51 protein-coding genes and 1 tRNA gene (2 of these 52 only partly in view) are annotated in these 57671 nt (G+C 51.6%); 25 read left to right on the forward strand and 27 right to left on the reverse strand.

The features are described 5' to 3' along the window. The 6 genes from EPV75_RS08390 to EPV75_RS08415 all read right to left on the reverse strand — a co-directional run. On the reverse strand, positions 1-805 hold the 5' portion of the coding sequence (locus EPV75_RS08390) for a LysR family transcriptional regulator (RefSeq protein ID WP_127119503.1). The gene continues 161 nt to the left of window position 1, outside the view; only the first 805 of its 966 coding nucleotides appear in the window; the start codon lies at positions 803-805; its stop codon lies beyond the left edge, outside the window. A 143-nt stretch (positions 806-948) separates the two neighbouring features. Next, positions 949-1917, reverse strand: coding sequence for a potassium channel family protein (locus EPV75_RS08395; RefSeq protein ID WP_128385086.1), 969 nt, complete (start codon positions 1915-1917; stop codon positions 949-951). A gap of 15 nt (positions 1918-1932) precedes the next feature. After that, entirely contained in the window at positions 1933-3171 is a 1239-nt protein-coding gene (locus EPV75_RS08400; protein WP_225972295.1) for a UbiH/UbiF/VisC/COQ6 family ubiquinone biosynthesis hydroxylase, read from the reverse strand. Further along, positions 3168-4358 (reverse strand): UbiH/UbiF/VisC/COQ6 family ubiquinone biosynthesis hydroxylase, encoded by a 1191-nt coding sequence (locus tag EPV75_RS08405; protein ID WP_128385087.1) that lies wholly within the window; start codon positions 4356-4358, stop codon positions 3168-3170. Before EPV75_RS08405 ends, EPV75_RS08400 begins: the two co-directional genes overlap by 4 nt. Positions 4359-4399: 41 nt before the next feature. Continuing rightward, complete coding sequence (gene pepP / locus EPV75_RS08410) at positions 4400-5716, reverse strand: Xaa-Pro aminopeptidase (protein ID WP_128385088.1); 1317 nt, start codon at positions 5714-5716, stop codon at positions 4400-4402. Beyond that, entirely contained in the window at positions 5716-6285 is a 570-nt protein-coding gene (locus tag EPV75_RS08415) for a UPF0149 family protein (RefSeq protein WP_029938452.1), read from the reverse strand. The genes pepP and EPV75_RS08415 overlap by 1 nt, the downstream gene beginning before the upstream one ends. A gap of 384 nt (positions 6286-6669) precedes the next feature. On the opposite strand from EPV75_RS08415, the gene EPV75_RS08420 reads away from it, so the two are divergent. Both EPV75_RS08420 and EPV75_RS08425 read left to right on the forward strand, forming a co-directional pair. After that, positions 6670-6930: a cell division protein ZapA gene (locus EPV75_RS08420; protein ID WP_225972296.1), complete on the forward strand. Its 261-nt coding sequence runs from the start codon at positions 6670-6672 to the stop codon at positions 6928-6930. A gap of 346 nt (positions 6931-7276) precedes the next feature. Next, on the forward strand, positions 7277-7858 hold the full coding sequence (locus tag EPV75_RS08425; RefSeq protein WP_128385089.1) for a 5-formyltetrahydrofolate cyclo-ligase: 582 nt from the start codon (positions 7277-7279) through the stop codon (positions 7856-7858). A gap of 83 nt (positions 7859-7941) precedes the next feature. Here the strand turns inward: EPV75_RS08425 and ilvA are convergent, their stop codons facing one another. Then, positions 7942-9465 carry a threonine ammonia-lyase, biosynthetic gene (gene ilvA / locus EPV75_RS08430; protein WP_128385090.1) on the reverse strand — a complete coding sequence of 508 codons (1524 nt, stop codon included), beginning with the start codon at positions 9463-9465 and terminating at the stop codon, positions 7942-7944. A gap of 354 nt (positions 9466-9819) precedes the next feature. Here ilvA and EPV75_RS08435 point away from each other — a divergent pair, with 354 nt between their 5' ends. The 8 genes from EPV75_RS08435 to EPV75_RS08470 all read left to right on the forward strand — a co-directional run bounded on the left by EPV75_RS08435 (position 9820) and on the right by EPV75_RS08470 (position 16999). Then, complete coding sequence (locus EPV75_RS08435; RefSeq protein WP_128385091.1) at positions 9820-11895, forward strand: TonB-dependent receptor domain-containing protein; 2076 nt, start codon at positions 9820-9822, stop codon at positions 11893-11895. Positions 11896-11957: 62 nt separating this feature from the next. After that, positions 11958-12575 carry an SCO family protein gene (locus tag EPV75_RS08440; RefSeq protein WP_128385092.1) on the forward strand — a complete coding sequence of 206 codons (618 nt, stop codon included), beginning with the start codon at positions 11958-11960 and terminating at the stop codon, positions 12573-12575. An 8-nt stretch (positions 12576-12583) separates the two neighbouring features. Beyond that, positions 12584-13051 carry a copper chaperone PCu(A)C gene (locus tag EPV75_RS08445; protein ID WP_128385093.1) on the forward strand — a complete coding sequence of 156 codons (468 nt, stop codon included), beginning with the start codon at positions 12584-12586 and terminating at the stop codon, positions 13049-13051. 149 nt (positions 13052-13200) lie between these two features. Continuing rightward, positions 13201-13692: a hypothetical protein gene (locus EPV75_RS08450; protein ID WP_127119493.1), complete on the forward strand. Its 492-nt coding sequence runs from the start codon at positions 13201-13203 to the stop codon at positions 13690-13692. Between the two features lie 151 nt (positions 13693-13843). Beyond that, positions 13844-14509: a ribose-5-phosphate isomerase RpiA gene (gene rpiA / locus EPV75_RS08455; protein WP_029938460.1), complete on the forward strand. Its 666-nt coding sequence runs from the start codon at positions 13844-13846 to the stop codon at positions 14507-14509. A gap of 40 nt (positions 14510-14549) precedes the next feature. Further along, on the forward strand, positions 14550-15053 hold the full coding sequence (locus EPV75_RS08460; RefSeq protein WP_029938461.1) for a peroxiredoxin family protein: 504 nt from the start codon (positions 14550-14552) through the stop codon (positions 15051-15053). Positions 15054-15104: 51 nt separating this feature from the next. Beyond that, positions 15105-16385 carry a glutamate-1-semialdehyde 2,1-aminomutase gene (gene hemL / locus EPV75_RS08465; RefSeq protein WP_128385094.1) on the forward strand — a complete coding sequence of 427 codons (1281 nt, stop codon included), beginning with the start codon at positions 15105-15107 and terminating at the stop codon, positions 16383-16385. Positions 16386-16453: 68 nt separating this feature from the next. After that, complete coding sequence (locus EPV75_RS08470; RefSeq protein WP_128385095.1) at positions 16454-16999, forward strand: elongation factor P hydroxylase; 546 nt, start codon at positions 16454-16456, stop codon at positions 16997-16999. A 121-nt stretch (positions 17000-17120) separates the two neighbouring features. Here the strand turns inward: EPV75_RS08470 and EPV75_RS08475 are convergent, their stop codons facing one another. Beyond that, positions 17121-18140 carry a GGDEF domain-containing protein gene (locus EPV75_RS08475; protein ID WP_029938464.1) on the reverse strand — a complete coding sequence of 340 codons (1020 nt, stop codon included), beginning with the start codon at positions 18138-18140 and terminating at the stop codon, positions 17121-17123. A gap of 57 nt (positions 18141-18197) precedes the next feature. Then, the gene (gene mpl / locus EPV75_RS08480) at positions 18198-19574 is read right to left on the reverse strand and encodes a UDP-N-acetylmuramate:L-alanyl-gamma-D-glutamyl-meso-diaminopimelate ligase (protein WP_128385096.1); all 1377 of its coding nucleotides are present in this window, start codon (positions 19572-19574) and stop codon (positions 18198-18200) included. A gap of 170 nt (positions 19575-19744) precedes the next feature. Between mpl and rnd the strand changes: the two genes are divergently transcribed. From rnd to EPV75_RS08505, 5 genes are all read left to right on the forward strand, one after another. After that, complete coding sequence (gene rnd / locus EPV75_RS08485; RefSeq protein WP_128385097.1) at positions 19745-20893, forward strand: ribonuclease D; 1149 nt, start codon at positions 19745-19747, stop codon at positions 20891-20893. Between the two features lie 57 nt (positions 20894-20950). Beyond that, positions 20951-22225, forward strand: coding sequence for a 6-phosphofructokinase (locus EPV75_RS08490; protein WP_128385098.1), 1275 nt, complete (start codon positions 20951-20953; stop codon positions 22223-22225). A 120-nt stretch (positions 22226-22345) separates the two neighbouring features. After that, positions 22346-23179, forward strand: coding sequence for a mechanosensitive ion channel family protein (locus EPV75_RS08495; RefSeq protein ID WP_128385099.1), 834 nt, complete (start codon positions 22346-22348; stop codon positions 23177-23179). A 49-nt stretch (positions 23180-23228) separates the two neighbouring features. Continuing rightward, a complete protein-coding gene (locus tag EPV75_RS08500; protein WP_128385100.1) occupies positions 23229-23966 on the forward strand; it encodes a DUF481 domain-containing protein in 738 nt (245 codons plus the stop codon). 177 nt (positions 23967-24143) lie between these two features. Further along, positions 24144-25718 carry a GGDEF domain-containing protein gene (locus tag EPV75_RS08505; RefSeq protein WP_128385101.1) on the forward strand — a complete coding sequence of 525 codons (1575 nt, stop codon included), beginning with the start codon at positions 24144-24146 and terminating at the stop codon, positions 25716-25718. 76 nt (positions 25719-25794) lie between these two features. Here EPV75_RS08505 and EPV75_RS08510 read toward each other — a convergent pair. The 7 genes from EPV75_RS08510 to EPV75_RS08540 all read right to left on the reverse strand — a co-directional run bounded on the left by EPV75_RS08510 (position 25795) and on the right by EPV75_RS08540 (position 33102). Then, a tRNA-Ser gene (locus EPV75_RS08510) sits at positions 25795-25887 on the reverse strand. Positions 25888-26007: 120 nt separating this feature from the next. Beyond that, positions 26008-26229: a carbon storage regulator CsrA gene (gene csrA, locus EPV75_RS08515; RefSeq protein WP_029938471.1), complete on the reverse strand. Its 222-nt coding sequence runs from the start codon at positions 26227-26229 to the stop codon at positions 26008-26010. 169 nt (positions 26230-26398) lie between these two features. Next, positions 26399-27625, reverse strand: a complete 1227-nt coding sequence (locus EPV75_RS08520; RefSeq protein ID WP_029938472.1) for an aspartate kinase — start codon at positions 27623-27625, stop codon at positions 26399-26401. Between the two features lie 374 nt (positions 27626-27999). Then, entirely contained in the window at positions 28000-30594 is a 2595-nt protein-coding gene (gene alaS / locus EPV75_RS08525) for an alanine--tRNA ligase (protein WP_128385102.1), read from the reverse strand. 202 nt (positions 30595-30796) lie between these two features. Further along, positions 30797-31282, reverse strand: a complete 486-nt coding sequence (locus tag EPV75_RS08530) for a regulatory protein RecX (protein WP_225972297.1) — start codon at positions 31280-31282, stop codon at positions 30797-30799. Positions 31283-31307: 25 nt separating this feature from the next. Next, positions 31308-32345 carry a recombinase RecA gene (gene recA / locus EPV75_RS08535; RefSeq protein WP_128385103.1) on the reverse strand — a complete coding sequence of 346 codons (1038 nt, stop codon included), beginning with the start codon at positions 32343-32345 and terminating at the stop codon, positions 31308-31310. A 256-nt stretch (positions 32346-32601) separates the two neighbouring features. Next, positions 32602-33102 carry a CinA family protein gene (locus EPV75_RS08540; RefSeq protein ID WP_128385104.1) on the reverse strand — a complete coding sequence of 167 codons (501 nt, stop codon included), beginning with the start codon at positions 33100-33102 and terminating at the stop codon, positions 32602-32604. Positions 33103-33288: 186 nt separating this feature from the next. Between EPV75_RS08540 and mutS the strand changes: the two genes are divergently transcribed. The 4 genes from mutS (at position 33289) to gshB (ending at position 38897) form a co-directional block, all read left to right on the forward strand. Continuing rightward, positions 33289-35910 (forward strand): DNA mismatch repair protein MutS, encoded by a 2622-nt coding sequence (mutS, locus tag EPV75_RS08545; RefSeq protein WP_128385105.1) that lies wholly within the window; start codon positions 33289-33291, stop codon positions 35908-35910. A gap of 6 nt (positions 35911-35916) precedes the next feature. After that, on the forward strand, positions 35917-36780 hold the full coding sequence (locus EPV75_RS08550) for a tetratricopeptide repeat protein (RefSeq protein WP_192893973.1): 864 nt from the start codon (positions 35917-35919) through the stop codon (positions 36778-36780). 14 nt (positions 36781-36794) lie between these two features. Continuing rightward, positions 36795-37649, forward strand: coding sequence for a DUF5718 family protein (locus EPV75_RS08555; RefSeq protein ID WP_128385107.1), 855 nt, complete (start codon positions 36795-36797; stop codon positions 37647-37649). A gap of 201 nt (positions 37650-37850) precedes the next feature. Next, positions 37851-38897 (forward strand): glutathione synthase, encoded by a 1047-nt coding sequence (gshB, locus tag EPV75_RS08560; RefSeq protein ID WP_029938480.1) that lies wholly within the window; start codon positions 37851-37853, stop codon positions 38895-38897. Between the two features lie 75 nt (positions 38898-38972). On the opposite strand, the gene EPV75_RS08565 is transcribed toward gshB, so the two are convergent. Continuing rightward, complete coding sequence (locus EPV75_RS08565; RefSeq protein ID WP_029938481.1) at positions 38973-39353, reverse strand: diacylglycerol kinase; 381 nt, start codon at positions 39351-39353, stop codon at positions 38973-38975. Positions 39354-39378: 25 nt separating this feature from the next. Further along, entirely contained in the window at positions 39379-40221 is an 843-nt protein-coding gene (locus EPV75_RS08570) for a UDP-2,3-diacylglucosamine diphosphatase (RefSeq protein WP_029938482.1), read from the reverse strand. 190 nt (positions 40222-40411) lie between these two features. On the opposite strand from EPV75_RS08570, the gene EPV75_RS08575 reads away from it, so the two are divergent. The 5 genes from EPV75_RS08575 to EPV75_RS08595 all read left to right on the forward strand — a co-directional run bounded on the left by EPV75_RS08575 (position 40412) and on the right by EPV75_RS08595 (position 44853). Next, a complete protein-coding gene (locus EPV75_RS08575) occupies positions 40412-41533 on the forward strand; it encodes a glycosyltransferase family 4 protein (protein WP_128385108.1) in 1122 nt (373 codons plus the stop codon). A 46-nt stretch (positions 41534-41579) separates the two neighbouring features. Further along, on the forward strand, positions 41580-41906 hold the full coding sequence (locus EPV75_RS08580; RefSeq protein WP_225972298.1) for a hypothetical protein: 327 nt from the start codon (positions 41580-41582) through the stop codon (positions 41904-41906). Between the two features lie 174 nt (positions 41907-42080). Further along, positions 42081-43232, forward strand: coding sequence for a glycosyltransferase (locus EPV75_RS08585; RefSeq protein ID WP_128385109.1), 1152 nt, complete (start codon positions 42081-42083; stop codon positions 43230-43232). A 37-nt stretch (positions 43233-43269) separates the two neighbouring features. Continuing rightward, positions 43270-44175 carry a DMT family transporter gene (locus tag EPV75_RS08590; protein WP_128385110.1) on the forward strand — a complete coding sequence of 302 codons (906 nt, stop codon included), beginning with the start codon at positions 43270-43272 and terminating at the stop codon, positions 44173-44175. Positions 44176-44286: 111 nt separating this feature from the next. Continuing rightward, positions 44287-44853 carry a DUF4136 domain-containing protein gene (locus EPV75_RS08595; RefSeq protein ID WP_192893974.1) on the forward strand — a complete coding sequence of 189 codons (567 nt, stop codon included), beginning with the start codon at positions 44287-44289 and terminating at the stop codon, positions 44851-44853. A gap of 101 nt (positions 44854-44954) precedes the next feature. Here the strand turns inward: EPV75_RS08595 and EPV75_RS08600 are convergent, their stop codons facing one another. After that, positions 44955-46541, reverse strand: a complete 1587-nt coding sequence (locus tag EPV75_RS08600) for an ABC-F family ATPase (RefSeq protein WP_127119477.1) — start codon at positions 46539-46541, stop codon at positions 44955-44957. Between the two features lie 208 nt (positions 46542-46749). Between EPV75_RS08600 and EPV75_RS08605 the strand changes: the two genes are divergently transcribed. Beyond that, positions 46750-47751 (forward strand): 2-hydroxyacid dehydrogenase, encoded by a 1002-nt coding sequence (locus EPV75_RS08605; RefSeq protein WP_029938489.1) that lies wholly within the window; start codon positions 46750-46752, stop codon positions 47749-47751. 97 nt (positions 47752-47848) lie between these two features. Here EPV75_RS08605 and htpG read toward each other — a convergent pair whose 3' ends face one another. The 8 genes from htpG to guaB form a co-directional block, all read right to left on the reverse strand. Then, positions 47849-49747, reverse strand: coding sequence for a molecular chaperone HtpG (gene htpG, locus EPV75_RS08610; protein WP_128385112.1), 1899 nt, complete (start codon positions 49745-49747; stop codon positions 47849-47851). Positions 49748-50096: 349 nt separating this feature from the next. Continuing rightward, positions 50097-50990: a hypothetical protein gene (locus EPV75_RS08615; RefSeq protein ID WP_127119474.1), complete on the reverse strand. Its 894-nt coding sequence runs from the start codon at positions 50988-50990 to the stop codon at positions 50097-50099. 208 nt (positions 50991-51198) lie between these two features. Beyond that, on the reverse strand, positions 51199-51765 hold the full coding sequence (locus tag EPV75_RS08620) for a hypothetical protein (protein ID WP_029938492.1): 567 nt from the start codon (positions 51763-51765) through the stop codon (positions 51199-51201). A gap of 67 nt (positions 51766-51832) precedes the next feature. Then, positions 51833-53929: a chemotaxis protein CheA gene (locus tag EPV75_RS08625; RefSeq protein ID WP_128385113.1), complete on the reverse strand. Its 2097-nt coding sequence runs from the start codon at positions 53927-53929 to the stop codon at positions 51833-51835. Positions 53930-53939: 10 nt separating this feature from the next. Continuing rightward, positions 53940-54515, reverse strand: coding sequence for a chemoreceptor glutamine deamidase CheD (cheD, locus tag EPV75_RS08630; RefSeq protein WP_029938494.1), 576 nt, complete (start codon positions 54513-54515; stop codon positions 53940-53942). A 92-nt stretch (positions 54516-54607) separates the two neighbouring features. After that, the gene (gene tadA, locus EPV75_RS08635; protein WP_081836816.1) at positions 54608-55123 is read right to left on the reverse strand and encodes a tRNA adenosine(34) deaminase TadA; all 516 of its coding nucleotides are present in this window, start codon (positions 55121-55123) and stop codon (positions 54608-54610) included. An 18-nt stretch (positions 55124-55141) separates the two neighbouring features. Continuing rightward, entirely contained in the window at positions 55142-56722 is a 1581-nt protein-coding gene (guaA, locus tag EPV75_RS08640) for a glutamine-hydrolyzing GMP synthase (protein ID WP_128385114.1), read from the reverse strand. A gap of 76 nt (positions 56723-56798) precedes the next feature. After that, positions 56799-57671, reverse strand: the 3' portion of a protein-coding gene (gene guaB / locus EPV75_RS08645; RefSeq protein WP_127119469.1) for an IMP dehydrogenase. The gene runs 588 nt beyond the window's last position; the window shows 873 of its 1461 coding nt (coding positions 589-1461); its start codon lies beyond the right edge, outside the window; the stop codon is at positions 56799-56801.

Below are 57671 nucleotides of genomic sequence, written 5' to 3' on the forward strand. Positions count from 1 at the left end.
GACGCGTTAACGGAGGATCCAACGGCAATGCCTTGAGGGTACCCAGCTTCATCTCTTTCACGATGGTAGTACGGGAAACGATGGCAATCCCCACATCCGATTCCACCGCCATCTTCACGGCTTCCGGGCTGCCCAGCTCCATGACCACATTCAAATCGGAATAACTCAACCCTTGTTCACGGATGTAATTATCGATGACCGAACGCGAACCGGAACCTTCCTCTCGGGAAATATAACGGTACTTACGCATGTCTTCGACGGAAATTTTGTCACGGTTCGACAAAGGATGTCCTTCCGGCACAATCAACACCATCTCATCCAAACGACAGACTTCGACTTCCAGGTTTTTGTTGTAAACCGGCGCTTCCACCACGCCCAAGTCGATCATATTGTTTTCAACCATGGCGACAATGGCATCGGTATTCCCAACCTGCAAACGGATATTGACGTCTTCAAATTGCTTTTTGAAGGCGCCCAGCAAGCTTGGCAGCATATATTCGGCAATGGTGGTACTGGCCCCGATGAGAAGACTGCCCGTCACCTCACCGGTGAGCTCCCTCACTTCGCTGTTCATCTTCTCGTAGTGGTCGAGTATTTTTTCGGCATAGTCATACACAATCTTGCCCGCCTCGGTGAGCGTAATCTTGTTGTGTGTCCTGTCGAATAAGCGGGTGTTGAAGAATTCTTCAAGTTGTTTGACTTGGAAGGTGACCGCAGGCTGGGTCATGTGAAGGGTCTCTGCTGCCTTAGTAAAGCTCAATACTTTCGCAACCGTGTAAAATACTTGAAGCCGTCTGTCAGCCATTCTTAAAATGCCTTTGTCGTCTATAAATTTTTTTAGTGTTTTAGACTATAGTTCTATCACTGAAAAATGTCAAAATTTATTTTATAGCCAAGCCCCCACCCCACCTTATATTATGAGATGCTTTAAAATATTACCTGATGAAATCATTGAATTTTTTTATCTTTCTTCAAATCATCCACCAGAGACTTAACCTCGGCTAAAGTCCGCTCGTTTTCACGGCGAATTTGGTGCAATAAATTGTCGTGTTCTTCGCGGCGTTTCACATCCAGTTTATCCAAACCGTGCCCGATATTTTCGGTATGAAACACCTTCATGCGACGTTCAACCTCTTCAACACTTTCGGAAACCTTCTGTAAGACTTCATCAATGTGAGCCTTACTCATCTCGGTTTGCTTATCCAAATGGGTTTGTAACAGCTTGACGTTTTTCAGGATTTCCTTTTCACGCTCTTTCTGTTCGGCGCCAATCAAAAAAGCGGAAATATTCGCCGTCACCAAGGAAAACAACACCACACCGAACACGATCAGAACCGTGCCAAACGCACGCCCTTTTTCAGTCACCGGCACCACATCACCGTAACCGATGGTCGTCACCGTCACCAGGGAATACCAGACACCGTTTGAAAAGGTCGTGTCTTCCAGGACGGCGAAAATGGCGCCGGACATCACCACAAACACCACATAGACCACCAGCACCACGCCAAAGTTGTTGCGCCTCAACAGCGCCACGACATCGATGAAGACATCCGACATCACGCGCAGGAAAAGCAACAACCGCAAGGCCCGGAAAATTGCGGCCCAGTTGCCGCCGTAATCGATCCACGGGAACACCAGTATCACAATCAACACATTCAACCAGTTGTGCAGTAAATAACGTTTTTTATCGCGCACCAGCCACAGGTTCACCACCAGTTCGGAAGCAAACACAGCCCAAACCAAGGCCGAAATCCAGATACTGTCACGACCGCGATCGGCATAATCCAGCACCAACTGAACCACCACGACCAACAAGGCCGCAAAGACGGCATAAGAGAAATAACGCCCGACCTGAATCGCTCTGGCGCTTTCGACCTGACTGACCCCTTCGACCCCGATAATGGCTTTTAAATTCATACCTTTACCATTCCGTTATTTAGCCAAGGCCGGTAAAACTTCCCGGCCATTCAACGCCTGACTCATCAACCAGCGCTTCAACGGCTTGGCCTGATCCGCCAAGGGCAACACCCATTGTCTGAATTGGTTTTTCAAACCTTGATCCTGTTTGAACAGCCAGTCAAATCCTTCCATTGATCGTTGCACGATGACATTATCGCCGCGGCGCCAACGCTCATAACGGCGTAATACGGCAAATCGATCCCAATGTTCCGGATTGGCCTGCTTCGCCTCCGTCAGCACCTCCACCAAAGCGGCCGCATCCAGCAACCCCAGGTTCACGCCTTGACCTGCTTGCGGATGAACGGTATGCGCGGCGTCCCCGACCAACACAAAATGCGGTTTGACGTATTGCTCGGCATGGCGGCGCACCAACGGGAAGGCCGAACGCTCCCCCACTTCAACGACTTCTCCCAGCTTATGACCCGACGCTTCGGCGATGGCGGCCGCAAAAGCGTCATCCGATAACGATAACGCCCATTGCATTTGTTCGACCGGCAGATACCAGGCAATAGAGCTCATATTATTGTCCATCGCCAGATAAGCGAAAGGCCCTTCCGCTTGATAGCGCTGCCAACAGGTGTCTTGGTTCGACAACTCGGTCTTCACGCAACCGACCACGGCACATTGCTGGTAATCATGCTCTTGAACCGCAATTCCGGCCATATCGCGCGTCTTCGACAAAGCACCATCCGCGCCCACCACCAAACGGGCTTGCAAGCGAACCCCATTATCCAAGATCAGCCAGGCCTGGTCGTTTTCCAGAATCAAGTCCGTCGGAGTTTGGCCGACGATAAGATGCAGATTCGGGTAGTCCGGTATCTGCTCCCAAAGCGCGGCTTGAATCACATTGTTTTCGACCACATACCCCAGGTTCGGTTCTTGCACATCACGCGCATCAAAGTGCACTTCGGCATCGGACACCGACTCCCAAACGTGCATATCGGTAAATGCATGACAGCGACGACGTTCGATGCCTGCCCAGGCATTCAAACGCTTAAGAATATTTTCCGAAGCCCGCGTCAGGGCACTGACCCTGGTTTGATAAGGCGCGTCATCCGACCATTCCAACGAAGGCGCCCGACGTTCCAACAAGGTGACGTCAAAGCCGGCTTGCGCCAACCCCAATGCCACCGTCGCGCCAACCATGCCGCCGCCGACAATCACCACGTCAGTTTGCGTAGGCGTATTTTTTGGTTTTGACGACTCTGTCACGATGAGACTCCCATGGTCATTTTAGTAAAGCGTTTCCGCAATCCGGGCAAAGCGTTCATGGCCATTAAGCCTAAACCGCGCATGTGCCCGACCACCGGCGATTCCACTTGAAACAGCTGAATCAAACCATCGGTCAGCCCCATGATTTTTTCGTGATGACGGGCACGTTCATCGGCATAGGACGCCAAGAAAGCCTCATCGCCCACATCTGTGGTTTCCACATCATGGTCTTGCATCATTTCCAGAAATACCGCCACATCCCGAATCCCCAGATTCAAGCCTTGTGCCGCCACCGGGTGTTGGGTGTGAGAGGCATTGCCCATCAGCACCGCTCGCTCGGCGTAAAACCTGGGTACATAAGTTTCCGTCAACGGATAAGCGACCCGTTCGCTTACCTTGACAAAAGCGCCCAAGCGTTCGCCCATACGGGCCGCAAAGGCTTGCATAAAATCGGTATCATTCAGTGCTCGAACGCGTTCGATGTCGTCTTTCGGCACCACCCAGACCGCTTTGCTTTCATGGCCGTGCATTGGCAATAAGGCCACCGGCCCTTGTTCGGTAAATCGTTCGAATGCCCAGCCATTCGGGTGCTGTTCGGTTTCAATTTTGGCAATCACGCCGAAGGCCTCATACGCCTTGATTTCGATGGGTAAATCCAGACATTTGCGCACCGTGGATTCGGTGCCGTCGGCCCCGACCACCAAACCGGCTTCATACTCGACCATCCCGTCCGGCGTATTCAACTCCGCTCGACGACGATTGCCTTGAATGGATAAATCCACCAGGCCTGACTCGGACAGCAGCGTCACATTCGGCGTATTTTGAGCGGTTTGCCACAAAACACGTCCGAGGTCGGATGCGGTGACACTGTACCCCAAAGCGGGAACACGCATCTCATCGGCGTGCAATTGCGTCAGGCCCAAATAACCTTTTTGCGACACATGAACATGCTCGATTGGCGTGGTCATCGACTCCAGATCGGGCCAAATATTCAGCGTTTTCAGCACTTGAACGGAACCATAGGTCAAAGCCAGCACTCGCCCGTCGAAGGAACCGGTTTCGCCCTTTTCAAAGGCATTTTTTTCCGCCACGACAACCTGCTGTCCCGCCTGCCCTAAACCGATGGCCAGCAACAACCCCACCGGTCCGCCCCCGGAAATCAATACATCGGTTTGATTCGTCGCCATGCCTTGTTTCCTCTCATGCAGTTGATTCTTAAGAGACCCCGTTAACGCTGCGCCATCCAGCTTTCAATTTCGGCCACCGTGCGTGGCAAGCCTTGCGTCAACACCTCATGCCCTTGCTCGGTCACCACCACATCGTCTTCAATGCGAATACCGATACCACGGTAGGCGTCCGGCACCGATTCGGCGGTTTCGGAGATGTACAGCCCCGGCTCCACGGTCAGCACCATGCCCGGTTGCAGGCAACGCCATTCGCCGTCTTGTTTGTAATCGCCGACATCGTGCACGTCCATGCCCAGCCAATGACCGGTGCCGTGCATAAAGAAAGCTTTGTAAGCTTCCTGTTCAATCAAGTCGTCAACCGTGCCGGTCAAAATGTCCAGTGCCACCAATCCTTCGGTCAACACCTCGACCGAGATTTCATGCAAACGGTTGTAAGGCACGCCGGGCCGAATCGCATCAATGACCGACTGTTGCGCTTTTAATACCAAATTATACAACTCGGCTTGCGGCGGGGTAAAACGGCCATTGGCCGGGAAGGTATGGGTAATGTCCCCGGCATAACCGGCGTACTCCGCTCCGGCATCAATCAACACCAGTTGACCGTCCTCGATACGGGCGTCGTTTTCGGTGTAATGTAGAATACAGGCATTCTCTCCGGACGCCACAATGCTGTTGAAGCCGACGCGCGGCGACCCCGACTGCTTGAAACCGTTTTCCAGTTCCGCCTGCACCTGATATTCGTAGCGCCCCGGCGCGGTCGCTTTCATGGCGGCCAAATGCCCGGCCACCGATATTTGCGCCGCTTCACGCATCCATTCGATTTCCCGAGCGGATTTAAACAACCGCATTTCATGCAAAATGGTATCCAGGTCTTGCAATCGGCTTGGCGCTTGCACCCCTTTACGGGCTTTGGCTTTTTGCGCGCCGATCCAGCCGGACACCCAATCCGACCAATGCGCCAGTTCCGCGAAACTGAACACCAGATGGACGGCCCCTTCCACCAGTTCATTCATCTGTTCTTCAAAGTCGTCAATCGACCAGGCCTGGTCGATTTTCAAGAAAGAGGCCGCCGCCTCAACGCCCAGACGACGTCCCTGCCAAATCTCCTGCTCTTCGTCTTTGGGCCGTAAAAACAAGTGGGTTTGCCGGAGCTCACCGGACTTGACCAGCACCAACACACTGTCGGGCTCGGCAAAGCCGGTCAAATAAAAGAAATCCGACGCTGGACGAAACGGGTATTCGACATCGCGATTGCGAATCTGTTCTTCGCCCGCCGACACAAACGCCACCGAATGGTCCGGAAGCTGGTCGAATAGGGTTTGGCGGCGCTCAATAAAAGGTGTGAAATCCTGTGTCATCAGTGCAAAGTATCCGTCGGCGCGTCCTGCATCATAATCGGTGAACCTTCCACCGGATTCAACTCTTCATTAATGGTCAGGACACCAATCTTGACGAATTCGACCAGTTCCATAAAATCCGATTCTTCCTGTTCACCGGCCTCACTCAAACCGTCGATTTCAATACGGGCAATGTCGCCGAAATCACGGAACAGTTCGGCCACATCGCCTTTTAATTTTTGCTCCGATTGACCGGCCAAGCCCATGCCATATAAGAAACCTTCACACCATTGTCCGAGCATCGCCACCCGCCAGGCCAGTTCTTCGTTTTCTTCCGGCAGACATAAAGTCAGCTCAAAACCGGAACCGTTCAAGGTTTTGTTACTTTCCAAATACAACTCGTGTAACTGCACCAACAAGTTTTCTTTCACGGATTTGACCTCGGCTTCTTCCAAAATGCGCTTAATCCAGACCGCTTCCTTCAAGTCCGAATCGCCGCACATCAACCCCACCAGCATACCTTGCAAAAAAGAAGGTGATTCCAATTCCGGGTGGGCTTTCAGAGCCTCGTTGAGTTGATCAAAATCCATATTCGGTTCAGTCCTATTGAGTCGTCGGTGATAAAAAAGTGATTGTCCGGCATGCTCAAAGCGATGATTTCGCCTGTTCCAGCACACGTTCCGCATACACTCAGCGCATGCCGGGCCTTATGACGGGAATCATACCATGAGCGATACATTCAACCAAGATGAACGCATCCGTCGCCAAACGTCACGCCGGATTTTGGCGGCGAAATCCGGGTGACAAACCCGATTGAAATGCGTACCATATAAATGAGCGGCGAAAACAACGACAAGCCGCCAAACAATCCGGGCCTCGCTTTACCGACGACAGGCCATTGCGCTTCGGATACCCGGCTGTTGCCACTTTGAATTCAACTGGATGAGAGAACTGTCATGCTAACGTTATCTTTAATGAACCACACGTTTGAAGTGCCTTGCGAACCGGAAGACCGCGAGCGACTGATTGAAGCCGCCACCATGCTGGAAGACAAGCTGGATCAAGTCACCACTCTGAAAGGCGAAAGCAAAGTCCTGATGGTCGCCTTGAATCTATGCTACGACTATCTGCAAATGAAGCAGGACACCACTCAGTACTGCCTGCGTTTGGACGACCAACTGGAAGATGCCATGACACAAATCGCCAGTAGCCAGGACTCACCATCAAACAACTGACCTCTTCCATTGCAACTGAAACGCGACGCGATAGAAGCGGTTAATCCCTCTTCGCGCTACCATCAAAACATCCAATCAAGAAAAGCCAACCTCCCCCTATCAATGGCCCTATAAATTGTTATAATGTATTCACACGGGCTAGGTTCAAATCCCCTGCCGATAGCTATGATCTCGGGGCCAGAAACTTTAGACGGTGAGCATCTCGCTTATGTCCGAGAAGCCTAAGTCTTTAGCGGAGGCTGCCACCTGAACTTTACGGTTCAGGGATAAATGGCCTAGTCCGTTCCTTTTTATTGACAACGTCGTCAAGGTCGCGCTTTTATCCAATCCGAGATTACCGGCTGATATGAATTTACGACAATCCTGCCGCCAACAGCGCAACCAACTCACCCCAAGAGAACAGTTCGAACACGCTCGCCTCGCAACGGCTCGCTTACTACGAAGCCCCTGGCTGCAACGCCCGAAACGCATTGCGGTGTATTTATCCCAAGACGGCGAACTCAGCACCGAACTTTTGACCCACCAGCTTTGGAAAAGCCATCATCACGTTTATTTACCGGTTTTGAAAACCTTGCGCGGACGCCACATGGCCTTTGCCCGCTACACACCGGACACCCCCATGGCACCCAATCGATTCGGCATACTGGAACCGGACATACCGAACCATCAGCATTTGACCGGCAATCAACTCGATGTCGTCTTAATGCCGCTCACCTGTTTTGACGAACAAGGCCATCGCATCGGCATGGGCGGCGGCTTTTATGACCGAACGTTTCAATTCAAACGCTGGCTGCCAAGCGCGCATTCTCGCCCCAAGCTCATCGGCTGGGCCCACGAATGTCAAAAAGTGAAATCCATTCCCAGCGAACCCTGGGACATTCCGTTGGAAGGCCTGGTGAGCGAAAAGCACCTGTACCGGTTTCGTTGAACACGACCCCTGAAACCAAAAAACGCCCAGGCCTGGGCGTTTTTTATTAAATAACATACTAAATATATTAGATGACAGGCTGCTTATTCAATCGGTCGTAAAAACAGTTGATACCCCACATTATCCTGTTCCGGGAAGAAGCGATAGCCGAGGCTCTGTAAATAGGATTCGAATTGCTCGATTTGCGACGGCGGCACCTGCACCCCAACCAACACCCGGCCATACGCCGCACCGTGGTTGCGGTAATGGAACAAGCTGATGTTCCATTCTTCACTCATTTTAATCAAGAACTGTAACAAAGCCCCCGGGCGCTCCGGGAACTGGAAGCGATACAGCAATTCATTCTCCACGCCTTTGGCATGACCGCCGACCATATAGCGCAAATGCAACTTCGCCATTTCATCGTCGCTCAAATCCTCCAACGGGTAATCACAGGCTTGCAATTGTTTGACCAACTGATCCTTCTCGGCCTGGCCGCCTTCGGTCCGCACCCCGACAAACACCACCGCTTTATTGGCGTCCGAATAACGGTAATTGAATTCGGTGATGGCGCGGCGGTCGCCCAATAATTCACAGAACTGTTTAAAGCTGCCCGGACGCTCGTCAATCGTGACCGCGAAAATCGCCTCGCGTTTTTCGCCGATTTCCGTCCGCTCGGAAATGTAACGCAAGCCGTCGAAATTCATATTGGCGCCACTGACAATCACCGCCATATTTTTATCGGCCACACCTTTTTCCTCAACGAACTTTTTCATACCCGCCAACGCCAGCGCTCCCGCCGGTTCGGCAATGGCACGGGTGTCTTCGAAAATATCCTTAACGGCGGCGCAGATTTCGTCTGTCTTGACAGTCACCATTTCATCCACGCAGGTTTGCGCGATGCGAAACGGAATCTCACCGGCTTGCGCCACGGCCACACCATCGGCAAAGATGCCGACGGAATCCAGTTTTACCCGTTCACCGGCTTTCAAGGCTTCGGTCATACAGGCGGCGTCTTCCGGCTCCACCCCCACAATACGCGTTTCCGGCGAAACTTGTTTTATCACCGCCGCCACACCGGCAATGAGGCCACCACCGCCCACCGGTACGAAAATGACATCAAACGGTTTGCTTTGACGCAACATTTCCAGCGCAATCGTGCCCTGGCCGGCAATGACGTCCAAATCATCGTAAGGGGGAATATAGGTGTAACCGTTTTCTTCACACAGCTTGGCGGCATGCGCCGCGGCCTGATCGTAAGCATCGCCGTGCAACACCACTTCCCCGCCGAAATTCCGTACCGAATTGACTTTAATCATCGGCGTAGTGCGCGGCATCACAATGGTGGCTTTAATGCCCATTTTGGTCGCCGACAACGCAACGCCCTGCGCATGGTTACCGGCGGACGCCGCAATCACCCCACGGGCTTTTTCGTCGTCGGTGAGTTGATACAGTCGGTTATAGGCGCCGCGCAACTTGAACGAAAACACCGGCTGCAAGTCTTCACGCTTCAACCAGATATTGTTGCGCATGCGTTGAGAAATCAGCGGCGCCTTCTCCAAAGGCGTTTGCTCCGCCACGTCGTAAACGGGCGCTTTCAAAACACGGCGTAATATGGTTTCTGGCATGGTGCATCCTTACAGCGTTGGTTCAACTCGAATATCGACCAGGCCGATACCTAATCGAAAAACAAAGCTCGATTATATCAAAGCCAGCCTTCGCCGTTTTGAAATCCCATTAGGAATTCCAAAACGACCAGGCCTGGTGATTTCTGAGACAAGCCGGTCACATTTTTCCATAAATTTCGTAGGGTTAAGACTCTCTCAATTTTTCCACCAGCCTATCGCCAGACTTAAGCAAAGTCTCTCAAGAGTCTGGTACGAATTCTTACATACAATACGTCGAAATTATAAATCTAAAAACTTTCGTCAGACACCCACCGTTTAGAGTGTGATTCTGACCTTAACTTAAGGAACCCAACCATGAAGCCTACACCGCTTTATTTCGCCATCCTCAGCGCCCTGTCCTCGTCGGCGTTTATTCCAACAGCCATGGCGGCCGAAACCGCCAAACTGGAAAAAATCACCGTGGAAGCTCAGGATGACATCACCCCGCAATCCGATACCGTCAGCACCGAATCCTTGCTGAACACGGGGAACAGCGAAACCGGTGCGGTGTTGCGCGAAATCAACGGCGTCAATGCTTCCCGTAAAGGCGGTCATGGTTTGGACCCGCAAATTCGCGGTCAACAATATTCCCAATTAAACGTTTTGCTGGATGGCGCCAAAATCGCCGGCGGCTGCCCGAACCGAATGGACCCGCCATCCTCTTACGCCGAAGTCTCCTCCTATGACGAAATCGAAGTCATCCGCGGCGTAAAAACCGTGACACAAGGTGCGGGCGGCAGTGGCGGTACGATTCTGTTCAAGCGTAGCAAACCGCAATACGACCCGAACAAATTGGTCTCCGGTGAAATCACCGTCGGTAAATCCAATGTCATGAACTATGAAGCCGATGCCACCGTCCGCGCGGTCGGCCAAGAAGGGTATGTGGTTGTACAAGGCTCCCGTAAGGACGCCAACAACTACACGGACGGTAACGGCGACATCGTCAAATCCAGCTACAACACCAACCAAGGGCATGTGGACTTAGGCTGGACACCGAGCGAACACCATCACCTGAAATTATCGGCCGAGAAAAGCCGTACCGAAGATGCCTTGTACCCAGGTGCCGCCATGGATGCCCCGGAAACCGAAGGCACCATGCTGCGCTTACAGTATGAAGGCCGTCAGTTGTCCGACGCCATTGCCGATGTGGATGTCGACCTATACCGTTCCACCGTCGACCACACCATGAACAACTATGACCTGAGGACACCGCCTTCTCCAATGATGTTGCGCGAAACACCGACCTCCACCGAAACCAACGGTGCCAAAATCAAATTGACCAGCCAGGTGGGTAATACTCAAGTCGACTACGGGGTACAATATGAAAGCGTCAATAAGGACGCCACTTTATGGAACCGTTACGTCGATCCGAACACGTCTTTGAACTACATGTGGCCGGACGTTACCAACACCACCAAAAGCGTGTTTGCCGAAACCAATACCGAATTCACGCCGAGCACCAATTTGATTGTCGGCGTGCGTTACGATGATGTGTACGCCAAAGCCGATAAAACAAACGACGCGCCATCCGGTGCGCCCGCCAACGTACCGAGCAACGTCTATAACAACACCTACTCGGATTACGACGGGGAAGACTCGGCCAGCGAAGGCAATTTCAACGGTTTGATTCGCCTGGAAAACCGTTTTGGCGCCGGTTATAACTGGTACCTGGGGGCCAGCCGCACCATGCGTACTGCGGATGCCACCGAGCGTTTTATGTCTAAGGCGGCCGGCCCAAGTTCCTGGGTCGGCAACCCGAACATCAAGCCGGAAGAGCACAATCAAATCGACCTCGGCGTCGGTCAACAGACCGGCACCTTGCAGTGGAATGCGTCCGTCTGGTATGACCGCGTCAATAACTACATTTTGCGGGATTTGGCCGCCAACCAGCAAAACAATGGTGTCAAGACCACCAACGGTGAAGTCTACGTCAACGTCGATGCGGACCTGTACGGTGCTGACCTGGAAGCGGATTACGCCGTGACCAACGCTTTGACCTTCGGCGGGCAGTTCAGCATCACCCAAGGTCGCAACACCACCGACAACCGTAATATCGCGATGATTTCGGCACCGACCGGCCAATTGCGCGCCACCTACCAACCGAGTAACTGGCACGTCGGCGGGCGTTTCAATTTCGCACTGGAGCAAACCGAAATCGACAAAGACTACACGCCAACCGCCGATTACGGCAACACGCCGGCGTGGAGCACGGTGGATGTTTTCGGCGGCTACCAAATCAACCGCAACTGGATTGTCAAAGCCGGTGTGGACAACCTGTTCGATCAGGCCTATTATGACCACTTGAACTATGATATTACCGAAGGTTCCAGCGTATACAAGTATAATGAACCGGGGCGTAACTTCTGGGCGAAGGTCACGGCCAAGTTTTAATCCAGAACGGAAATCGTAAACCCCAAAAGGAGCTTTGGCTCCTTTTTTGACTATAAAGCATTATGAAAAAATTTATCTTCTTCACCGTTTTATTGGGCATCGTCATCGGGCTGTTTATCCTGGCCTGGCCGTTTTCCCAGCAAAACTCGGAACAAACCACCGCCCACCTGATTCTGAACGACAAGCCGGTCGGCGGTGACTTTACCTTAAAGTCGGCCCAAGGGCCGGTTTCGTTGAGCGACTTCAACGACAAGCTGGTTCTGGTTTACTTCGGCTACACCTTTTGCCCGGACATCTGCCCGACCAACCTGGGCAACTTGGCGCTGGCCTATCGCCAGCTCAGCGAAGACGAAAAAGCCAAACTGCAGATACTGTTCGTATCGGTTGACTCCAATCGCGACACCCCGCAACGCCTTAAACAATATGCCGACTACTTTAACAGCGGTATCATCGGGCTTACCGGCAGCAAAGCCGAGCTGGACGATATCGTCAACCGCTACGGCGTAGTGTATATGATCCACCAGGAGGACCCGAAAGACGAGCACTACTCTGTCGACCACTCGGCCTTTACCTATGTCATCACGCCCGGTGGTGAACTGGCGACACAACTGCCGCACGCCACCAGCCCGGATGACTTCGTCAAAACCATTAGAACCTATTTAACCCAAACACAACCTTAGGAGTTTCCATGTTTAAGCACACCCTGGCCCTGTTTGCCGCCGCCCTTTCGATTATCAGCGTCAATGCATTCGCAGACAACGCGGCTGACATTGAAGTCGAACAACCCTATGTGCGTGAAGTCCCACCCGGTGCCATGGCCACCGGTAGCTTCATGACGCTCACCAACATGAGCGATCAGGACATTCAACTGGTGCAAGCCAAATCCAACGCGGCCAAAAAAGTCGAGCTGCACACCCATGTTCACGACAACGGCGTGATGAAGATGCGCCAGATTCCAGCCATCAAAATACCGGCGGACGGCCAGGCCCATTTGAAACCGGGCGGTCTGCACATTATGCTGATTGGTTTGCAAGACGGCATTCAAGCCGGCCAAACCATTGAGATGACTTTGGTTTTCAAAGACGGCAGTGAAAAATCGATTTCCATGCCGGTCAAATCGGTCATGTCTCATTCCGGTCACATGATGTCGCATTAAACCGCCTGCATTCAGCCTTAACCGGTTTTTACGATGCCAGTCGTAAAAACCGGTTCCATACTCTTTCCAACTTTCAGGCTTGAAAATCCGCCTGACATCCCTATAGAATCCCTGAACCAAATCAATCAAACAAAACAGGTTATAGAATAATGACAGGCCAAAACCTTTCCCTTTACGCACTGATGATCGGTGCTTTGAGCTTTACGTCGGCCTCCCAAGCGGCAGACACCAAACAGTCGCTTGAAGACCAGCAAACTCTGAAACTGTGTGTCGATTACAACGGACTGACCTCCGATGAAGACAGACAAGCCTATATCAAGGAATTGGATCGTCGCGGACAACTCAGTGTTAAAGACCATGAAAACCTGAAGACCCACCACGTTGTCAATGGTTCCACCATGTGCGGCATGTACATGATGATGGGCAAACCACTGGCGGAAGAAGGTAAACAACTGCGTCCAATGGTCTACAAGGTCGTCCACGTTTATCCGAAAAACTATTACGTCACCCAAGTGGGCATGGTCGTCGCCTCTTATGACCGCAAACCGGGTGAACTGCCACCGAAACTGTCCGAAACCAAACCGGCCGTTCAACCGCCACCAGTGATGTTCAACGCCCCGGGCGGCAGCCCGCACCACTGATTCCATCCGTTCCTTTCAAACCCCTCCGGTTTGAAAGGACATTCTTGCCTCAAGCCTTTCTCCATAGGCGTTCAACACCCCACGCTATACATTTTTCTCCAAAGTGATTAGAATACTGGCATCTTTATTTTTATGATTCAGGATGGATACAATGACACAAGACGAATTGAAACAAGAAGTGGCTAAAGCCGCCATCGATTATGTTGTTCCGGATACTTACATTGGCGTTGGCACAGGCTCCACAGCTAATTTCTTCATTGACGAACTGGCCAAAATCAAAGGCAAAATCAAAGGCGCGGTCGCCAGCTCCGAAGCCACCGCCGAGCGTTTGAAAGGACACGGCATTCCGGTTTTGGAACTCAATGCCGTGGACGAAATGTCGGTTTACATCGACGGCGCCGATGAAGCCGATCCAAACCTAAACTTGATTAAAGGCGGCGGCGGTGCTTTGACGCGTGAAAAAATCGTCTTGGCTGTGGCCAAAAAATTCGTGTGCATCGCCGACGACAGCAAAAAAGTTGACGTACTCGGCAAGTTCCCGCTTCCGATTGAAGTCATCCCAATGGCGCGCAGCTACGTGGCTCGCGAAGTCGTCAAACGTTTCGGCGGTGAACCGGTACTGCGCGAAGGCTTCGTGACCGATAACGGTAACGTGATTCTGGACATTCACGGTCTGGAAATCGTTAACCCGGTGGCCATGGAAACCGAATTGAACAGCATCGTCGGTGTCGTCACCAATGGTTTGTTCGCGGCACGCAATGCGGATATTTTCCTTTGCGGTACAGCTAACGGCGTGGAAACCATCGAGCGCCCTTAAAATGGTCGCCTCTTATTTCGTTTAAACTCAAGAGATTGCCATGAACAAACTCGGTAGCAAACTTTTCGGTCTTCTCGTCGTGGTACTCATCGGTACCTTGCTCTATCTCACCGTCTTCTCGGACGGGTTGGGCAAAGCGCCGGACATCACGGTAAAAACCGCGCAAGGTGACACCCTGCAACTCAGTAAACCGCTCAAACCGGTTCTGGTCAGTTTCTGGGCGACCACCTGCCCGGGGTGTATCGCTGAAATGCCGCACCTGGCACAGATGAAAGAAAAGTTCGGCGATAAATTCGAAATCGTCGCCATTTCGATGTCGTACGACCCGGCGGAGCAAGTCGCCAAATTCATCGAGAAAAATCCTTATCCGTTCTCGTTTGTGCGCGATACCGACGGCCAAATGTCGCAGGCGTTCGGCGAAGTTCTGCTGACACCGACCAATTTCTTGATTGCGCCGAACGGCAACATCGTTTACCAGAAAATCGGTGAAGTCGATTTCGAACTGGTGACCGAACGTATTCGTCAAATGACACCGGATCTGTAATTTATCGTTCCGGCCGACATACGTCCCTCTCAAACTCACAGGAAGCATTTTATGTCACACTCTCAAGCCCTTTTCCAAGCCGCTCAAACCCACATTCCCGGCGGCGTGAATTCACCGGTCCGAGCCTTTAAAGGCGTCGGCGGCGATCCGGTTTTCTTTGAATCGGCGAAAGGTGCCTACTTAAAGGATGTCGACGGCAAGCAATACATCGACTATGTCGCCTCCTGGGGGCCGGCGATTTTGGGACATGCCCATCCAGAAGTCATTCAAACCGTCCAACAACAAGCTGAAAAAGGCTTGTCGTTCGGTGCGCCGACCGAATTGGAAACCACCATTGCCGATTTGGTCTGCGACCTGATTCCATCCATCGACATGGTACGTATGGTCAGCTCCGGTACCGAAGCCACCATGACCGCAATTCGCCTAGCGCGCGGCTACACCGGACGCGACAAAATCGTCAAATTCGAAGGCTGCTACCACGGCCATTCCGACTCCTTGTTGGTGAAAGCCGGTTCCGGCGCCCTGACCTTAGGGGTTCCATCCTCTCCGGGTGTGCCAGCCTGTTTGGCGGAAGAAACCCTGACGCTGACCCACAACGATTCCGATGAAGTCCGCCGCGTGTTCAGTGAAATCGGCGACCAAATCGCCTGTATCATCGTCGAGCCGGTCGCCGGAAATATGAACTGCATTCCACCGGAAGACGGTTTCCTGCAAACCCTGCGTGAGGTCTGCGACGAATCCGGCGCGGTGTTGATTTTCGACGAAGTCATGTGCGGTTTCCGTGTTGGTTTGACCGGTGCACAAGGCCGTTATGGCATCACGCCGGATTTGACCACTTTCGGCAAAGTCATCGGCGGCGGTATGCCGGTCGGTGCTTTCGGCGGCAAGCGCGAAGTCATGGAACACATCGCCCCGTTGGGGCCGGTTTATCAAGCCGGCACCCTGTCCGGCAACCCGATTGCCATGTCTGCGGGCCTGAAAACCTTGCAACTGATCAGCGAAAACGGTTTCTTTGAATCGCTTGAAGTCAAAACCAAGCAATTGGTGGACGGTTTACAGCAAGCGGCCGACGAAGCTGGCATTCCGTTTACCACCAACCAAGTGGGCGGCATGTTCGGCTTCTTCTTCACCGAAGAGAAAAACATCCGACGCTACGCTCAGGTTGCCAAAGGCGACATGGAACGTTTCAAACGTTTCTATCACGGCATGTTGGACGCGGGCGTCTATCTGGCCCCATCGGCGTTCGAAGCCGGGTTTGTTTCCAGCGCGCATACCGATGCCGACATCCAGGCCACCATCGACGCGGCCCGCAAGGTCATGTCAACCCTGTAACCATCCATGGCGCCGGCTTTTGACCGGCGTCTTCCTTTCTCAAGCTCAGTGGTCCCAACCGTTTCGAGATGTCATCGAATTTTCAGATAGAAACCCTCATCGAACTGTTCAATGCCAACTTCATTCCCTCCCGGAATACCGAGCTGGTCTGTTGCGAACCGGAACCGATTTACCGCCCGGCCGATGCGTCACACCCTCATCATCGCATTATCTTCGCACACGGCTTCTTTGCATCGGCCTTGCATGAAATCGCGCACTGGTGCATTGCCGGGCCGGAGCGGCGTTTATTGGAGGATTTCGGCTATTGGTACCAACCGGATGGACGAAGCGCCGAACAACAGGCGGAGTTTGAACGAGTGGAAATCAAACCGCAGGCGCTGGAATGGATTTTTTCCGTCTCCGCCGGGTTTCCGTTCGTGTTCAGTGCGGATAACCTCAGTGGCGGCGTCGGTGCGTCGAAAACGTTTAAAACAAACGTTCAACGCCAGGTCTTGGCGTATTTATCGGATGGATTACCCGAAGATGCCCAGGCCTGGTCAAATATCCTATTGCGGCATTATCGACCAGACCTGACATTACAGACGTCGGAATTCGATTTATCGCGGGTTGGCTGAAGCTGGTTATTTTTGAGTCATTTCTTACGGCGTGGCACCACAGCCCAGACAATCACCAAGACCAGCAGCAACAGTAACCCGACCTCCAGTAACGCCCACATCACGTCGCGCGCCTCCTCGGCTACTCTTCAATCTTGACGACGGAACCGTGTTTGCCATCGCTCACCTGCGCCAAACCGGTAGAAATTTTCCGGTCGATGGTTTCGATATCGTCGTACACCGCAACCTTGACGATCACGGCGTTCAATTCGATGTTCTTGATTTCCTGTTGCTTGTCTTTCACCACCAGTTTTTTGCTGTTGACCACTTTACGGATGGTTTCGATGTAATCGGGAATCTGGTGAATCGGAAAAGATGCCGGAGGGAAGACCGCAAATTCATCTTCCTGTAACCGCATCATCTGCCAACTTTCTTCAGTTTCTGACTGGATGATTTTCACTACCAAGCGGATGATGCTGTCGCCCAGCAACCAAGAAAACTCCCGGTTATACGAATCCAGGTTCTTGATGTCGAAAACGATGAAATGACGTTTGGAAATGACGCCGGACATGGATTCTTTGAGGAACTGCCCCAACGTCTTTTTGAAATAACTTTTATCCGGCAATCCGGTTAGGAAATCGCGGCTCATGTTCTGCTCGATTTCGATGACTTCGTTCTGGACGTTTTCCAGCGATTTGACGTTCTTTTGCATCCATAAAGTGGTTTCCAACGAACTGGATTCGATGGTCTTCAGTTCCATGACCGCTTCGGACAGAATAATTTCGATGGCTTCGCGGGTTTCAGCGATGGTCAGACTTTCCCGCATGTCACCCAAGGTATTCTGGTGCGAACGCACGCTTTCCACGAAATCGTAGATTTTTTTCTTCAGGTCATTGGCTTTGTCGATGATTTGAGTGGTGTTGCGGTTAATGCCGAGACTTTCCCGGAAATGCTCCTTCAACACATACACTTCATACAGTTTTTCATAGGACGCGTCGGAGATTGGCTGTCCGGTCGACAGAAACGACTTCATCCGGGCAATCAAGGCTTTGTTCTCACCGAGATAATATAAAAACCAAATACTGAACGTGACCGGCGTCGGTTCGATATCGTTTTTGGTGAGATGTTCTATCGCCTTCCGCGCGACAATCTGATGATTCATACATTTTCTTCCCTTAGATTAACCCATGAACCAAAGCCGATAAAAACATCCGTGTTTTCAGGCTTCGACCCGCTCCGATAGTGCATCCAATAAACGGTGGTGAATCCCACCAAAACTGCCGTTGCTCATCACCACAACCCGGTCGCCCGGACGAAGCTCCGACACCAACCGTTCCAATAAAGTCTCATAAGATTCCTCAACCGTCACCGCGCAGTCAAAGGCGTCGGTCTCCAATCGCCATTGCCAAGCCGGGTCAATAAAGGCGTAAACCGCATCCGCTTGTGAAAAGGCTTTTGGCAAGGTCGAGCGGTGAATTCCCATTCGCATGGTATTGGAGCGCGGTTCAAATACCGCAATTAAGCGACCGTTTTGACCTTCAGCTTGCATTTGCGCTCGCGCGCCGTCCAACGTAGTCGCGATGGCCGTCGGATGATGGGCGAAATCGTCATACACCGCAATGCCTTTCGCCTCACCCAAATGCGTCATGCGGCGTCGAACCCCCGCAAATCGGCTCAAAGCCTCGACACACTCGGTCACCGGCACACCGCAATGACGGGCGGCGGCAATCGCACTCAAACCGTTCTGTACATTATGCCGCCCGGTCATGCCCCAGCGCACTTCGCCGCAGGACTCGCCCTGGAAAAACACCTCGAACACCGAGCCATCGGCTTCTTTCAATTCATAATGCCAATCGGCTTGAGAACCGCTTTCGCCCTGCGATTCCAGTGGCGTCCAGTATCCTTGCGCCAAGACATCGTCAATCGCGACCTCGGCCTTGGGGTGGATAATCATGCCGTTCCCCGGCACCGTTCGTACCAAATGATGAAACTGTTTCTGAATGGCGGCCAGGTTATCGAAGATATCGGCGTGATCGAATTCCAGGTTATTCAGCACACAGGTTCTTGGATGGTAATGCACGAACTTGGAGCGCTTATCGAAAAACGCCGTGTCGTATTCATCCGCCTCGACCACAAAAAACGGTGCATCGCCCAAACGCGCGGACACCCCGAAATTTTCCGGCACGCCGCCGATTAAAAACCCGGGCGCCAAACCGGCATCGTCCAAAATCCAGGCCACCATCGAAGCGGTTGTGGTCTTGCCGTGAGTCCCGGCGACGGCCACCACCCAACGGTCTTTCAGAATATTTTCCGCCAGCCACTGCGGGCCGGACGTATAGAATTGCTGTGCATTGAGCGTTTGTTCCACCGCAGGGTGACCGCGGCTCAAAGCGTTTCCGATGACCACCGTCTCCGGCTCGCGGGCGAGAAAATTGTCGTCGTAATTGGAGACATCAATGCCGGCCTGCTCCAATTGCGTGCTCATCGGCGGGTAAATGGCCTGATCCGAACCGGAAACATCGAACCCCATGCTTTTTGCCAGCTGGGCGATTCCACCCATGAAGGTTCCGGCAATACCTAAAATATGAACTTTCAAGTACACTCCCTGTCGAATGCCAGCTTGAAAGACTGCACCCCTAAACAGCTTAACGGCCGTAGGAGTAAATTTTTTAACAATCTTTGCGGCATTTGGTTATCTTATTGAAGATTTCTGAAAAAGCAATGCTTTTGCTTGCCGAACGACAAACAACCTCTTAAACTGAATTTATGACCTATACATTTATTGATACCCAGGCGGATTTATCGGCTTTCTGCAAGCTTATCGAAGCCGACGGCTGGTTCGCCATCGACACGGAATTCGTGCGTACCGATACCTATTTCCCGAAACTGTGCTTGATTCAAATCCAAAGCCGTTCCGGTCACGCCGCCATCATCGACCCGATGGCATTCGACGCACTCGAACCGTTGTGGCAATTACTGGAGAACCCGAACATCCGAAAGGTCTTCCACTCCGCCCGTCAGGACATCGAAGTATTGTATCAAGTTTCCGGCCGGATGCCGGAGGCGATTTACGACACCCAAATCGCCGGTGTTTTTCTCGGATTCGGCGACCTGGCAGGCCTGGCCAAAGTCATTAAAGCCGAACTCGATATCGAACTGGAAAAAGACCAGACCCGAACCGATTGGAGCCGACGCCCACTGACCGATAAGCAACTGGAATACGCCATCAACGACGTGCGTTATCTGGCCCCGTTATACGAGCGCTATCTCGACAAGCTCACCGAGGCGCAACAAGCGGCCTTAACCGAAGACTTCGAAGCCCTGTTGAATGAGGACCTCTACCGCCTCGCCCCGGAAAACGCCGCCGACAAAATCAAAGCGGTGCAAAAACTGCCGCGCAAAGCCCAGGCCATCGCCTACCGTTTAGCCGAATGGCGCGAACTCTACGCCATCAATCATAACAAACCCAAACGTTGGGTGCTGTCCGACGATGCGCTCGTCGCCATTGCCAAACGCCCACCGAAAGCACGCGAAGCTCTGTATAAAGTGCCGAACATCAAGTCGTCTTCGGTGAAAAATTTCGGTGACGAATGGATTGAAATCATCGATGAGGTGTTTGCCAATCCGGACGCCTGGCCTGAAACGGCCAACAAACCGGCTCCAGCCACGCCCCAAGAAGATATTTTCATCAATATTGGTTTTGCGTTATTGCAACAAGTGGCTCAGGATTACCACATTAACCCACCGAATATTGCCGGAAAAACGGATTTGCTCCACCTGATTCGCCATCCGGACAACACCCTTTCCGGGTGGCGTCACGCCTTATTTGGTCAGCCATTTACCGACTTTTTAAACAGCAAAGGCGGCTTGGCCGTTGAGGATAACCGCCTCATTCAAAAAACTTTCATCCCATAAATTGCACTATATCTCTTATAATCATTTCATATCAAAAATGTGAAAGGATCGCAGTCTATGTCGCACCCGAGAAATGTCATTTACGCACAAGCCGGCGGGGTTACGGCCGTCATTAACGCCAGTGCCGCAGGTGTCATCGAAATGGTGAAACGTCACCCGGAAAAATTCGGTAAAGTCTATGCCGCCATCAACGGCATCGTCGGCGTATTGGAAGAGCGATTGACCGATGCTTCGCGCTTCAGCGAAGACACATTGGACCGTCTAAAAACCCAACCCGGAGCCGCTTTCCAGGCTTGTCGCTTCGACCTCGACAGCATTGATGAAAACCCGGGGCAATACCAACGGGTGCTGGAAGTGTTCCGAACCTACGACATCGGCTACTTTTTTTACAACGGCGGCAATGGTTCCATGGTCACGGCGCAAAAAGTGGCCGATTACTGTTCGGCCCACGGCCATCCGGTCACATGCATTGGTGTGGCAAAAACCATCGACAACGACCTCGCATTGTCACATTGCAGTCCGGGGTTCGGCAGTGCCGCTAAATACATTGCCACCAGCTTGCTGGAAGCAACGATGGACCTGTTTTCAATGCATAATACGTCCACCAAGTTCTTTGCGCTGGAAGCCATGGGCCGTAATGTCGGCTGGTTGACCATCGCCGGCGGACTCATCAAAACCGCCATGCCGGACGTCCCCTTACTGATTCTGCCCGCTGAACGCCCTTTCGAACGCAACAAATTCCTGGAACGTGTCCAGCACCTGATCGACAGCAAAGGCTACTGCGTTTGCATCGTTTCCGAAGGCTTGATGGATCCGGACGGCCATTACATATCCATCGAAAACGTTGAACACACTCACAACAACGATTACACCCAACTGGGCGGTGTGGCCCACACCTTATCCGGCCTGGTAGCCAACACCTTCAATTGCAAAACCCACAGTGCCGTACCCGATTATTTGCAGCGTTCCGCCAGTCACCAAGTGTCGCAAACCGACTGGGAGATGGCTTACCGAGCCGGCAAAGCGGCGGTACAAGCCGCGCTGGATGGACAACACGGCGTCTTGCCGGTAATTGAAGTCATCGACACCCAACCTCTGGTGTGGCGTTACAAAAACGTCGACTTATTTGAAGTCGCCGATTTGGAAAAATGCGTCCCGGACGAGTTTCTCACCAAAGATGGTATGGACATCACCCCCGCCGCCATTGATTATTTGTTACCCCTCATCAAAGGCGAACGTCCTATCCAATATCGAAACGGACTGCCGGATATTTACCCGATGCATTTTGACTTGGTCGAACAACAACTCCCCAAATACAAAGCCGTCAAATAAACAAACCGAGAAATTGACCAGGCCTGGTCAATTTCAACCAAAAACCGTCACGATTCTTTTAAAATAGCGCCCGTTGCACTTTTATAAAAACAAGATTCATTTTTATCAGGAAGCAAATTTATGGACTTCTCAAGCATTGACTTAAAAAGCCTATGGGAAACCTATGGCATTGAATGGGGCACGAATATCGTTCTGGCATTGATTATCTTCATTGTCGGACGCTGGGCCTCTAAACTGATTTCCGGTATTGTTCAACGTCTACTCAAACGCGGCAAAATGGATGACATGCTGATTAATTTCATCATGTCCATTCTAAACGCCGTCCTGCTACTGTTCATCATCATTGCCTCCTTGAGCCAATTAGGTATCGACACCACTTCTTTGGTCGCCTTAATCGGTGCCGCCGGTTTGGCCATCGGCCTGGCCTTGAAGGACTCTTTGCAAAACTTTGCTTCCGGTGTCATGCTGATTTTATTCAAACCATTCAAAGTCGGCAATTTCGTGGAAGCCGCCGGCACTTCGGGTGTCGTCGAAAGCGTAGGCATTTTCAGCTCCACTTTCCGCACCGGCGACAACCGTGAAGTCATTATTCCGAATGGCAATATCTATAAAGGCACCATCACCAACTACTCGGCCCGTGAAACCCGCCGTGTTGATATGGTGTTCGGCATTGGTTACGACGACGACATTAAGCAAGCCAAACAAATTCTGACGGATTTAATTGAATCCGACGAACGCGTCTTGCAAGACCCGGCTCCGACCATCGCCGTCTCCGAACTGGCCGACTCCAGCATCAACTTCGTGGTGCGTCCTTGGGTTCAATCCGGCGACTATTGGGGCTTGAAGTGGGATATGAACGAAAAGGTCAAACACGCCTTCGACGAAGCCGGTATCGGCATCCCTTATCCGCAAATGGATGTACACCTGCATTCTCAGGAAACCGACTCCAAATAACGATTTCATCTAAGAATTAAGCATTAAAAGTATTAAAGGTAGTAAAGAAATGACAAAACAAACCCTCGCACTCCTAACCCTTTCATCACTGTTTGCGGGCAGCCAGGTCATGGCCGCTGAAACGAAGACCGACAAGGGTCTGCACGGTTCCGGTGAAGCCGGTTATTCCGAAACCACCGGTAACACCAATACACAAGCCATTTACGCTTCCTTGAAGCTGGATTACACCCAGGAGATGTACAAGCTAAAAGGCAAAATCGACGCCTCCAACAAAAAAGAAGACGGCAACCGCACCGAAGAACGTTATGTGGGCGACCTGCAAGGCAACCTGTATTTCTCCGACTACCAAAAAGCATACGGCTTCGGGCAGTTCCGCGCAGAAAACAACCGCTTCGAAGACATCGAACTGAACACCTACACCCTGGTCGGTCTGGGTTACAACTTCATTAAAGAACAGGACTTGGTTCTAACGGGTGAAGCCGGTATCGGTAACCAAACCCAGGATTACACCAAAGACAGTGGTGAGAAAGACTTTTCACAGTTGATTGGAAAGCTTTACGGCAACTTCGAATACGGCTTCAACGCCAACGTCCGCTTCTTGCAGAACCTGACGGTCTTCACCGGTGAAAAGCAAACCAAATACGAAAGCAACACCGGCCTGAAAGTCAAACTCAACGGTAATCTTAACCTGAAACTCAACTACCAATACCGTCACAACGACAACCCGGCCACCGGCAAGAAAAAAGACGACACCGAAACAATGTTAACCTTGATGTACGACTTCTAAATCGCTCATCGCTGAAAATAAAAAAACCGGGACTTTCCCGGTTTTTTTATGTCTTCATAATCACCATCCAACCAGAGTTGAAACAAACTCTATGAAATATATTTTGTATTACCTTACAAATTACTCTAGTATTAAGAACAAGCGATATAAACAAATCCTATAGACAAAGACCAGAAAATGAATCCGCCTTCCGTTAAGCGCTTGTTCTCCTTTTTCCTTTTGATGACGTTAAGCGCTTCAATCTTCGCTTCCGAAACCGTTAAAGTGCAATTGCGCTGGCTGCACCAATTTCAGTTCGCCGGCTACTATATCGCGTTGGAAAAAGGCTATTACGCCGAACAAGGTTTGAATGTCGAATTGATCGCCGGCGGGCCGCACGCCCTGAAACCGATTGATGATGTCTTAAGCGGCAAAGTCGATTACGCCATCACCGGTTCCGGCGTCGTCATCGACCGAATGGAAGGCAAACCGGTGGTGGCTTTGGCTGCCATTATGCAGACCTCTCCGATTGTGTGGATTACCTTAAAATCCTCCCATATCCGCAGCCCACATGATATGGCCGGACGCAAACTGCTCATCATGCCACCGCCGGAAAGCGCCGAATTATTAACCATGCTGGAAAGCGAAGGCATCCCCCGAGAAAAACTCAACATCCAAAACACCAGCTACCGCATTGAAGACCTGATTGACGGCAAAGCCGACGCCTATGATGGCTACATCTCCAACGAGCCCTATTACCTCACCCAGAAAGGCGTCGACTACAATATCATCAACCCCAGAGACTACGGCATCAACTTTTACAGCGATGTGCTCATTACCAGCGAACAAAAAGTGAAAAACAACCCGGAACAGGTCAGCCGCTTTATTAACGCCACTTTACAGGGTTGGGAATATGCCCTAAAACACATCGACGAAACCATCCAACTCATCCATCAAAAATACGCTCCGCAAAAGACACTTGACCACCTGCAATTTGAAGCCCAAACCCTCAAAAAACTCATCATGCCCGAGCTGGTTCAAATCGGCCACATGAACCCGGGCCGTTGGCAGTTTATCGTCGACAGCTACCGTCAATTAAACATGACCGCCGCCGACACCGATTTGGACGGCTTCCTGTTCAAGGAACATCAAAAAACCGACTACACCTTGGCGCTTAAAATCGCGTTGGCCAGTGCCATACTTTTATTGATTGCAGGCCTGGTCATTATCAAGTTTCATAAGTTATCGCTTGAGCTGAAAAAAACAAACCGGCAGCTGGAGGAGTTGACCGTCATCGATCAACTCACACAAGTCAAAAACCGCCGTGGATTACTGGAAAAATCGGCCTATGTGCTCAGCCAAGCGCGCCGAAATGGCTCGTCCTGCAGTTTTCTGATGCTCGACATCGATAACTTCAAACGCATCAACGACAATTATGGTCACCCGGCCGGTGACGCCGCTTTAATCAACTTGGCTAAAATCATTTCAACGAACCGACGAAAGCATGACATCGTTGCTCGTCTTGGAGGCGAAGAATTCGCGATATTGTTGGTGGATACCAATTTGGACGAAGCGGAAAGCGTTGCACAGCAAATTCTAAAAGACATCCAGAATTCGGTCATTCAATGCCCAAATAGCCGGACCGAGTTTTCCATCACCGCCAGCATCGGCATTGCCTTAGCCGAAGGCGAACTGGAAATCTTCTGGCATAAAGCCGACCAGGCTCTTTACCATGCTAAGTCAAACGGACGTAATCAAATTTCCATCGCTTAACAGCGTAGCGACACCATCAGATACAGATGTATGGACCGAAAATAAAGCGTCTAAAAGGAATTTAAATAAAGGAAAATGGCGGTGAAAGAGGGATTCGAACCCTCGATGGAGCTACAAACCCCATACTCCCTTAGCAGGGGAGCGCCTTCAGCCTCTCGGCCATTTCACCGTATCGATTTGGATTAAAAGAACTTTAATCCTGCTGTTTGTGGCGCGTATGATACCTTGATTTAAGGTGCTTGTAAACAGAGTTTGGCGGATTGACGTCAATTTTTTAAATGCGTTCGAATCACTCTGCGGCCGCAATCTTGGCTTCGACAACCGGCGCGGCTTCCGACGGCTTTTCCTGAACGTCTTTTTCTTTGAGCAGCAATTCTTCGCGCTGGATTTGAACTTCTTTCGGCGCTTCAATTCCCAGACGCACCTGGCCACTTTTCAAGCCCACCACAGTCAGTTTGATGTTATCGCCAATGATGAGTGTTTCTCCAACACGTCGTGTTAATACCAGCATGACTCAATCCCTTTGTTATGCATGTTTCAAAGGGTATAGTTTAAACTTATTAAACCCCAAATTCTATTTATATTTCTTATCACTATGATAAACCCAGACTAATAAAGTTTACTTATTTCAAGCAATAAAAAACCCGGATAAACCGGGTTTCTTTAAAACAAACACTGGATTACTTATCCAGTTCAAAAGCGGCATGTAGCGCCTGAACCGCTTCCTCCAAATATTCCTCACCAATCACCACCGAAATTTTGATTTCCGTGGTTCCGATCATTTGGATATTGATGTCATGATCCGCCAGGGTTTTAAACATGGTGCTGGCGATACCGGAATGCGACTTCATGCCAACTCCGACCATCGACAATTTCGCGATGGTATCATCACAGATAATCTCGCGTGCGCCCAATTCCATCGCATGCTTTTCCAACACCTGTTTGGCGGCATGCAAGTCGCCGCGTGCCACGGTAAAGGTGAAATCGGTGGTGCCATCGACACTCTGGTTTTGGATAATCATATCGATTTCGATATTGGCATCGGAAATCGGCCCCAAAATCTGGAAGGCCACGCCCGGCTTGTCCGGCACGCCCAACACCATCAATTTCGCTTCATCACGGCTGAAGGCAATGCCGGATATTAAAGGTTTTTCCATATCTAAATCCTCAAAATCTTCTTCCGAGATGAGAAGAGTCCCACCCCCTTCTTTCATAGACGACAAGACGCGCAACGGCACTTTATATTTGCTGGCGAATTCCACCGAGCGAATCTGCAACACCTTCGCGCCCAAACTGGCGAGTTCCAACATTTCATCGAAGGTGACCACATCCAACCGTTTGGCTTCCGGGACCACTCGCGGGTCGGTGGTGTAAACCCCATCCACATCGGTGTAAATCTGGCACTCATCCGCCTGCAAAGCCGCGGCCAGGGCCACAGCCGTGGTATCGGAACCGCCGCGCCCCAGCGTCGTAATATCGCCGTCCGGTGTCACACCTTGAAAACCGGCAACCACAACGACCTTACCTTGATTCAATTGCGACTTGATCTTATCGGAGTCGATTTCCTCGATACGCGCCTTGGAATGAATGTCGTTGGTCATAATCGGCACTTGCCAGCCGGTATAGGAAACGGCATCGTAACCATTCTGCTGCAACGCCATGCTCAGCAACGCAATGGTGACCTGCTCCCCCGTTGTCAGCAACACGTCCATTTCCCGACGGGAAGGCTGCTCTTGAATTTCATGTGCCAGCGCGGTCAGCCGGTTTGTTTCTCCACTCATAGCGGAGACCGCAACAACGACCTGATGCCCTTCGTCCACGAATTTCGCGACTTTTTTCGCGACATTCTGGATACGCTCGACATTCCCGACCGACGTCCCACCATATTTTTGAACAATTAATGCCATGTATGATTTTGCCTTCTTAACGAAACCATGTTCTGCCTACCTTACCGCCGTAAATCATCGTGCCTCAAGTCAAAAAACCGCACAGGGCAAAACGCCATGTGCGGTTAGTCTTGAAGGTTTCGGTCGCTTATCGAACGATTCGGATAGGATTGTTGATTGAAACCAAGGGTAACGGCGCCTTTGCCGTTTTCGACCAGGCCTGGCCGATACCAACCCGAATATTCCATAAATTTTCACTGACCTTACTTGCTCCTTGATGCCACAAGCCATATTTTCTCAGTCGGTCGTAATCGTCGATAGGACACTTCTTCGAAAATTGTCTTGTGAAACCAATGCTCAGCGCAATCTCAGCACAAATTTATAAAACACTCGGGTTAAGCTTTGCTCGCCACCCACTCTTTTACGGAAGCCAAGGCTTCCTTTAATTTGCTCGGATCTTTACCGCCGGCCTGTGCCATATCCGGACGCCCGCCGCCTTTACCGCCGACTTGTTGCGCCACGTGATTCACCAATTCGCCGGCTTTCCATTGCGACGTCAGGGCTTTACTCACGCCCGCCACCAAACTGACTTTTTCGCCGTCCACGGCGGCCAAAACAATGGCGGCCGGTTCCAGTTTATCTTTCAGCTTATCCAGCGTTTCACGTAAGGTATTGACATCGGCCCCTTCCAATTGAGCGGCCAAGACATTGACCTCACCCACCTTCTCGACGGCACTCGCCAAATCATCCCCTTGCGAAGAGGCCATTTTCGACTGCAACTGCTTCAACTGCTTTTCCAGTTCTTTCTGGTCGTTGACCAACTGCGTCACTTTCGCGTCGACTTGCGTCTTATCGGTTTTCAAATGCCCGGCGATGTTCAACAACACCTGTTCGGTATCGTAAATGGTTTGCCACGCCGCTTCTCCGGTCACCGCCTCGATACGACGCACACCGGAGGCAATGCCGCTTTCCGAGGTGATACGGAAAGGCCCGATTTCACCGGTTGAGTTGACGTGCGTACCGCCGCACAGCTCAATGGAGAAATCCCCCATATCGACGACGCGTACCACATCACCGTATTTTTCACCGAACAACGCCATGGCGCCTTTTGCCTTAGCCGCTTCGATGTCCATTTCTTCCATCTGCACGTCGGCGTTCAGCATAATGTTATGGTTCACCAAACGCTCGATTTCCAATAACTGTTCCGCGGAAATCGGTTCGAAATGCGAGAAGTCGAAACGCAGTCTTTCCGGTTGCACCAAAGAACCTTTTTGGCCAACGTGCGTGCCCAAGACTTGACGCAAGGCGGCGTGCAACAAATGCGTGGCCGAGTGATTGCGTTCCGAAGCACGGCGTGCCTTGGTGTCGATATGCGCGTGAATCGTTTGACCGACATTGATCGCGCCAGCCGTCACCTTACCGATGTGCAGGAAAGTGCCGCCCTGTTTCTGACAGCCATCCACATGGAAACTGTTCATGCCTTCGGTCAAGCTGCCTTGGTCGCCGACCTGACCGCCGGACTCGGCATAAAAAGGCGTCGTATCGAGAATCACGATGCCTTCCTGCCCTTCGGCCAAGCGCTCTACCGATTCCTGACCGGCGAAAATCGCCATGACCTTAGCATTGGCTTCGTCCTGATGGTAACCGGCAAATTCGGTCGGCTCGTTGTAATCGACTTTATGCTGGCCTTGCGAAGCAAAATTACTGGCCGAACGGGCACGGGCGCGCTGCGCTTCCATTTCTTTTTCAAACCCGGCTTCATCCACTGACAACTGGCGTTCACGCGCCACATCTGCGGTCAAATCCAACGGAAAACCATAAGTGTCATACAGCTTAAACGCCGTTGAACCACTGATGACCTTACCGTTCAATTGTGCAATATCGTCTTCCAGGATTTTCATGCCGTTTTCCAGAGTTTCGGCAAAACGCTCCTCTTCCAATTTCAAGGCACGCTCAACATTGGCCTGTTCTTTCACCAATTCTGGATAGGCTTCCCCCATCTGTTCGACCAAGGTCGGCACCAGACGATAGAAGAAAACGTCTTTTTGGCCCAGTTTGTAACCGTGGCGAATCGCGCGACGGATAATACGGCGCAACACATAACCGCGGCCTTCATTCGAGGGCAACACACCATCGACAATCATAAAAGCACAAGAACGGATATGGTCGGCAATCACGCGCAAGGAACTGTTGGTCAGGTCTTTTTCGCCGGTCAACTCGGCCGCTTTGGCAACAATCGCCTGGAACAAGTCGATGTCGTAGTTGTTGTGCACCTTCTGCATCACCGCCGCCAAGCGTTCCAAGCCCATACCAGTATCCACCGACGGCTTCGGTAATGGCGTCAAAGTGCCGTCTTCGGAACGGTCGAATTGCATGAACACCAGGTTCCAGATTTCAATGTAACGGTCACCGTCTTCATCCGGCGAGCCTGGAGGCCCACCGGCCACATCCGGACCGTGGTCATAGAAAATTTCCGAACAAGGTCCGCATGGCCCGGTGTCACCCATTGACCAGAAGTTGTCCTTGGCTCCGCAACGTGAGAAGCGCTCGGCACTGACGCCCATGTCTTTCAACCAGATGTCTTCCGCTTCCTGATCTTCTTCAAACACCGTGACCCAGAGTTTGTCTTCCGGTAACCCCAATTCTTCGGTCAGGAACTGCCAGGCATACTGAATGGCTTCGCGCTTGAAGTAATCGCCGAAACTGAAATTCCCCAGCATCTCAAAAAAGGTATGGTGGCGCGCGGTGTAACCGACGTTTTCCAGATCGTTATGCTTGCCCCCGGCACGGATACAGCGTTGCACGCTGGTCGCACGCGAGTAATCACGGGTTTCCTGGCCCAAAAAGGTTTCTTTGAACTGCACCATCCCGGCATTGGTGAACAACAATGTCGGATCGTTGCCGGGCACGACAGGGCTGGAGTGCACGGCGGTATGGCCTTGCTTTACAAAAAAGTCTAAAAACGCTTTTCTGAGTTCTGCGCTGGTCATATAAATAAAGTTCCTAAAAGTCAAAAATCGGGTCTAAAATTCAAGTTCCATTTCACACGCACCCGATGAGAGCCATTCCACAAACGCCGAGCGTCCTGCCCGGCTTGGGATTCATCTGTTCAAAGTGCCTGCTAGCCAGACGGTTCGTCTCGGCCGTATTATTATCGTGTTTATGTTTGATTGTCAGCTTGGGTTTACCATCTCAGGCATTGCGAAAAGCTTTCCAAATCTGGGATTGGGAAAAACCTCGCGACTGCAGAAAACGCATCCGCCGAGCCTGCTCTTTGGCCTGCGAGGGCTTGGCGGTGTCACCGTATTTTCGTTCCAACGCCGAAGCGGCAATGTCCGCCCAATCGGAATCGTCCATCGCCAGATACGCTTCTACTAAATCCTGTCGGTCAGTACGCATCTGCAAGGCCTGTTTGATTTTATAAGGCCCCTGCTCCTTCTCCATCGCCTGACGAACATAGGCTTCGACATAGCGCTCATCCGACAGCCAGCGCTGGTCTTCGCATTTATCCAACACAATATCGACCAGGCCTGGGTAATCTTCGGATTGCGGAAACTTCTGCGACAACTTGTACGCCAGCTCCTTACGGCCATGTTCTCGCTGCGATAACAAATACACCGCACGCGATTCCATTTCCTGAGCCAATATTTGAGCGTCGTCCGATTCCAACAGATTCATTCGTCGCTGAGCCTCCCGTCACCGTTCAGGCTTCGGCTTCATCCCCTTCCGAAGCCGATTTCGATGACGTCGGTTTCGGCATCAAACGCTCTTTCAATTCTTTTTGAAGGGTTTCGGAAATCTCTGGATTCTCTTTCAAGAACTGACGGACATTGTCTTTACCTTGGCCGATTTTTTGCCCTTCATAGCTGTACCAGGCACCGGCTTTCTCAATCAGTTTTTCCTTCACGCCCAAGTCGATGATTTCGCCTTCACGGGAAATCCCTTGGCCGTACAGAATATCAAATTCCACTTGCTTGAACGGCGGGGAAACCTTGTTTTTCACCACTTTCACGCGGGTCTCATTCCCCAAAATCTCTTCGCCTTTCTTAATCGCACCGATACGGCGAATGTCCAAACGCACCGACGAGTAGAATTTCAAGGCGTTACCACCAGTGGTGGTTTCCGGGTTACCGAACATCACGCCGATTTTCATACGAATCTGGTTGATGAAGATGACCAGCGTATTGGTACGTTTGATATTGGCGGTCAGCTTACGCAACGCCTGCGACATCAAACGGGCCTGCAAGCCCATGTGAGAATCCCCCATGTCACCTTCGATTTCCGCTTTCGGCGTCAAGGCCGCGACCGAATCGACAATCACAATATCGACGGCACCGGAACGCACCAAGGAATCGGTGATTTCCAAAGCCTGTTCACCTGTATCCGGTTGCGATACCAGCAGGTTATCGACGTCAACTCCCAACTTCTCGGCATAAATCGGATCCAAAGCGTGCTCGGCATCCACGAAAGCCGCGGTACCGCCCGCTTTTTGCATCTCGGCAATGGCATGCAACGTCAACGTGGTTTTACCGGAAGATTCCGGGCCGTAAATTTCAACAACCCGGCCACGCGGTAAACCACCGATTCCTAAGGCGATATCCAAGCCCAGAGAACCGGTCGAAACGGCGTCAATGTCACGCGCGACACCTTGGTCGCCCATGCGCATGATGGAGCCTTTACCAAATTGTTTTTCAATTTGTCCTAACGCCGCCTCGAGCGCTTTACGCTTATTCTCATCCATTAACATCACCGTTTTTTCGTTACATCCGATACCGAAGACCGCCAGGGCCGACTTCAGAACCATTCAAATTACATTAAAAAACCCTTGCTCCACTTTTTTCCGTAAACGCGGTTTTCGAAAAAAAACAAAGGCAAAGGTTGAAATTTTATTGGGGCATAATTATCCCATAATTCCGTGGATTTGACACCTTTTTTATCGGCTTTCGTCACCCGCGAGATTCATTGAAAAATCCATTAAAAATCGGGCACCTGAACGCTCAGTCTTCACTCAGCAGGCGCAGCACGCCTTGCAGGGCCTCGACCGTACAGGCCAGCCGAACCGCATTGCGATCACCGTCAAAATGGTACAGCTTGGAAATGATTTCGTCATGCCCTTGCATCGCCCAGGAAATCCACACCGTCCCCACCGGCTTATCCGGCGTGCCGCCACCCGGCCCGGCAATGCCACTACAGGCAATGCTGATGGCAGCGTGCGATTCCTGCAGAGCCCCAATGACCATTTCCTCGACACATTCCTGGCTCACCGCGCCCTTGTGCTGTAAGGTCACTTCCTTCACCCCCAGCATCTCATGTTTCGATTCATAGCTGTAGGTCACAAACGCCCGATCAAACCAGGCGGTACTGCCGGCCACACTGGTCAAGGCCTCGGCAATCAAACCACCGGTACAGGATTCCGCCGTCACGATCAACTTATCGTGCTGTTTCAGGGCGTCACCCACCTCGGCCACCAAGGATTCAAGGCTCGAACGGCTCATCATTAAAGGGCTCCTTATTGATAGAAAGTGTTTTATCGATTAGCATACCTTTTTTTACACATTTTTTACAGTGGCGACGCTGGCGAAATCTCACTTTCTGCCATTCACACATGGCATTTCCGCTAAAATATTCGCCCAACGAACCTCCTACGGAAACATCAACCAACCGGAACCGACCGCAAAACGACTATGGCCGAAAAAACCACCCACACTCCCATGATGCAACAATACCTGGCGGTTAAAGACGAGCACCCAGGCCATTTGCTGTTCTATCGCATGGGCGATTTTTACGAACTTTTTTATGACGATGCCGTCAAAGCCGCCGAGCTGCTGGAAATCACCCTCACCGCTCGCGGCAAATCGGGCGGCCAACCGATTCCGATGGCGGGGATTCCGCACCATTCTGCGGACGGCTATCTCGCCAAGCTGGTCAAACTCGGCGAGTCCGTCGCCATTTGCGAACAAATCGGCGACCCGGCGACATCCAAAGGTCCGGTCGAACGTAAGGTGGTGCGCATCATCACGCCGGGTACTCTGGTGGAAGACGCCCTGTTGGAAGATAAATCGGAAAACCTGTTGGCGGCCATTACCGAAGTCGACGGCGTCTACGGCTTGGCCTATCTGGATGTGGCCAGCGGCCGTTTCGAAGCCACCCAACTTGACGATGGCGTACAACTGGCCGCCGAAGTCGAGCGCCTGAAACCGGCGGAAATCATTTTGCCCGACGACCCGTTGCTGGAACAGAACCTGCCGGAAGCAGTTCAAAAACGCCCAGGCCTGGTGCGTTATCCGGCGTGGCACTTTGACGTCGATGCCTGCCGCAAACGCCTGACCGACCACTTCGGCACCCAGGACTTGGTGGCGTTCGGTTGTGAACAGCTACCGACCGTCATTGCCGCTACCGGTACCATTCTGCATTACGCTCGCGCCATGCTGCAAAGCGACTTAGAGCATGTGTTCAGCCTGCAAACCTACAGCACCGACGATGCTTTAGTGCTGGACGCCATGAGCCGACGCAATCTGGAACTGGACACCAACCTCAACGGCGGCAAACACCATACACTATTTTCGATTCTCGATAATGCCACCACCGCCATGGGCAGTCGCTTGATGAACCGCTGGCTGAATCAGCCGTTGCGCAATCGCGACATCCTCAACGCCCGTCTGGACGCCATCGAGGATTTGATTGCGCAGCACAGCACCGACGATTTCCACCAGGTTTTGAAGCCTATCGGGGATTTGGAACGTATTCTGAGCCGGGTCTCGCTTTATTCCGCCCGCCCCCGCGATTTGTTGCACCTTGGCCGTTCCCTCAACCAGTTGCCGGAACTGCAAGCCTTACTGGCGAATCAAGCCGCCGAAAAATGGCAACACATCGCCCAGCGCCTTGGCGAATATCCGGAACTGGCCGCACAACTGGATAAAGCGCTGGTGGAAAATCCGCCCATGGTCATGCGTGATGGCGGCGTTTTCGACGAAGGTTACGACGCCGAACTCGACGAACTGCGCAACTTGAAAAACGAAGCCGGAGATTATCTGCTGGCACTGGAAGAACGTGAAAAAGAACGCACCGGTATTCAAACCCTGAAAGTCGGTTACAACCGCGTACACGGCTATTACATCGAAGTCAGCAAACAACAGTCCGACAAGGTACCGGCCGATTACGTCCGCCGCCAAACCCTGAAAGCTCAGGAACGTTACATCACACCGGAACTGAAAGGCTTTGAAGACAAGGTCCTCAGTGCCAACGAAAAAGCCCTGGCTCGTGAAAAATGGCTATACCAGCAATTATTGGAGCGCCTCAACGAGGACTTGAAACCCTTGCAACAAACCGCCGCCGCATTGGCGGAAACCGATGTGCTCAATGCGCTGGCCCGTCAGGCCATGGCCCTGAATTTAACCCGCCCGGTTCTGACCGACGAACCCGGATTGGATATTCAACAAGGTCGCCATTTGACGGTCGAAGCCTTGTCCGACCAACCATTCATTCCCAACGATACCTGTTTCGACGACGCCCGTCGCCTGCAGATCATCACCGGACCGAACATGGGCGGTAAATCCACCTTCATGCGCCAGACCGCGTTGATTGCCATCATGGCCTACATGGGCAGTTTCGTCCCGGCGGAATCGGCGACCTTAGGACCCATCGACCGCATTTTCACCCGCATCGGGGCGTCGGATGACCTGACGTCCGGGCGTTCGACCTTTATGGTGGAAATGACCGAAACCGCCAATATCCTACACCACGCTACGCCGGAATCCTTGATTCTGATGGACGAAGTCGGCCGTGGCACCTCCACTTTCGACGGCTTGGCACTGGCTTGGGCCATTGCCGAGCAAATGGCGCAAAGCATTCAGGGCTACTGCTTGTTCGCGACCCATTATTTCGAGTTGACCACCTTGGCGGAACAGTTCAACAACACCATTAACATTCACCTGAACGCCATTGAACATCAGGACAAAATCGTCTTTATGCATCAGGTGCAGGAAGGTCCGGCATCACAAAGTTACGGCTTGCAAGTCGCCGCTCTGGCCGGAGTGCCGAATGAGGTGATTCGAAAAGCGAAAACCCACCTGCATCGCCTGGAAAATCAAACCGCGGCGCAGAGCGGGCAGTCGGTCACCGCCTCTGGTGCAGATGAAACGCCCGTGCAACAGTTCGACCTGTTTGCGGCCGGACCGGCCAACCCGAAAGAAATCGAAGCCTTGCTGGACGAGCTGGGAGACTTGAAAGTCGACGACCTCACCCCCAGAAAAGCGCTGGATAAATTATATGAATTGACCGATATCGTAAAAGAGTTTCGAGGATAACCGATTATGGAAGCGATGATTATTGACGTCACCCAAGAAAATTTCAATGAAATGGTGGTAAACAACTCCATGCATGTGCCGGTGCTGGTGGACTTTTGGGCACCTTGGTGCGGCCCGTGTAAACAAGTGATGCCGATGCTGGAAAAATTGGCCAAAGACTTGGCCGGACAATTCATCCTGGCGAAAATCAATACCGAAGAACAGGAAGAGTTGGCGAACCATTTTCAAATTCGCAGCATTCCCAGCTTCAAGATTTTTCACCAAGGCCATGTGGTGGAAGAACTGCAAGGCGGCCAACCGTTATCCGCCTTCCAAGAAGCCCTGAAACCCTATCTAAAGCCGGACGTGTCCGAAGACCTGCGCGCTCAGGCGCAACAAGCCTTTGCCGAAGGCGATTACGACCGCGCCATGCAACTGCTGGGCCAGGCCTCACAAGCCAACCCCAATAACTATCGAATTCACCTCGACCTGGCGAAGATGTACTTTCAACGCGGCCATGTGGACGAGGCGAAGCAATTACTGGAAAAATTGCCGGACGAAGCCAAAGAGTCCGACGAAGGCAAATCCCTGCTAGCCCTGTTCAAGTTCAGCCAAATGGTGGCCGAAGCGCCGGACATCGAAACCGTGCAAAAAAACCTGCAAGCCAATCCGAACGACCCGGAAGCACTTTATCACCTGGCCGGTTACTTGATGCTGCACCAGCAAGTGGAAGAGGCCATGAACTGTTTATTGAAACTCTTCACCGTGGATCGCGACTTCCGCGACGGCATCGCCAAAACCACTCTGCTGGAAATTTTCGACCTGCTGCATAAAGAACACCCTCAGCTGGTCAACGCCTATCGCCGTAAACTGCAAAACCTACTGTTTTAAAGGCTAAACGACACATGACACTGACACAGGAAACCCTACGACAAACCCCCGTATTCGGCATTGCCGGCAACTTTGCCGAACACTTGAACCAAGCCGGTGAAGACGCTGACTTCGTCCAGGTAAAAACCGAAGACGACAAGGCACCCAAAGGTATGTTCCCGATTTACATTCCGGGGCACCCGTCCTTTCTCGGCATCTATCCGCTCTCCAACGAACGCATTCAAGCCGATTTCTCGCACCCGATCAACGTGCAAATGGAGCCGGAAATCTGCGTGTTGTTCGATGTGGTTTACAACGACGACGGTGACATCACCCAATTGAATGCCAAGGCTTTTTCGGCGTTCAACGATTGTTCCATTCGCCGCCCCAACGCCAGTAAGATCAGCCAGAAGAAAAACTGGGGCGAATCCTGCACCGGCATTTCCAATCAATGGGTGGAAATCGACCGTTTCGACAAAGGCGGCATTCTCGACCACTACCACATCACTTCCTTTCTAAAGCGTGCCGACGACGTTGAAGCTTATGGCATGGACAGCCCGGTATTGGGCTACAACTATTTTTACCGTACCTTGAAAGACTGGATGGTGAAAACCTTCAACCAACAGACCGATTTTGGACCCTTGGAACAGCTATCGCCGATGCTGGCAGAAGCCGGTCACCCAAAGCAAATCATCGTCACCCTTGGCGCCACGCGCTACACGCCGTTCGGTGAAACCGGGTATTTGAAAGCCGGCGACCGCATCGGCGTCTTCGTGTACGATAAAAATGCCGTCAGCGAAGCCGAAGTGGAAACCTACTTCAAAAACGACACCTTGCCGGCGAACTTTAAAGGATCGGCCCTGATTCAGTCGGTCACCGACACCGAATAACGCCCCAAGCCCATTTCCCGAAAACGCCCAGGCCTGGGCGTTTTTAAAAAAGCCCTTATCAAACCGATTTTAAGGTTTACTTTTCCCTCAAAAGCCGTCAAAATTCGCCACAAGACCGCCGAAACTCCCCCGGCGATTCCCGGACTGGGCACGTCGCCCGGAAACCGCCTAAACATCGCCCCGAATCCTGAGGACGTCACTATGAACATCGGTTTTATCTTCGAAGACTGGGACACCATCACCCCGGCTAAAAACTCCACCATCCGCATTATCAAGGAATGCCTGGAACGCGGCCATAAGGTGTCCATCCTGTACCCAAGCAATCTGACGGTGCGCAACAACGTTACCCATGGCTACGTGAAACGCATCCTGCCGATGGAGAAGATTCCCGACAACATCTTGCAGTTCTACAAGAAGGTCAAGTTCGAACAGAAAATGATGCCGTTACACGGGTTGGATGCGATTATGGTTCGCCGCGATCCGCCAATCGATTCGATGGTGTACAACTTCCTCGACTCGGTCAAAAACGAAGTGGTCATCATCAACGACATCGACGGCATCCGCAAAGCCAACAATAAACTGTACACCACCACCTTCAACGACCCGAACAACAGCTTCTTGCCGATTACCCATGTGTCCAAAAACAAGGAATACATTCGTCAGATGATTGACGAAATGCCGGGCGACAAGGTCATTTTAAAACCGCTGAACGCCTCCGGCGGGCACGGTGTCATCGTGTTGGAGAAAAACGCCCAGACCAGTATCAATTCCATTCTGGACTTTTACATCCACACGCAGGATAAAAGCTACGTCATCGTGCAGGAATACATCGAAGGCGCGGAAGAAGGCGACGTGCGCGTGCTGATGCTCAACGGTAAATTCATCGGTGCTTACAACCGCAAACCGCCGGAAGGCGACGTGCGCGCCAATATTCAGGTCGGCGGGACGGCACACAAATACAAAATGACCGAATCGCAAATGGCGATTTGCCGCAAAATCGGGCCGAAATTGGCGGCCGACGGTCTTTATTTCGTCGGTGTCGATATGATCGGCGACAAGATTCTGGAAGTGAATGTATTGAATCCGGGCGGCATTACCAACATCAATGCGCTGAATAAGCTGAAACTGCATAAGAACGTGGTCGATTTCATCGAGGAAAAAGTCCACGAAAAGGAAGAGAAACGTGCGGAGCTGGAATTCCTGCTGAAACGCCTCAGTGAATTCCGTCAATCCGATACGAACGAATAATTCGGTCAGCCGACCATTCAAGCGCAAATCCACAATTTAGGCCAAGCCTGGCCAGTATTAGTATTGCGGGTTTCGCTAAAACAGGCTCCAATTCAGGTGCGAGATAATCAGCGTCGACCAAACCAACAGGCACAACCCCATCATCACAAACACCGCCGCCGAGCCCATGTCTTTGGCCAAACCGGACAACTCATGCCACTCCTGGCCATGACGATCCACCACCATTTCCACCGCGGTATTCAATAACTCCACCACCAATAGCAAAATCACCGAACCGATTAACAGAATAAACTCCACCGCATCGTTCGACAGCCACATGGCAATCGGCGTCAACACCGCCAATAACACCAGCTCCTGCCGGAACGCCGCTTCGTTTTGATAACAGGCCTTAATGCCTTGCCAGGAATACCCGGCCGCTTTAACAATGCGAACCAAACCTCTGTGCCCGGGCTTCATCCAATACTCCTTGAATGCTCAGCCGTTACGCGGCGTTGGTCTGGTGACTGATTTCCACCCATTGCAACAGCTTCATCTCGCCGTCGCGGGTTTCGACAATCGCGGTGCAGGATTCCACCCAATCGCCGCAGTTGAGGTATTCCACCCCGTTGATTTCGCGGATTTCCGGGTGATGGATGTGGCCGCAAATCACCCCCTTGTAGCCCTGTTTTTTACAGTCATCCACCACCGCTTCTTCATAGGCCGAAATGAATGATACCGCCGATTTGACCTTTTGTTTGATAAACGCCGATAAGGACCAGTAGCCCATGCCGAACTTATGGCGAACGCGATTGAAATAACGGTTAATGACCACCAGGCTTTCGTAGCCCCAATCGCCGATCACCGCCAACCATTTCTGGGTTTGGATGACGCTGTCGTATTTATCGCCGTGTACCACCAGCAATTTTTCGCCGCTGGTGGTCACGTGCACCGCTTCATCGGTCAGGCGGATATTACCGAAATCGACACCGGAATAACGGCGTAGAAAATCATCGTGATTACCGGTCACAAACACCACTTCGGTGCCGCGTTTGGCCTTGGTGAGAATGCGACGAATCACATTGGTGTGCTCCTGCGGCCAGAAAATACGTTTTTTCAAACGCCAGCCGTCGATGATGTCGCCCACCAGATACAGTTTGTCGCATTGGTTGTATTTCAAGAATTCGGAAAGAAACTCGGCTTTCGCGCCTTTAGAGCCCAGATGTACGTCGGAAATGAATATGCTTCGGTAGTTCGACATCTGGTGATTGTTTTCCGCAACAATCAAATCGTCCGCTTCTATGGATTCCATCCAATCCGGCATGATCGCTAAAGGCGTGTCTTTCATTTTCCATCCCATCGTTAACCTTGTTTCGGGCAAGTTTAAAGGGGGCACTTGATGGATACATGACGCTTTAATGACAATTAAATGACTGAAAAAACAGCGTTTTTCATATTAAGTTCACACAGGCGTCAACAAAGCATTCTAAGGTAATCCTAAGACTCACATATAACATAAAACAGCAGCGTCCGATGATATGAACACACCCGATTCCGCCGCGAACACCGCCAAACCTTACGCGCAAGCGCCCTTCAACACGCGTCGCATTGAACGCCTCTCCCTGGTCACAGATGCCTGGCAACCGCAAGTGAACGGCGTGGTCACCACCCTGTCGCAACTGGTCGCCCACCTTCGCCAGCAAGGCATAGAAGTCGACGTCATCCACCCCAACGATTACGATTGCGTGCCCTTACCGACCTACCCGGAAATTCCGTTGGTTTGGCGTGCGCGCGGATTGGAAAAACGCCTGCTAGACTTCCAACCCAATGCCATCCACATCGCCACCGAAGGCGCTTTAGGCTGGAAGGCACGCCGCATTGCGCGCAAACACGGTTTGCCTTTTACCACGGCGTATCACACCAAGTACCCGGAATACATTCACGAACGCTTTCCGGTGCCGACGGACTGGGTGTATAACATCATGCGCCGCTTTCACACCCCGGCGCAAAACACGTTTGTTCCGGGCGAATCCATTTTAACGGAGTTACAAAACCGTCATTTTCAACACGTAGTGCTGATGACGCGCGGCGTGGATACCGACATTTTCAACCCAACCCGCGCCCGGCCTTCCAAAGACGACACACCGATGTACCTCTACGTCGGACGCATCGCGCCGGAAAAAAACCTCGCCGCTTTTTTGGATTTAGAGTTGCCCGGCCGCAAGGTGGTGGTCGGCAAAGGGCCGGACTTGGAAAAACTCCAACAGACCTACCCCGACGTTGATTTTACCGGCCCCAAATACGGCACCGAACTGGCGGAATACTACGCTTCGGCCACGGTGTTTGTGTTCCCCTCCCTGACCGATACCTTCGGCGTGGTCAATCTGGAAGCTATTGCGTGCGGCACGCCGGTGGCGGCCTTTCCGGTCACCGGCCCCAAAGACATCATTACCGAAGGCGTCAACGGCGTGCTAAGCTGGGATTTGAAAACGGCCATCGAGCAAGCCGTGCAACTGAAGCAAGATCCAAACAAAATCGCACAATCCATTCCACAATACACCTGGCAAGGTGCCGCACAACAATTTGTCGACCATCTGGCGTTCATTGAACAGGTCAATTCCCGCCGCCAACCGGCAGACAAGACCGTTAAAATCTCTTAAAATACCGATAAGCTGTTACACAAAACCGTTTATCGAGGGAAATACCGTGCCGAAAAATAAAGCTTTATTGTTATTGGTCATCGCCTGGTTGATGGGCTTGATCGGTCTTGTGATGGGGTTGGTATTCGATTCTTTATGGTTTGCCCGCTTCGGCAGTTTGGTGGTGCTGTTTTCCGTGATGAGCGAATTCAGCTTGCTTCAGGTGGAGTTGCGGACCCTTTACGGCCGCTTGGACCAAATCGATGCGGAAGACGACATTCCCGACCTCAGTCCCTCGAAATGGCACCGTAAAAAATTCCGCATGACCCATGTCACCATCATTATCGGCACCCTGATCTGGGGCTTCGGCGATTTAATGCTGCCACCATATTGAATCACGCCTCACGTCCCCATCGAATCCTAAAATCTGCCAGGCCTGGCGGGTTTTACAAGAAAAACCACCGTCACATCAAACCGTCATAAAGGCTTCAATAAGCTGTCATCCTACGGTGAGCACCCCCTTTTTAAAATAAAACCTTTCATCCAAACAAAACCATAAGGAACAACGATGAAGGTCTGCCTTTTTACCGATACGCTCGGAGATTTAAACGGCGTCTCGCGCTTTATTCAAGACATGGGCGAACAAGCCGCACAGCACTCCGACGAAGACTTTGACCTGCAAATCGTCACCGCCACCGCCAAACCCATTCCCGATACGCCCTACATCCATAACCTGCCCTGCCGTTTTCGCCTACCGATGCCGTTTTATCAGGAGTTGGATTTGGTGTATCCGAATACCCGCGCCATCCGCCATTTTCTGGAAAGCTATCAACCGGACCATGTCCACATCTCCACCCCCGGTCCATTCGGATGGGCGGCCAAACGTCAGGCGGAAAAGCTGGGATTACCCTTATTCGGTACTTACCACACCGACTTTCCGGCCTATCTATACGACCTGACCCGTTCCCATTGGGTGAAAAAACAAACCGACAACACCATGGCCAAATTCTACCGTGCCTTCCAGCATGTTTTTTCGCGATCGGATGCCTATCTCGGCATTATGCAGCAGGATTTGAAATTGCCGAGAGAACGCATTTCCACGCTGTTCCCCGGCACCAATCTGGCTAAATTCCACCCCAAACACCAACGCCGCCAGGTCTGGTCGGATTTCGACTTGGAGCCACAGCGCTTAAAGGTGTTGTATGTCGGCCGAATCAATATCGAAAAGAACGTGCCGTTTCTGCTGGAGACCTGGCAAGCGTTGTTGGCGGAATATCCCGATCTTCCGGCCGACTTGATTCTGGTTGGCGAAGGCCGTTTCCGCAAGTGGGCGCCGAAAATGAAACCGCATCACATCCATTTCCTCGGCCCGATTCGCGATGCCCAAACGCTTTCCGAACTCTATGCCTCCTCGGATTTATTCGTCTTTCCATCCGTTACCGACACCTTGGGGCAGGTCATTATGGAAGCGCAGGCCAGCGGCTTGGGCTGCTTGGTTTCGAATGTCGGCGGCCCGCAAACGCTGATCGACCCGAACCAAACCGGTCAAGTGCTTGAAGCCAACCACTTGGACACCTGGAAAAACGCCTTGCACGAAGCTTTGACGAAGGATGACATTCGCCGTCAATGGGCACAGAATAGTCGACCGAATATCGAGCAATATGATATTGTTAAATCTTTCCGACAATTTCGAGCGACACACCTGACAAGCGAGGCCTGATACCGAGCCGAGCTTACAGCACTTTAACCGAACGACTATGCCCCGACCGTTAAAATCCTTGCAACACAAAAACCAACTGAAAGGCGAAGCCTACAGTCTGGCGCTGTCCATTCTGGAAGCGCATTTTCCGATTTTCGCGTTTTTCACTGTCGTCGCGCTCGGTGCTTTGCATGCCTATTTTTACAGTTTGCTGGTGGCGACAGTGGTGCTCATCATCTGGTTTCTAGCGCGCGGCAAACGGCACGAACTCAAACGCACCGAGGCGTATAAAAACCTGGCGCTGACCAGCCTGTTTCTCACCACCCTGTTCGCATTGGTGTTTCTGGCGTTGCAAACCACCTCACCGAGCCATGTGGCCATTATTTTGTTCCTGCAAGTCTTGTTCAGCTACCTGTTTCTCGGCCGCCGCCCGGGCGAAACCCTGGACCGCACCCACCTGATCGGCGTCATACTCATGACCGGCGGGGCCATGATCGTGCTGTTCCCGGATAAATTCACCCTGGTCCTCGGCGACGGTTTGGCTTTGCTGGCCGCGGCCATCGCGCCGATTGCCAATTTTTTCCAGAAACGCGCCCGCGCTCAGGTCTCTTCGGAAACCATCCTGATGACGCGCAGCCTCATCGCCCTGCCGTTCGTCTACCTTTTGGCCGTGACCTTCGAAACCACGCCCAGTTGGGAAGCGATTGAAGCGCAATGGCTCTGGCTGTTCCTGACCGGTTTTCTGGTGTTTTTCATTTCGAAAATCTTCTGGGTGGAGGCCTTGCACCTTTTGCCCATCACCAAGGTGAATGCGCTGTTTGCTTTCTCGCCGCTGCTCACTTTGGTGTTGGCGTATTTTTACCTGAACGAAGTCCCGACCTGGTCGCAAATTCTCGGCGCTCTGCCCATTATTATCGGTAGCTATTTCATTACTCAGAAGCCCAAACCGCAAACGCTTGGCTAATAAGAAAACAGCCAGGCCTGGCTGTTTTTCGCTAAGTAGAAGTGCTACACTTGCTATAAATGAATTTACCGTTAAAATAAGAATCATTATTACTTGAAAGAGATGCACCTTATGAAAAAAACACTTTGGACATTATTGCTGGTTTTCGGTTTGAGCGGTTGCTCCACGGTTCAGGTCAGTGACGATTACGATACTGGCACGGATTTCAGTCAGCTGAAAACCTATGACTGGTTACCGGCTGGCGACCAGGTCAAACCCACCGCGGAAGAGTTCGAAAAGAAAAACCCGCTCATCGCGGAACGCATTCAAAAAGCCGTCTTGGCCAATATGAACGCCAAAGGTTATCAGTTCGTGTCCGAAAAACCGAATGCCTACATCACCTACCATGTCGGCGTCAGCTCTAAAATCCGTTCCACGCCGGTCACCACATCGATTGGCTTTGGTACCGGCTTTTACGGTGGCTACGGCGGTTTAGGCGTGCAAACCGGTTCCGATATCGAAGAGTATCAACAAGGTAAAGTGGTGTTGGACATTCTGGACAGCAACAAAAAATTGGTCTGGCGCGGCATCAGCACCTCGGATGTTGATCAACATGCCGACCCGAAAGAAATCACAGAACAGGTGAATGAAATCGTACAAAAGCTGCTGGCGCAATATCCGCCGAAAAAAGCCAAATAAGCAATAAGCCCTCACGCTTATTGCCAATAAAAAAGCCGTTCCAAGGAACGGCTTTTTTTATGCCAGACATTCAACGCCCGGCAATTGATACTGACCGAAGCTTATTCGTTTTCAGCCAGGTACGACTCGTAATCACCGTGATAGATTTCCACGCCATCCGGCTTCATCACCATCAGGCGCGTGGCCAGAGAGGAAACAAATTCACGGTCATGGGAGACGAAAATGACCGTGCCTTCGAACTCTTCCAACGCTTGGTTCAAAGACTCGATGGACTCCATGTCCAGGTGGTTGGTCGGTTCGTCCATAATCAGAATATTCGGTTTCTGCAACATCAGTTTACCGAACAGCATCCGCCCTTGCTCCCCTCCGGACAGCACCTTCACCGACTTATCGATTTCCTTCTGGGAAAACAGCATTTTGCCCAATACCGAACGCACGGCCTGTTCATCGTCTTCCGGCTGCTTCCATTGCGACATCCAGTCCAACAAATTCAAATCTTCTTCAAATTCGTGCGCATGATCCTGTGCATAGTAGCCAATCTGGTTGTTTTCCGACCACTTCACGGTACCGGAATCGATATCGGTGTCGCCGACCAGCGTTTTCAGGAAAGTGGTTTTCCCGATGCCGTTCGGTCCGATGACCGCCATTTTTTCACCAGCTTCCAACATCAGGTTCAAGTCCTTGAAAATCGTCAGGTCATCGTAGGATTTAGTCAAATGCTCGATTTCCAATGCCAGGCGGAACAACTTCTTATCCTGCTCGAAACGGATGAACGGATTCACCCGGCTGGACGGCTTCACCTCTTCCAGCTCGATTTTATCAATCTGCTTCAAGCGCGATGTGGCCTGCTTGGCTTTGGACGCGTTGGCCGAGAAGCGGCTGACAAAGGATTTCAGTTCATTGATTTGCGCTTTTTTCTTGGCGTTATCGGCCAGCAAACGCTCACGCGCCTGAGTGGACGCAAACATGTATTGGTCGTAATTGCCCGGATAGACACGCAGCTCACCGTAGTCCAAATCCGCCATATGGGTACAGACCGAGTTCAGGAAGTGGCGGTCATGCGAGATGATGATCATGGTGCTTTTACGTTCGTTCAGCACGCCTTCCAACCAACGGATGGTGTTGATGTCGAGGTTGTTGGTCGGTTCGTCCAGCAACAGGATGTCCGGATCGGCGAACAGCGCTTGCGCCAACAATACCCGTAGCTTCCAGCCCGGTGCGATTTCCGACATGGGCCCGAAATGTTGTTCCACCGGAATCTCCAAGCCCAATAGCAATTCGCCGGCGCGGGATTCGGCGGTGTAACCGTCCATTTCGCCAAACGCCACTTCCAGGTCGGCGACTTTGATGCCGTCTTCTTCGGACATTTCCGGCAAGCTGTAAATGCGGTCGCGCTCTTGCTTGACCTCCCACAGCGCCGTATCCCCCATAATCACGGTATCGATTACGCTGAACTCTTCATACGCGAACTGGTCCTGACGCAGTTTCCCCAATACATCGTCCGGGTCGAGGCTGACATTCCCGCTGGTCGGTTCCAAGTCGCCCCCCAGAATTTTCATAAAGGTGGATTTCCCGCAGCCGTTGGCGCCGATCAAACCGTAACGATTTCCGTCGCCGAATTTGACGCTGATGTTTTCGAAAAGCGGCTTTTCGCCGAATTGCATGGTGATGTTCGCGGTTGAAATCAAAATGGGTATCCTTTTGGGAAGCTGGAATCAAAAAATCGGCTTTCAAACCGAACGTAAAAAGAAGGCGCTATTGTGGCATAAAACGCCACAAAAAACGACCAGGCCTGGTGGTTTTCGATTGTTTTGCGTTGTTTTAAAAGGGTCACTTGACAGCTCTAAAACCCCTTATGCTATAGTGGTTACTCATCCACTCAAATGGAACACCGCCATGAAAGTCGCCTTTTTCAGCACCACCAAAACCGATAAAGCCCTCTTCGAAAAACTGTCTCCCGATTATCCGGTCGATCTCGACTATTTCGACGTTCACCTCAATGAAAAGACCGTGCCTTTGGCGAAAGGTTATCGCGCGGTATGCGTGTTCGTCAACGACACCCTTTCTCGCCCGGTCATCGAACAATTGGCGGCCGGCGGCACCGAACTGATCGCATTACGCTGCGCCGGTTTCAATAACGTCGACCGTGACGCAGCTCGCGAACACAAACTCACCGTCTTACGCGTGCCGGCCTATTCGCCGATGGCGGTGGCGGAACACGCTTTGGCGTTGATGATGAGTTTGAATCGCAAAACGTACCGCTCCTACATTCGGGTGCGTGATGGCAACTTCACCCTGGAAGGCTTACTCGGTTTCGATATGTTCCGTAAAACCGCCGGTATCATTGGCACCGGCCGTATCGGTCTGGAAATGACCCGTATCCTCACCGGCATCGGCCTGAATGTTTTGGCGTACGACCCTTACCCGAACCCCAAAGTGGAAGAATACGGCGCCAAATACGTCGAACTGGACGAGCTTTACCGCCAAAGTGATATCATCACCTTGCATGTACCGCTGATGCCGGAAACACACCACCTGATCGACGAAACCGCGCTGAGTAAAATGAAAGACGGTGTCATGCTGATTAACACCAGCCGTGGTGCCTTGACGGATGCCGATGCACTGGTGCAAGGTGTGAAAGACCGCAAAATCGGCTACCTAGGCATCGATGTCTACGAACAGGAAGAAAACCTGTTTTTCGAAGACCACTCCGAGGAAATCATCGACGACGATACCTTCGAACGTCTCGTGACTTTGCCGAATGTATTGATTACCGCGCACCAGGCTTATTTCACCGCCGAAGCGTTGGATAACATCGGACAGACCACGCTCGAAAACATTCAGGATTTCGAACGCAATAACATCAACGAAAGCCGTTGCGTGTTATGTGAGCTGTAATCCTCCGCAGTATATTTCTGATTTCCATAAAAAAAGCCCCGGGCGACTGCCGGCCCGGGGCTTTTTTATGTCTTTTCTAGCGAGGTTCTCGAACCAATCAGATGACTTCACTCAGCAACGCATTCATGCGCTTGATGAAGTCGGCCGGATTTTCCAGGTGATCGCCTTCCGCCAATTGTGCTTGCTCCAACAGGAACAAGGACCACTCTTTGACTTTGGCTTCATCGTCCAGCGTATCCAATTTTTTCACCAAGGCGTGTTCCGGGTTCAGCTCAAGCACTGGCTTCTGCTTCTGCTTCGGCATGGCTTGCCCCATTTGCTCCAGCATACGCGCCATGTGCGCGGAAACATCCCCGTCCGCCGGGACCACGCACGCGGGTGAGTCGGTCAGACGGTGCGTGATTTTGACGTCGGACACGGCATCTTCAATCGCTTTTTTGACTTTCTCGGTCAGGGCTTCACGCGCTTTCTTGTCTTCTTCGGACAAATCCTTTTCGGCTTCATCTTCGAACTCTTTCAAGTCCGCCGCCGTCACCGACTTCAATGATTTGCCTTCGAATTCGGTCAAGTGCGACACCAGCCACTCGTCGATGCGGTCCGTCATCAACAAGACCTCAATGCCTTTCTTACGGAACATTTCCAAATGCGGGCTACCGGAAGCCGCCGCGTAAGTTTCTGCGGTGATGAAATAAATCGCTTCCTGATCGTCCGCCATGCGATCGACATAATCCTGCAGGGACACACGTTGCGTCGGCCCGGAGGATTCATGTGTTGACGAAAAGCGTAGCAGCTTGGCGATTTTTTCGCGGTTGGCGAAATCCTCGATAATCCCTTCTTTCATGACATTACCGAACTGATCCCAGAAGGTTTCGTAATCGGTTTTTTCGTCGGCCTTGGCCATTTTGTCCAGCTGATCCAACACACGCTTCACCGAAGCGGAACGGATTTTATCGACCACTCGATTGCTTTGCAGGATTTCACGCGACACGTTCAGCGGCAAGTCATTGGAATCAATGACCCCACGAACGAAACGCAAATAGCTCGGCATCAAATGCTCGGCGTCGTCCATGATAAACACACGTTTCACGTACAGCTTCAGGCCATAACGACGGTCGCGATCATACAAGTCGAACGGCGCACGTTTTGGAATGTACAGCAAAGAGGTGTATTCCAAAGTCCCTTCCACTTTATTGTGTAAGTGAGCCAACGGGCTTTCATAATCATGCGAAACCGTCTGATAAAAGTTGTTGTAATCCTCGTCGGACAACTCGGACTTGGGTTGCGTCCAGATCGCGGTGGCCTTGTTGACTTGCTCCAGCGTTTTCTCACCGGTTTCTTTGCCTTCATCATCGGTTTCGGCTTGCCACATCTTAATCGGGAAATTGATGTGGTCGGAGTAAGTGGTAATGATGTGTTTCAGGCGGAAATCGTCCAGAAACTCGTCCATGTCTTCTTTCAAGTGCAGAACGATTTCGGTTCCCTTGGTTTCCTTCTCGACGGTCTCCAGAGAGTATTCCCCCTCTCCGGCCGATTCCCAACGGGTGCCTTCCGTTTTATCGTCGCCCGCCTTACGTGTCGTCAACGTCACTTTATCGGCCACGATGAAGGAGGAATAGAAGCCCACCCCGAACTGACCGATCAGATGGCTGTCTTTGGCCTGGTCACCGGTCAGGCTTTCCAGGAATTTTTTGGTACCGGAATTGGCGATGGTCCCGATATTGGCGATGACTTCATCACGCGTCATGCCGATACCGTTATCGATAATAGACACAGTACGCGCTTCTTTGTCAAAGCCGACCTGAATCGCCAATTCGGACTCGCCTTCGGATAAGGCATCGTTGGAAACCGACTCGAAACGCAATTTGTCCAACGCATCGGACGCGTTGGATACCAGTTCTCTCAAGAAAATCTCTTTATTACTGTAAAGGGCGTGAATCATCAGTTTCAGTAATTGATTCACTTCGGTTTGAAACGCATGAGTTTCCGTATGGCTCATTTAAAGCTTCTCCTTCATTGAGGTTAGTCTTTTGTTTATTGGAGAGCTTAGCACGGGATGGATACACGGCTAAAAATGGCTAAAATCTTCCTGAATGGCGTTGAAAAACTCGTTAATAGCCAGCAGCTATTAGCTTCGTTTTCCGCCTAATTCAGAAAAATTTTATCTCATTTTTTTCCTCGCGTCCCACCCGTGCAAATCTCTCTATTTGTTTAAAAGTTAGGGGTTAAATAGGGCCAGGCCTGGTCACTTTCAAGGTTTGAAAGCATGTTTTTTTCATGACCGGGTACTGAAACCAAAAAAAGCGCTCAGAGAGCGCTTTTTTTAACGTACCGAAAGGGGTTGGAAATTATTCGTTTCCAGCCACAATCTCCAAAGATTGCTTGATTTCATCCGGCGCGTTGGCAATCGACATGAAACTGCCGGACCCCATCATGGACAGGCTTGGCCAGTTGATGGCGATACGGAACTTGCCGTTCAACGCCAAAGCTTCATTGCCGTTCACCAACAATTCATATGGCAAATGCGCCGCGTGGGAGTGACCTTCGCCGTCGATTTGCGTCAGAATGTTTTTGTCCGCCCCTTCAGTTTTGGAAAAAGCCACACCGAATACGGTCATGTCTTTGCCCGGAATATCAATGCGATAAACTTGCGTAACGCCACCACGACCGGCTTTTAAACCCGCTTCGATAGTATTCACGCCTTCCTGGTACGAATCGAACTCCTGAATCTCATCCACATCATCAAAGTACGGCATCATGAACTTGTAGTGGTATTCGCGCAGCTCTTCAGCCGTCAACGGCTTATCGGCACCAAAGCCTTTCTGGTTGCCCAAAGCTTTTTCCATGGCGGCTTGCACCGGCTGGATATCACCATCCATGCGATACACATTCCACATGTAGGTCGGGTTGGTGTAAGACACTTCGGTCTGGTTACCACGTTTGACCACGGAAACGCGTTCCATGGCACCGAAACCGCCGTTTTTGGACAGTCCGGCCAAGTTTTTCAAAGCGTCGTTAGTGACAACGATGACTTCGCTGTCGGCATTCGGCTTATAGCTGCCAACCACTTCGAAACCGTTTTCGGTCAAAGCTTGCTTGGTTTTATCCACGACAACGGACACACTGTCACCGGAAGACGAACCCAAAATAAACGGCATATAACCGGCGGCCATGGCTGATGTCGCCGAAACCAGTAACGACACCGCCAGAGAAGCGGTCAAAAAGAGGGATTTAAATTTCATGAGCGATCCATTTATATTGTTAAATTTACGGAGTCATCATTGTTATCAATTTTCCATCAGAATTAAAATTCAATTTATTTATGCTCAAATTAAGAAAATGGTAAAACTCTAATATGTTTTGACGTTACTCACTTTGAATCCCCCCAAAAGCACAAAAGCGCCTGAAAAGGCGCTTTTGTCATCAATTGATAATCTAATCCAACGGGCATCAGAAAAACTCGATTTCTTCCTCTTCTTCCTCGTTTTCAGCCATGCGATCGCGCATACGCGTTTTCATCACATCAATCGCCTCATCAGCCGGCATTTCCTGGTCGAAAATCAATTCGAACAATTCTTCCTCTTCCCGCATGGTAGTGCCCTTACGCACTTCCGACTTAAAGGCTTCCCACTGCGCTTCGTCCTTAGCATGCATTTCATGCGAGACAATTTCCGCCAGGCCTGACAAGCCGTGCGAGACATGATTCAAACGTTGACTGAGCTTATCGTAAAACTGAAACGCGATAATCGCCTGCTGCATTTTCAAAGCCAAATCCCCGGTCTGAGTCAGAAGCGATTGGTTATGCTCTTCGATTCCGGCCACATCGGTCGTCATCTCGGCGATTTTCTTACTGGAACGTTCAATGTCTTCAATGTGTTGAGACATATAGGAAAACGAATCGATCAAGGTATTGACCGAATTGTCCCCGTCCGTGATCGACAACTCGATTTGAGCCACGGACAGGTTTAACACCATGATGGTTTCTTGTACTTCTTTAGCGCCTAATGCGAACGACATAATTCCCTCTGGTCTGTCTTGTTATTGTTATCTTATTTTATGCGGAAGGGCCATGCCCTTCCGGCGGTTAGGCTGCATTGGAATGGAGGTTGCCACCTTTGTGCGAAGAAAGCGTCTCGGTCACATCCAGAATCAACGAAACCGTTCCATCCCCAAGGATAGTGGCGCCGGCGATACTGCTGATTTTCATGAAGTTGCTTTCCAGGCTTTTAATCACCACTTGCTGTTGCCCCAGCAAATCGTCGACAAAGATGCCGGCACGACGACCGCCGTCTTCGACCACCACCAGCAGCCCTTCTTCCAAGTCGGTTCGCGCATCGGCAATACCGAGTTTGTCGTGCAAACGAATCACCGGAATGTAGCTGTCACGCAATTTGTACAATTCGGTTTGACCCGCAATCCCTTTGACAAGTGATTTGTCGACCTGAATGGATTCCACAATTGATACCAGTGGGAAAACGTAAGTCTCGGAACCGACTTTCGCCAACTGACCGTCCAGAATCGCCAGGGTCAACGGCAAACGGATGGTAAAGACACTGCCCTTGCCCTGTTCCGTTTTCACTTCAACGGAACCGCCTAAACCGCGGATATTACGACGAACGACGTCCATCCCCACACCGCGCCCGGAAATATCACTGATCACATCGGCGGTTGAGAAGCCCGGATGGAAAATCAAATCAATGACTTCCTCGTCGCTCATTTTGATGTCTTCATCAATCACGCCTTTTTCAATGGCTTTTTGACGAATCTTATCGGCGTGAATCCCCGCGCCATCATCGGTAATCTGAATCAGAATATTGCCGCCTTGGTGGAAGGCCGCCAGTTTAACGGTACCGGTTTCCGGTTTCCCGGCTGCCAAGCGGACATCCGGTGCTTCAACCCCGTGGTCAATCGAGTTGCGCACGATGTGCACAAGCGGATCGGTCAAGGCCTCCAGCATGGTTTTATCCAACTCGGTGCCTTCCCCTTCCATCACCAGTTCAATTTTCTTGCCTAGCTTCTGGCTGACGTCATGCACGATACGTGGCATACGGTTGAAGGCAAAACTTACCGGCAACATGCGGATGTTCATCACGCTTTCCTGCAAATCACGCGTATGACGTTCCAAATGGGTCAGTCCTTCTTTGAGTTTATCGGCCCAATCCGAGGTGCCGCCTTCGTTTTGCTCGGCCTGTTCGCCGAACTGGCTCAGCATGGACTGAGTGATGACTAATTCGCCAACCAGATTGACCAATTGATCGATTTTGCTCAAATCGACACGAATCGAACTGTCTTGTTTCGGGGCCGGTGCGGAAGCTTTCGCCGCCGGCTTTTTAGCAGCCGGTTTGGCCGCAACCGCTGGTGCCGCCGATTCGGCTGATTGCGCCGGAGCCGCTGTTTCCGCGGGTTTTTCCGCAGCGGCTTCTACAACTGGCACTTCGGCCGCGGCTGGAGGCGTAATGGTGATTTCGGCACCGTCACCATCGATCCATTCGAAAACTTCTTTGACGTCTTCCTCGTTGATGTTGTCGCCGGACAAATGCAACGTCCATTTCAGGAACAGTTCTTCCGGATTCAACTCGGCAATGTCTTCCGGCAACGCGGAATCATCTACCGTGACTTCAACGGTGCCCAACGATTCCAATTCGCGGAAAATACGAATCGGCTCGTTACCGGTTTGCAATAATTCTTTTTCCGGCAGTACTTCGATGGTCCAGACGCCGCCCGCACTTGGTGCGGCAACCGGCGCTTCGGTAACCGCTTCAGCCGGTGCCGAGGCCGGCGCAGCACCCGAGCCATCATGACTGAGAATGGCTTCTAAGGCCTGCTGCACTTCCGACGCTTTTTCATCATCGATTTCTTCGTGGTTTTGCAGGCGCGTCATCATGTCTCGCAACACATCCACCGCTTGTAACATGACGTCTGAGGCTTCCTGAGTGACATCACGACGTCCGTCGCGCATTTCATCCAGCAAGGTTTCCAAAACATGGGTGAAATCGATGATTTCATTGAATCCGAAGGTACCGCTTCCACCTTTGATGGAGTGGGCTGCACGGAAAATTTCGTTGATCTTTTCATTATCCGGGGTGCCGGGCTCCAACTCCAGCAACCCGGCTTCCATCACGTCCAACCCTTCAAAACTTTCTTCCAGGTAGGTTTGTCGAAACGTTTCCATCATGTCCATAGCGGTATCCTCAGAACAGTTCTACATCACCCTCAACAGGCTTCGATCCAATATTATTAATATAACGGCTTTCTTCTGCAGCCAATGTTTGGTTATGCATCGCATTCAATCGTCTCACCCGTACCCGACCGGAATTCGGGTAATATAAAATTTTTCTCGGATAGACATCGCCGATGTCTTGCGAAACGATTTTAAAGCCTTCCGTATAAATATAATCAAACGCAAAGCCAATATTGTACCAACCAATGTTGGTGGTGGAGCTCATGATGCGCCCGCCCCCAAACAATTTGAACTCCAAACGATCGCGCTTGGCACCCAAATTCAGCAAGGCGTTGACCAGGTTTTCCATGGCATAGTTGCCGTAACGGTTGGCATCCGACAGCTCGGAGGCACCAGTGGCGTTCTTATCCACCGGCAACATAAAGTGATTCATCCCGCCGACCCCCGTGACCGGATCCCGGACACAGGCCGAAATACAAGACCCTAAAACCGTTTCAATGCGCTCGTTTTCTCGTGTTACGTAAAACTCACCCGGTAAAATTTTATAGGTTGTGATGCCCTCGGCTGGATCCACACTTTTTTGCATAATTCGGTCAAACCCGTCTGCGATACTTGTTGTTTTTATAGCTGTAATACTCGCATTTATTCAAAAAAGTGGCAAGTATTACTTGCATAATTTTATGGTTTTTGCCTGGCTTCCCGAGCTTGTTTTTGCGCTTGGCGGCGCTTTTTGAAGAAACGGCTCAACATCTCACCGGTTTGATCCGCCATCACACCGCTTGTGACCGCCATCTGATGATTCAAGTGTTCATGCTGCACCAAATTCATCAACGAACCGGCCGAACCGGTGCGCGGGTCAGCCGCACCGAACACCAAACGTTTGATACGGGCATGCACCAAGGCACTGGCACACATCGGACAGGGTTCCAAAGTGACGTAAAGGGTTAAATCGACTAATCGATAATTCTGCCAGGCCTGGCCAGCAGCGCGCAGTGCCACCACTTCGGCGTGTGCCGTCGGGTCATGCGATTGAATGGTTTGGTTCCAGCCTTCGGCCACCAGTCCGTTTTGGTGAACCAATACGGCGCCGACGGGCACTTCGCCCTGGCTTTCCGCTTTTTCGGCCAGCGTGATGGCATGTTGCATCCAAAACCGGTCTTGTTCGGTTTGAGACAAGGCGTCAGGACACAACATGAATCGAATCGGAGGGGTTTATTCCCACTCAATAGTCGCCGGTGGCTTACTGGAGATGTCGTAAGTCACTCGGGTAATGCGAGGGATTTCATTGATGATACGGTTCGAGACTTTTTCCAAGAACTCATACGGCAGATGCGCCCAACGCGCCGTCATGAAATCGATGGTTTCAACGGCACGCAAAGCCACCACATAATCGTAACGGCGCGCATCTCCAACCACACCGACTGATTTCACCGGTAAGAACACCGTGAACGCCTGTGAGGTTTTGTCGTACAAATCCGCGGCACGCAACTCTTCAATGAAGATGTGGTCCGCCAAGCGCAAAATATCGGCGTACTCTTTTTTGACTTCGCCCAGAATACGAACCCCCAAGCCCGGTCCTGGGAAAGGGTGACGATATACCATATCCGACGGCAAGCCCAGTGCAACGCCCAGTTTACGGACTTCATCCTTGAACAGTTCCCGCAACGGCTCCAGCAACTCCAGCTTCATATCTTCCGGTAAACCACCGACGTTGTGGTGAGATTTGATGACTTTGGCCTTACCGGTTTTCGAACCGGCGGACTCAATCACATCCGGATAGATGGTGCCCTGAGCCAACCACTTCACGCTGGTCAACTTACCGGCTTCCTGGTCGAAGATTTCAATAAAGGAATGCCCGATGATTTTGCGTTTCTTTTCCGGATCGGCTTCGCCTTTCAAAGCGTCCATAAAATAGTCTTCCGCATCGACACGAATGACTTTAATCCCCATGTTCTCGGCAAACATCGCCATGACCTGATCGCCTTCCTGATGGCGAAGCAAGCCGTGATCAACGAAAACACAGGTGAGCTGGTCGCCGATGGCTTTGTGCAATAAGGCCGCCACGACTGAGGAATCCACCCCGCCGGACAAGCCAAGCAACACTTCGTCGGAACCGACTTGCTCGCGAATTCGCTCCACACTGTCATCAATAATGTTTTCGGTGGTCCAAAGTTTTTCACAGCCACACAAGTCAACAATAAAACGCTCGATAATGCGCTGACCTTGCTTGGTGTGCGTCACTTCCGGGTGGAATTGAATGCCGTAGAAACGTTTGTCTTCATTCGCCATCCCGGCCACCGGGCAATTCGGTGTAGACGCCATCAACTTGAACCCGTCCGGCATCGCATCGACACGATCCCCATGAGACATCCAAACATCCAACATGCCGTGCCCTTCCGGTGTCACATGATCTTCGATGTCTTTCAGCAAATCGGTATGGCCGCGGGCGCGCACCTGAGCATAGCCATATTCATGCTCTTTGGCATGGATGACCTTCCCTCCCAGCTGTTCGGCCATGGTTTGCATCCCATAACAAATCCCGAGCACCGGCACACCCAACTCAAACACCATTTGCGGTGCCACTGGCGCGTCATCACCAATCACCGTTTCCGGACCACCGGAAAGGATAACCCCCTTGGCACCAAAATCGGCAATGACTTTTTCTTCGATATCCCAAGGTTCCACCTCGCAGTACACACCGATTTCACGAATGCGTCGAGCAATCAACTGGGTATATTGCGAACCGAAATCCAGAATTAAAATCCGATCTTGATGAATGTTGTTTTGTGACATATCTAGGGGGTTTCCAACTAAAAACTAAGAAAATATAAGACTTAAACCCATACGGCGCGCGCCGGCGCCGTTGGCATTACACGCGATAGTTCGGTGCCTCTTTGGTGATGGTGACATCGTGCACGTGGCTTTCGGCCATGCCGGCTCCGGTCACACGCACAAAACTTGGCTTGGTATTGAACTCATGAATGTCTTTACAGCCGGTATACCCCATGCTGGAGCGGATACCGCCGACCAATTGATGGATAATCGGTGCCAACGCGCCTTTATAGGCCACGCGCCCTTCAATGCCTTCCGGCACCAGCTTGTCTGCGGCATTGGACGATTGGAAATAACGGTCGGAAGAACCTTGTTTTTGTGACATGGCCCCCATGGAACCCATACCACGGTAGGACTTATAAGCACGCCCTTGATAGTATTCCACTTCGCCCGGAGACTCTTCTGTTCCTGCAAACATGCTGCCCAGCATCACCGCAGAAGCACCGGCCACCAACGCTTTGGCAACGTCCCCAGAGAAACGGATACCGCCGTCGGCAATAATCGGAATACCCGAATCTTTCAACGCCGCGGCCACATTGGCGATGGCCGATAACTGTGGCACACCGACACCGGCCACGATGCGCGTGGTACAAATCGAACCAGGACCGATCCCGACCTTGACCGCATCCGCACCGGCTTTCATCAAGTCCAGCGCGGCTTCTGCCGTCGCGATATTGCCGCCGACCACGTCAATTTGCGGGTAATTTTCTTTCACCCATTTCACGCGATCCAAAACGCCTTGGGAATGCCCGTGCGCCGTATCAACAATAATCACATCCACACCGGCTTTTACCAGTGCCGCGACGCGATCCGGCGTATCCGCCCCGGTTCCCACGGCAGCCCCCACGCGCAAACGACCGTTTGAATCTTTCGCAGCGAACGGGTGTTCAGAGGATTTTTCCATATCCTT

The sequence above is a fragment of the Hydrogenovibrio thermophilus genome, assembly GCF_004028275.1.
In the GTDB taxonomy this organism is placed as follows: Bacteria; Pseudomonadota; Gammaproteobacteria; order Thiomicrospirales; family Thiomicrospiraceae; genus Hydrogenovibrio; species Hydrogenovibrio thermophilus.

Excerpts from the sequence above, each read along its gene's own strand:
- EPV75_RS08395 (WP_128385086.1), bottom strand. The coding sequence starts at position 1,917 with ATGAATTTAAAAGCCATTATCGGGGTCGAAGGGGTCAGTCAGGTCGAA.
- EPV75_RS08405 (WP_128385087.1), bottom strand. The coding sequence starts at position 4,358 with ATGGCGACGAATCAAACCGATGTATTGATTTCCGGGGGCGGACCGGTG.
- pepP (WP_128385088.1), bottom strand. The coding sequence starts at position 5,716 with ATGACACAGGATTTCACACCTTTTATTGAGCGCCGCCAAACCCTATTC.
- EPV75_RS08415 (WP_029938452.1), bottom strand. The coding sequence starts at position 6,285 with ATGGATTTTGATCAACTCAACGAGGCTCTGAAAGCCCACCCGGAATTG.
- EPV75_RS08420 (WP_225972296.1), top strand. The coding sequence starts at position 6,670 with ATGAACCACACGTTTGAAGTGCCTTGCGAACCGGAAGACCGCGAGCGA.
- EPV75_RS08425 (WP_128385089.1), top strand. The coding sequence starts at position 7,277 with ATGAATTTACGACAATCCTGCCGCCAACAGCGCAACCAACTCACCCCA.
- ilvA (WP_128385090.1), bottom strand. The coding sequence starts at position 9,465 with ATGCCAGAAACCATATTACGCCGTGTTTTGAAAGCGCCCGTTTACGAC.
- EPV75_RS08435 (WP_128385091.1), top strand. The coding sequence starts at position 9,820 with ATGAAGCCTACACCGCTTTATTTCGCCATCCTCAGCGCCCTGTCCTCG.
- EPV75_RS08440 (WP_128385092.1), top strand. The coding sequence starts at position 11,958 with ATGAAAAAATTTATCTTCTTCACCGTTTTATTGGGCATCGTCATCGGG.
- EPV75_RS08445 (WP_128385093.1), top strand. The coding sequence starts at position 12,584 with ATGTTTAAGCACACCCTGGCCCTGTTTGCCGCCGCCCTTTCGATTATC.
- EPV75_RS08450 (WP_127119493.1), top strand. The coding sequence starts at position 13,201 with ATGACAGGCCAAAACCTTTCCCTTTACGCACTGATGATCGGTGCTTTG.
- rpiA (WP_029938460.1), top strand. The coding sequence starts at position 13,844 with ATGACACAAGACGAATTGAAACAAGAAGTGGCTAAAGCCGCCATCGAT.
- EPV75_RS08460 (WP_029938461.1), top strand. The coding sequence starts at position 14,550 with ATGAACAAACTCGGTAGCAAACTTTTCGGTCTTCTCGTCGTGGTACTC.
- hemL (WP_128385094.1), top strand. The coding sequence starts at position 15,105 with ATGTCACACTCTCAAGCCCTTTTCCAAGCCGCTCAAACCCACATTCCC.
- EPV75_RS08470 (WP_128385095.1), top strand. The coding sequence starts at position 16,454 with ATGTCATCGAATTTTCAGATAGAAACCCTCATCGAACTGTTCAATGCC.
- EPV75_RS08475 (WP_029938464.1), bottom strand. The coding sequence starts at position 18,140 with ATGAATCATCAGATTGTCGCGCGGAAGGCGATAGAACATCTCACCAAA.
- rnd (WP_128385097.1), top strand. The coding sequence starts at position 19,745 with ATGACCTATACATTTATTGATACCCAGGCGGATTTATCGGCTTTCTGC.
- EPV75_RS08490 (WP_128385098.1), top strand. The coding sequence starts at position 20,951 with ATGTCGCACCCGAGAAATGTCATTTACGCACAAGCCGGCGGGGTTACG.
- EPV75_RS08495 (WP_128385099.1), top strand. The coding sequence starts at position 22,346 with ATGGACTTCTCAAGCATTGACTTAAAAAGCCTATGGGAAACCTATGGC.
- EPV75_RS08500 (WP_128385100.1), top strand. The coding sequence starts at position 23,229 with ATGACAAAACAAACCCTCGCACTCCTAACCCTTTCATCACTGTTTGCG.
- EPV75_RS08505 (WP_128385101.1), top strand. The coding sequence starts at position 24,144 with ATGAATCCGCCTTCCGTTAAGCGCTTGTTCTCCTTTTTCCTTTTGATG.
- csrA (WP_029938471.1), bottom strand. The coding sequence starts at position 26,229 with ATGCTGGTATTAACACGACGTGTTGGAGAAACACTCATCATTGGCGAT.
- EPV75_RS08520 (WP_029938472.1), bottom strand. The coding sequence starts at position 27,625 with ATGGCATTAATTGTTCAAAAATATGGTGGGACGTCGGTCGGGAATGTC.
- alaS (WP_128385102.1), bottom strand. The coding sequence starts at position 30,594 with ATGACCAGCGCAGAACTCAGAAAAGCGTTTTTAGACTTTTTTGTAAAG.
- EPV75_RS08530 (WP_225972297.1), bottom strand. The coding sequence starts at position 31,282 with ATGAATCTGTTGGAATCGGACGACGCTCAAATATTGGCTCAGGAAATG.
- recA (WP_128385103.1), bottom strand. The coding sequence starts at position 32,345 with ATGGATGAGAATAAGCGTAAAGCGCTCGAGGCGGCGTTAGGACAAATT.
- EPV75_RS08540 (WP_128385104.1), bottom strand. The coding sequence starts at position 33,102 with ATGATGAGCCGTTCGAGCCTTGAATCCTTGGTGGCCGAGGTGGGTGAC.
- mutS (WP_128385105.1), top strand. The coding sequence starts at position 33,289 with ATGGCCGAAAAAACCACCCACACTCCCATGATGCAACAATACCTGGCG.
- EPV75_RS08550 (WP_192893973.1), top strand. The coding sequence starts at position 35,917 with ATGGAAGCGATGATTATTGACGTCACCCAAGAAAATTTCAATGAAATG.
- EPV75_RS08555 (WP_128385107.1), top strand. The coding sequence starts at position 36,795 with ATGACACTGACACAGGAAACCCTACGACAAACCCCCGTATTCGGCATT.
- gshB (WP_029938480.1), top strand. The coding sequence starts at position 37,851 with ATGAACATCGGTTTTATCTTCGAAGACTGGGACACCATCACCCCGGCT.
- EPV75_RS08565 (WP_029938481.1), bottom strand. The coding sequence starts at position 39,353 with ATGAAGCCCGGGCACAGAGGTTTGGTTCGCATTGTTAAAGCGGCCGGG.
- EPV75_RS08570 (WP_029938482.1), bottom strand. The coding sequence starts at position 40,221 with ATGAAAGACACGCCTTTAGCGATCATGCCGGATTGGATGGAATCCATA.
- EPV75_RS08575 (WP_128385108.1), top strand. The coding sequence starts at position 40,412 with ATGAACACACCCGATTCCGCCGCGAACACCGCCAAACCTTACGCGCAA.
- EPV75_RS08585 (WP_128385109.1), top strand. The coding sequence starts at position 42,081 with ATGAAGGTCTGCCTTTTTACCGATACGCTCGGAGATTTAAACGGCGTC.
- EPV75_RS08590 (WP_128385110.1), top strand. The coding sequence starts at position 43,270 with ATGCCCCGACCGTTAAAATCCTTGCAACACAAAAACCAACTGAAAGGC.
- EPV75_RS08595 (WP_192893974.1), top strand. The coding sequence starts at position 44,287 with ATGAAAAAAACACTTTGGACATTATTGCTGGTTTTCGGTTTGAGCGGT.
- EPV75_RS08605 (WP_029938489.1), top strand. The coding sequence starts at position 46,750 with ATGAAAGTCGCCTTTTTCAGCACCACCAAAACCGATAAAGCCCTCTTC.
- htpG (WP_128385112.1), bottom strand. The coding sequence starts at position 49,747 with ATGAGCCATACGGAAACTCATGCGTTTCAAACCGAAGTGAATCAATTA.
- EPV75_RS08615 (WP_127119474.1), bottom strand. The coding sequence starts at position 50,990 with ATGAAATTTAAATCCCTCTTTTTGACCGCTTCTCTGGCGGTGTCGTTA.
- EPV75_RS08620 (WP_029938492.1), bottom strand. The coding sequence starts at position 51,765 with ATGTCGTTCGCATTAGGCGCTAAAGAAGTACAAGAAACCATCATGGTG.
- EPV75_RS08625 (WP_128385113.1), bottom strand. The coding sequence starts at position 53,929 with ATGGACATGATGGAAACGTTTCGACAAACCTACCTGGAAGAAAGTTTT.
- cheD (WP_029938494.1), bottom strand. The coding sequence starts at position 54,515 with ATGCAAAAAAGTGTGGATCCAGCCGAGGGCATCACAACCTATAAAATT.
- tadA (WP_081836816.1), bottom strand. The coding sequence starts at position 55,123 with ATGTTGTGTCCTGACGCCTTGTCTCAAACCGAACAAGACCGGTTTTGG.
- guaA (WP_128385114.1), bottom strand. The coding sequence starts at position 56,722 with ATGTCACAAAACAACATTCATCAAGATCGGATTTTAATTCTGGATTTC.